Here is a 57,671-nt window from a genome sequence, read left to right as displayed (position 1 = left end):
GTTTAAGACTGCGGCTGCGAATCTCTTGTTGCAGCTTCTCGATCACTTCATTTACGTCCATGCTTCCCAGGTCTTTACCACGGCGGGTACGAACGGCAACTTTGCCTGATTCCACCTCTTTATCACCACAGACCAGCATATATGGGACGCGACGCAAAGTGTGCTCGCGGATTTTAAAGCCAATCTTCTCATTTCTCAAGTCTGCTTTAACACGAATGCCCGCATTTGATAGTTTTTGCGTCAATTCGTTAACGTATTCAGACTGAGAATCGGTAATATTCATGATAACAACCTGCACTGGCGCAAGCCAGGTCGGGAAGAAACCAGCGAACTCTTCGGTCAGGATACCAATGAAACGTTCCATTGACCCCAAAATTGCGCGGTGAATCATTACCGGAACCTTACGCTCGTTGTCTTCGCCTACATAAGAGGCGCTCAGACGAGACGGCAAGGAGAAGTCCAGCTGTACTGTACCGCACTGCCATGCACGATCGAGGCAGTCATACAGGGTAAATTCAATTTTCGGACCGTAGAAAGCGCCTTCACCCAGTTGATATTCAAACGGGATGTTGTTTTCTTCCAGCGCAACCGCCAGATCCGCCTCAGCACGATCCCACATTTCGTCGCTGCCAATACGTTTTTCAGGACGAGTGGAAAGTTTGACCACGATTTTTTCGAAGCCAAAAGTGCTGTACATATCATAGACTAAACGGATACATCCGTTAACTTCATCGCGAATTTGTTCTTCAGTACAGAAGATATGCGCGTCATCCTGGGTAAAACCACGTACACGCATCAGGCCATGCAGAGAACCTGACGGCTCGTTACGGTGGCAGCTACCGAACTCGGCCATACGCAGCGGCAGATCGCGATATGACTTCAGCCCTTGGTTGAAAATTTGTACGTGACCCGGGCAGTTCATCGGCTTAATGCAGTATTCACGGTTCTCTGAAGAGGTGGTGAACATTGCATCTTTGTAGTTGTCCCAGTGACCGGTTTTTTCCCACAGGACGCGGTCCATCATGAACGGACCTTTTACTTCCTGATACTGGTACTCTTTCAGTTTAGAACGAACGAATACTTCCAGTTCACGGAAGATTGTCCAGCCGTCGTTGTGCCAGAATACCATACCCGGCGCTTCTTCCTGCATATGATACAGGTCAAGCTGTTTGCCGATTTTACGGTGATCGCGTTTAGCGGCTTCTTCCAGGCGCTGCAGGTAAGCGTTGAGGGCTTTTTTGTCTGCCCACGCAGTACCGTAAATACGCTGCAACATTTTGTTGTTGCTGTCGCCGCGCCAGTAAGCGCCTGCCGTTTTCATCAGTTTGAAATGATGGCAGAAACGCATATTCGGTACGTGCGGACCACGGCACATATCGACATATTCTTCATGGAAATAGAGGCCAGGCTGGTCATCATGGGCAATATTTTCGTCCAGGATGGAGACTTTATAGCTCTCGCCGCGTTTAACAAACGTTTCACGCGCTTCGTGCCAGCTGACTTTCTTCTTAATGACGTCGTAGTTTTTCTCAGCAAGCTCATGCATCCGCTTCTCGAGTGCTTCGACATCTTCCTGGGTTAACGTGCGGTCAAGATCAACGTCGTAATAGAAACCGTTGTCAATAACCGGGCCGATTGCCATTTTGGTATGCGGCCAAAGTTGTTTAATCGCGTGCCCTAACAGGTGCGCGCAGGAGTGACGAATGATCTCCAGACCTTCTTCGTCTTTTGCGGTAATGATCGACAGTTGTGCGTCGTCTTCAATCAGATCGCAAGCATCAACCAGCTCGCCATTTACGCGCCCTGCGATACAGGCTTTCGCCAGACCTGGACCAATGTCCAGCGCAACATCCATGGGACTTACAGCGTGGTCGTAATGGCGTTGGCTGCCATCAGGAAGAGTAATAACAGGCATGTTATATCCTTATTTGCAGTGGTGACCCATACGCAAGATCACATACAAAGATTCATATGAAATTTACCAAAAAGGTTTGGGCTGATTCCCGCTTCACTCTGCGAAATATGTCATAACATGCTGATTAGCGATGCCAGACCTACACCCACTTTCTGATAATACCGTCTGGCAGTTTACACGGTATTTGTTATCGGGCAAAGCGGCAATCATCATGATCGAAATGATATAAATCAATACAGGCAACGCCTGCCCATTTTGTTACACTCGGATATTGACCACTCGAAATACGCAGGAAAACACATGCCGACAAAACGTTTTGACAAAAAACACTGGAAGATGGTGGTGGTGTTGCTGGCTATTTGTGGCGCAATGCTGTTACTGCGTTGGGCGGCAATGATTTGGGGTTGAATGGTAAAATGCGATTAGCTAACGAAAAAGCCAGACCGCTCGTCGCGGCCCGGCAGTAATTACATTTTATATCCCAGCGATAACGTTGTTCGGCGATCGGTATGTTCTGGAGCCGATTCAGGCGGTTCAGAGTTCCATGTAACGTTGTACGCCACCTTCAGACCGAAATGTTCATTAATAGCCACATTTAACGCGCTTTCCGAGTTCAGCGTCGTATCTTCCGCGCCAAAGACGGAAACGCCCTGGGTAATTTTCGCGTTGTCGGTCAACTGCCACGCGTAAGCCCCGGAAGCATAACCCAGCGGCTGGGTTTTACTGGCATTGTCGGTATATTTGTCGTAACGCACGCCAGGACCGAATTCAAAGCGGAAGCTGTGTACCGGACCATTCAAAAACTGGCGACCATAACCCGCAGTCAGCACATCGCGTTCGCGATAACCGTTATAGCGGTCTGTCAGCCAGCTTGCCTGACCAAATAAATAGTCATAGTCAGTTAAATTAAAACGGCTACGCCCGCCCGCCGCATATTTTTCCGAAGAACGCTCATCGTTAGAAGAAGTATTACTGGCATTCCCCCACAGCGACCAGGCAGTAGAATGCCCATACCAGGTCATAGTGGTGTCAGCCGTTAGTGAAGAACTTTTCGTGTTACCTGATTGTGCAAGGTAGCCTGCATTCAGATTACCTTCAAAAGGTTTTTTGGCGCTGGCAGGATCGTCCATGACAGTAAAAACGGAATCATCGGCAGCTGCATTCAGAGACGCAAACATACCCCCCGCCAGCATAACGATGGCAGGAACTGTCTTCAAAAGCTTCATTTATTAAAAGTCCGTACAACAAAAAAAGAGACCATCGCGGTCCCGGAAACTTTCTTAAGGATCAAAGAGTAGCGTCCCTGGAAAGGTGACAAATTATAAAAAGGAGTGAAAAACTTAGCAACGACTTCTTATTTCATTTTTTGAATAAGCACATTACGAAAACAAATATTTATTTATATATCTTCATCTTATTATTTTCATATAAATATCCAATAAATCATATTGTTAATTTCTTCACTTTCCACTGATTCAGTGCCAGACTGAAATCAGCCTATAGGAGGAAATGATGGTACGTATCTATACGTTGACACTTGCGCCCTCTCTCGATAGCGCAACAATTACCCCGCAAATTTATCCCGAAGGAAAACTGCGTTGTACCGCCCCGGTGTTTGAGCCTGGGGGCGGCGGTATTAACGTCGCCCGCGCCATTGCTCACCTTGGTGGGAGCGCCACGGCAATCTTCCCGGCTGGCGGAGCGACTGGCGAACATCTGGTTTCACTGCTGGCTGATGAAAATGTCCCGGTTGCGACCGTCGAAGCAAAAGACTGGACCCGCCAGAATCTGCACGTACATGTGGAGTCTACAGGTGAGCAGTACCGATTTGTCATGCCTGGCGCGACATTAAGTGACGATGAATTTCGTCAACTTGAAGAGCAAGTTCTGGAAATTGAATCTGGAGCCATCCTGGTCATAAGCGGAAGCCTGCCCCCAGGTGTGAAGCTGGAAAAATTAACTCAGCTTATTTCCGCTGCGCAAAGACAAGGGATTCGCTGCATCGTCGACAGTTCTGGCGAGGCTTTAAGTGCAGCCCTGGCCATTGGCAATATTGAACTGGTTAAGCCTAACCAGAAAGAGCTCAGTGCACTGGTTAACCGCGAACTCACCCAACCTGATGATGTGCGCAAAGCCGCGCAGGAAATCGTTAATAGCGGTAAGGCCAGGCGGGTTGTCGTTTCCCTTGGTCCGCAGGGCGCGCTGGGAGTGGACAGCGAAAACTGTATTCAGGTCGTGCCACCACCGGTGAAAAGCCAGAGTACCGTCGGTGCAGGCGACAGCATGGTCGGCGCGATGACGCTGAAACTGGCGGAAAATGCCTCTCTTGCAGAGATGGTCCGTTTTGGGGTCGCTGCGGGCAGCGCCGCCACGCTCAATCAGGGAACCCGCCTGTGCTCCCATGATGATACGCAAAAAATTTACGCTTACCTTTCCCACTCATAGAGATATTCCCCCAATATTGGGGGAATCACCATAAACCTGTCGACAACGCGTTTCTCCGACTATGCTAAAAAATCACGTGATAACAAAGAGGTGAATTATGGCTGGTGGCGATCTTGTCCGTTATGTCATTACTGTCATGTTGCATGAAGACACATTAACTGAAATTAATGAGTTAAATAACTTTCTGACACGCGACGGTTTTTTACTGACCATGACGGATGATGACGGAAATATCCATGAGCTGGGAACGAACACCTTTGGGCTTATCAGTACTCAAAGTGAAGATGAAATAAGAGAGCTGGTTGCCGCACTCACCCAAAGCGCCACAGGCAAAGACCCAGAGATCATAATCACCACCTGGGAGGACTGGCATAGCAACAGAAAATAAATGGTTTTTGGGCAATAATCAGTCTGTGGTGTGCGTTAGCTCGTGTTTTTGCACCGCATTCCTGCGCTAACCTTATGATCTGGCAGACAACATGGGAGAGACATCATGTGGCAGGCAATCAGTCGTCTTTTGAGCGAGCAGTTAGGTGAAGGCGAAATCGAACTGCGTAATGAACTGCCTGGCGGAGAAGTCCATGCCGCATGGCATTTACGCTATGCAGGACGTGACTTTTTCGTCAAATGTGATGAAAGGGAACTGCTTTCCGGTTTTACCGCCGAAGCCGACCAACTGGAATTACTGTCGCGCAGTAAAACCGTCACCGTGCCTAAAGTCTGGGCTGTTGGCGCTGACCGCGACTACAGTTTTTTGGTGATGGACTATCTCCCGCCTCGCCCGTTGGATGCACATAACGCATTTATTTTAGGACAGCAAATTGCGCACCTGCATCAATGGAGTGACCAGCCGCAATTTGGCCTCGATTTTGACAACGCACTTTCCACTACTCCACAACCCAACACCTGGCAACGTCGCTGGTCAACGTTCTTTGCTGAACAACGTATTGGCTGGCAACTGGAACTGGCGGCAGAAAAAGGGATCGCCTTCGGCAATATCGACGCCATCGTCGAGCATATTCAGCAGCGTCTGAGTTCACATCAGCCACAGCCTTCACTGTTACACGGTGATTTATGGTCCGGCAACTGCGCTCTGGGCCCGGAGGGGCCGTATATATTCGACCCTGCCTGTTACTGGGGCGACAGAGAGTGCGATCTGGCGATGTTACCGCTGCATACCGAACTGCCGCCACAAATCTATGACGGCTATCAGTCCGTTTCACCGCTACCGGCAGATTTCCTCGAACGTCAGCCGATTTACCAACTCTACACGTTACTTAACCGTGCAAGGTTGTTTGGCGGCCAGCATTTGGTTATTGCCCAGCAGTCACTGGATAGATTGTTAGCTGCGTGATGTGGATTGATGATAATGGCCGCTCCATGCGGCCTTTTACTTAAATAAATCCAAGCAAAGAAAAGAACACATACCCCGCAGCAATACAAATTACCGGCAGGATATAGAGTGAGAAAATCTGTAAGAAAATAGTATGGTGTGGCACCACAATGCGTGACTCAATCTGCTCACGCGTTAACCCCTCTTCCCCTTTAGCCTTCTCCAGAATGAGTTGATCCTCAACACCTTCGCGCAAAAAGCGCGCCTGGCGGCTCATACGGGCACCAGAGTCTTGCAACGCAAGACCCACAAATATCAGGATGAAAATCACCCAAAACATAACGTTCACACCACCATTAAAATTGGGCGTCGGTGAGTTGTACCAGAACAGATTCAGAAAAGGCGTATTCGCCTGCATCATATCGATCATGACATGCGCAAAATCGAGCATTACTGCATTGATGCCTTCCTGGGATTCTTGCCGGACATTCATAAACTTCAGCAAGGAAATTAACGTGGAAACAAGTGTCGGTATAAAAATCACCCAACCCAAAATCCTTTTCAAAACAGCAATGCGTCCAGCTTGTTGATACGTCATGAGTTCTCCTTGATTAAGACGCGTCGTTTCAATTAGTTTACCTGTAGATATCTGTTTTCGCCCATTCTTTAAAGGCGATATGATAGGCGCTTAATCATAAGCACTGCTTAATACCTTACACATAATGCTCTAAAGGAGAGGTTGTAATGTCAACCCCGCGTCAGATTCTTGCTGCAATTTTCGATATGGATGGATTACTTATCGACTCAGAACCTTTATGGGATCGAGCCGAACTGGATGTGATGGCAAGCCTGGGGGTAGATATCTCCCGTCGTAACGAGCTACCGGACACCTTAGGTTTACGCATCGATATGGTGGTTGATCTGTGGTATGCCCGGCAACCGTGGAATGGGCCGAGTCGTCAGGAGGTAGTTGAACGGGTTATTGCCCGTGCCATTTCACTGGTTGAAGAGACGCGACCATTACTGCCTGGTGTGCGTGAGGCCGTTGCGCTATGCAAAGAACAAGGATTATTGGTAGGTCTGGCCTCCGCGTCACCTTTGCATATGCTGGAAAAAGTGCTGACCATGTTTAACTTACGTGACAGTTTCGATGCCCTCGCCTCCGCCGAAAAGCTGCCTTACAGCAAGCCGCATCCACAAGTGTATCTCGACTGTGCAGCAAAACTGGGGGTTGATCCTCTCGCCTGCGTGGCGCTGGAAGACTCTGTAAATGGCATGATCGCCTCTAAAGCGGCACGTATGCGTTCTATCGTCGTCCCCGCGCCCGAAGCGCAAAATGATCCACGTTTTGTGTTGGCGAACGTAAAACTTTCATCTCTCACCGAATTGACCGCGACCGACCTCCTCGGCTAATAAAATCGGGCAGTGTCATAACTGCCCCTGGCTTTTTATCTGAATTTTTATTCAACTGGTGGATTTATCATCATTTTGTGATAAAGAGTTACACCGTCACCACTTCCGCGCACTGTATAAAAATCCTATACTGTACGTATCGACAGTTTAGTGAGTTTTATCATGACGGCGGAAGGTCACCTTCTCTTTTCTATTGCTTGTGCGGTATTTGCCAAAAATGCCGAGCTGACACCCGTGCTGGCACAGGGTGACTGGTGGCATATTGTCCCTTCCGCGATCTTAACGTGTCTGTTACCGGACATCGACCACCCAAAATCGTTTCTTGGGCAGCGATTAAAGTGGATATCAAAACCCATTGCCCGCGCATTTGGACACCGTGGATTTACCCACAGTTTGCTGGCTGTATTTGCCCTGCTGGCAACCTTTTACCTCAAAGTTCCGGAAAGCTGGTTTATTCCGGCTGATGCACTGCAAGGTATGGTGCTGGGTTATTTGAGTCATATTCTTGCCGATATGCTGACACCGGCTGGTGTTCCCCTGCTCTGGCCGTGTCGCTGGCGCTTTCGCCTGCCAATTCTGGTGCCACAAAAGGGCAATCAGCTGGAACGTTTTCTCTGCATGACATTATTTGTCTGGTCGGTGTGGATGCCCCATTCTCTGCCTGAAAACAGCGCGGTTCGTTGGTCATCGCAAATGATCAATACCTTGCAGATCCAGTTTCATCGCCTTATTAAGCACCAGGTTGAATACTAAAAAAGCAAAAATCACCTTTCTGGAATAAGCAATTCCATTTGAATATAAGAGCCAGCTCACAGTTCTGTTAATCTTGCGCCAACACTATGACTGTTACACAGTGATAGAAATAATAAGATCAGGAGAACGGGGATGAACTTTCCATTAATTGCGAACATCGTGGTGTTCGTTGTTCTATTGTTTGTGCTGGCTCAGGCTCGCCACAAACAGTGGAGTCTGGCAAAAAAAGTACTGGTGGGTCTGGTGATGGGCGTGGTCTTTGGCCTTGCTCTGCATACCATTTATGGTTCTGGCAGCCAGGTACTTAAAGATTCTGTACAGTGGTTTAACATTGTCGGTAACGGCTATGTTCAGCTACTGCAAATGATCGTTATGCCGTTAGTATTCGCCTCTATTCTGAGCGCGGTTGCTCGCCTGCATAACGCATCTCAGTTAGGCAAAATCAGTTTTCTGACCATCGGTACGCTGCTGTTTACCACGCTGATTGCGGCGCTGGTCGGTGTGCTGGTGACTAACCTGTTTGGTCTGACTGCTGAAGGTCTGGTTCAGGGTGGCGCTGAGACTGCCCGTCTGAACGCTATCGAAAGCAACTATGTCGGTAAAGTCGCGGATTTAAGTGTTCCGCAACTCATTCTGTCTTTTATCCCGAAAAAACCGTTTGCCGATCTGACCGGTGCGAATCCGACATCAATTATCAGCGTGGTAATTTTTGCCGCATTCCTCGGCGTCGCGGCGCTGAAACTGCTGAAAGATGATGCGCCGAAAGGTGAACGCGTTTTAACAGCTATCGACACACTGCAAAGCTGGGTGATGAAATTGGTTCGCCTGGTCATGCAACTAACCCCTTACGGCGTGCTTGCGCTGATGACCAAAGTGGTTGCCGGTTCCAACCTGCAAGACATCATTAAGCTGGGTAGCTTCGTTGTCGCGTCCTACCTGGGTCTTATCATTATGTTTGCGGTGCATGGCATTCTGCTGGGTATTAATGGCGTGAGTCCGCTGAAATACTTCCGTAAAGTGTGGCCGGTGCTGACGTTTGCTTTCACCAGTCGCTCCAGTGCAGCGTCTATTCCACTGAACGTTGAAGCACAAACGCGTCGTCTGGGTGTTCCAGAATCTATCGCCAGTTTCGCCGCCTCTTTTGGGGCGACCATTGGTCAGAACGGCTGTGCCGGTTTGTATCCGGCAATGCTGGCGGTGATGGTTGCGCCAACGGTGGGCATTAACCCGCTGGACCCGATGTGGATTGCAACACTCGTCGGTATCGTCACAGTGAGTTCAGCAGGTGTTGCAGGTGTTGGTGGCGGTGCAACATTCGCCGCGTTAATTGTTCTGCCGGCGATGGGCCTGCCGGTAACGCTAGTGGCTCTGTTAATCTCCGTTGAACCGCTTATCGATATGGGTCGAACTGCATTGAACGTGAGCGGCTCAATGACCGCAGGTACGCTGACCAGCCAGTGGCTGAAGCAAACCGATAAGTCCATTCTGGACAGCGAAGACGACGCCGAACTGGCACACCGTTAATCCTGGTTCATAACGCAAAACGCCTGTCATTCGACAGGCGTTTTTTTATTCTTCGATCTCATTTTCCTGGCGCACTTGGTTAGCCCAACGCTGGGCGGACTCCGGCACGCTAAATGCTGGTGAGCGCAGGAATGACTCCCCCGTCAGAACAAACGCAACATATTTGCCACGCAGCATCCAGACATCGCGAAACGAATCCATCTTAATCGCATGTTCTGGCGGCGCAGGTTCCGTGCGAGGAACATAGCTAATAATCGGGCGGTTTTGCTGACGTAGCGGTTTCTTCATTACTGGCTTCACTAAACGCATATTAAAAATCAGAAAAATTGTAGTTTAGCTGATTTACCCCCCGTCCGTCCTGCTTTGCGTATATTCCCGAATACCTTCTCTGGCACCACTTCCAGAGCGGGATCATCCTGATGGTCTATAGTTAGAGGGTTTTTTGACCAAAACAGCGGCCCTTTCAGTGATGAATTAAGGAGACGAGTTCAATGTCGCAACATAACGAAAAGAACCCACATCAGCACCAGTCACCACTACACGACTCCAGCGAAGCGAAACCGGGAATGGACTCACTGGCACCTGAAGACGGATCTTATCGTCCAGCGGCTGAACCAACACCGCCAGGCGCACAACCTACCGCCCCAGGGAGTCTGAAAGCCCCTGATACGCGTAACGAAAAACTAAACTCTCTGGAAGACGTACGCAAAGGCAGTGAAAATTATGCGCTGACCACTAATCAGGGCGTGCGCATCGCCGACGATCAAAACTCACTGCGTGCCGGTAGCCGTGGTCCAACGCTGCTGGAAGATTTTATTCTGCGCGAGAAAATCACCCACTTCGACCATGAACGTATCCCGGAACGTATCGTTCACGCGCGTGGGTCAGCCGCTCACGGTTATTTCCAGCCGTATAAAAACTTAAGCGATATCACCAAAGCCGACTTCCTGTCAGATCCGAACAAAATTACCCCGGTGTTCGTGCGTTTCTCTACCGTTCAGGGTGGCGCAGGTTCGGCAGATACGGTGCGTGATATCCGTGGTTTTGCCACCAAGTTCTATACCGAAGAGGGTATTTTTGACCTTGTTGGCAATAACACACCAATCTTCTTTATTCAGGATGCGCATAAATTCCCCGATTTTGTTCATGCGGTAAAACCGGAACCGCACTGGGCAATTCCGCAAGGGCAAAGCGCCCACGACACCTTCTGGGATTATGTATCCCTGCAACCAGAAACGCTCCACAACGTGATGTGGGCGATGTCAGATCGCGGAATACCACGCAGTTACCGCACCATGGAAGGCTTCGGCATTCACACCTTCCGCCTGATTAACGCCGAAGGTAAAGCGACCTTTGTACGTTTCCACTGGAAACCACTGGCAGGTAAAGCCTCACTGGTGTGGGATGAAGCGCAGAAACTCACCGGACGTGATCCAGACTTCCACCGCCGCGAACTGTGGGAAGCCATTGAATCAGGCGATTTCCCGGAATACGAACTGGGCTTCCAGTTGATCCCCGAAGAAGATGAATTCAAATTCGACTTCGACCTGCTTGACCCAACGAAACTCATCCCGGAAGAGTTAGTACCCGTTCAGCGCGTCGGCAAAATGGTGCTTAACCGTAACCCGGATAACTTCTTTGCCGAAAACGAACAGGCAGCTTTCCATCCTGGTCATATTGTCCCTGGTCTGGATTTCACCAACGATCCGCTGTTGCAGGGACGTTTGTTCTCTTATACCGATACACAAATCAGCCGTCTTGGCGGGCCGAATTTTCATGAAATTCCGATTAATCGCCCTACCTGCCCGTACCACAATTTCCAGCGTGACGGTATGCATCGGATGGGAATCGACACTAACCCGGCGAATTACGAACCGAACTCGATCAACGATAACTGGCCGCGCGAAACGCCGCCGGGGCCAAAACGCGGTGGGTTTGAATCATATCAGGAGCGCGTGGAAGGCAATAAAGTGCGGGAACGCAGCCCATCATTTGGCGAATACTACTCGCATCCGCGCCTGTTCTGGCTAAGTCAAACACCGTTCGAGCAGCGCCATATAGTCGATGGTTTCAGCTTTGAGTTAAGCAAAGTTGTACGACCTTATATTCGTGAGCGCGTCGTTGACCAGTTAGCGCATATCGATCTTAACCTGGCGCAGGCGGTAGCAAAAAATCTCGGTATCGAACTGACTGACGACCAACTGAATATCACCCCGCCACCGGACGTAAACGGGCTTAAAAAAGATCCGGCGTTAAGTCTGTATGCCATTCCTGACGGTGATGTGAAAGGCCGTGTGGTAGCTATTTTGCTTAATGATGAAGTGAAATCCGCAGACCTTCTGGCAATTCTGAAGGCGCTGAAAGCCAAAGGCGTTCATGCCAAACTGCTTTACTCACGGATGGGCGAAGTCACTACCGATGACGGTACGGTGTTGCCGATAGCAGCAACCTTTGCCGGGGCGCCATCGCTGACGGTCGATGCAGTCATTGTCCCTTCCGGTAATATCGCCGATATCGCAGACAACGGCGATGCAAACTATTACCTGATGGAAGCCTATAAGCACCTTAAACCGATTGCGCTGGCGGGCGATGCGCGCAAGTTTAAGGCGACAATCAAGGTTGATGACCAGGGTGAAGAAGGGATTGTGGAAGCCGACAGCGCAGACGGTAGTTTTATGGATGAACTGTTAACGCTAATGGCAGCGCACCGCGTATGGTCACGAATTCCTAAGATTGATAAAATTCCGGCGTAAATATGAATAAAGTCACTCCCCCAGGGGAGTGACTTTACAAACTACCTTACACATCAAGATAACTACCCAACCGATAACCTCGCTCGGCAATGGCATACTTCAGCGATGCTGATGTCAACACTTCCAGCTCCGTTAACCGTGGAAAGCAATAAGCACTCTGGCGAATTGTATTATCGACAAACGCCGGATGGCACATCACTTCCAACGAACGTTCACCGCGATGGCTGGAATCATCCAGCACTTGCAGAAACAGTGACTCGCTAATCTCTTCACCATAGAACGCGCTACTGAATCCCTGCGAGCTGCGCAAATTAGCCGGTAAATCACCATCATAAGATAGCGGCTGACGGTCGATGCGCAACGCAATCCCCTCTTCAGCCGCAAACTTCGCCACAATCGGGAAAATCTGCGGGAACATATGCACATGATGATGGCTATCAAGGTGCGTTGGTTTGCGCCCAAATAGCTCAATGAAACGCAGATACTGACTGGCAAGTTCCTGAGCAATTTCCTCCAGCGGTAAAGCATCTTCTTCCGCCAGTTGCCAGATCCACTTCCCTAACACACCTTCGCGGGTTAAACCCGGCATTGCAGTCAGCGGCTTGCCCAGGGTGAGAACAAAGTGCATTCCAACTGCCAGACTCGGTTCATCGCGACTCAACTGCACCGCATGGTCGATAGCTTCACCATTCACCAGCGCCGTCGTCGATGTGACAATACCGTTTCGGCAGGCCTCGATAATGCCGTAGTTCTGGCCTTTACTTAGGCCAAAGTCATCGGCATTAACAATCAGTAAGCGTTCCATAATCAGCCCCGGTTAATGTGCTTTTTTAAGTTCTGCTATGCAGTCGGCAAAGTTTGGCAGCCATTTCTCGTGCGCCAGAATCATCTCGCGTGCCAGCAGCTCAGCATCACGATCGGAGTGCACCAACGGGCTAAGGTTTAGCGCCAGTAACACATCGTTAAATTCCCCGCTAAGTGCTGCGTTGCTGGCCGCAATCTCGAAGCCTTTGATGGTGTGAATCAGCCCCATCACTTTGTCATCGAAATGCGTAATGCGCGGATGTGGCGTCGCGCCATCGCGCCCCAGCGTGCAGGTCATTTCTACCGCCCAGTCTGCCGGAATATTATCAATATGCCCATGATGCGGGATATTAACGTAATGTTCCGTTTGCTTGTCGTTGTAGATAGCGTTGATGACTTCGCACGCTGCATCAGAGTAATAAGCCCCACCGCGCTGCTCCAGCTCTTTCGGTTTCACTTTCAGATCCGGGTTTTTATACAGATCAAAGAGTTGCTTCTCGACTTTCTGTACCACCTGCGCACGCGCGCCGCCTTTGTAGTATTCACCCATTTCAATCGCCAGCATCTCTTTTTGCTTGAAGTAATAAAGCAAATAGGAACACGGCAACAGGTTCAGAGCCCGAATTAAACCTTCGCTAAACGGCAGATCGAAAATATTTTTAACACCAGATGCTTTTAACTGCCCGGATGCCACACCATCAAGCAATTCGGCGAAACGTGATTTGCCATTTACCAAAACATCCTTAATAAACACCATGTGGTTCAGGCCGAACAGATCGATAGATAAATCATCGTTCTCATTCAAGGCTAAAACATCGCCGATAAACATTTTCATGCCAATCGGAATATTACACACGCCGATAAAGCGTTTAAATCCGGTATGACGATAAACCGCTTCAGTGACCATTCCCGCCGGGTTAGTGAAGTTGATCACCCACGCATTCGGACAAAGTTCTTCGACATCTTTTACGATGTCAAAAATCACCGGAATGGTGCGCAGACCTTTAAACAGTCCACCCGCACCATTAGTTTCCTGGCCAAGATAACCATGACTTAACGGAATACGTTCATCCAGTTCGCGTGCTGGTAATTGACCTACGCGCAGTTGGGTAGTGACAAAATCTGCCCCTTTCAGCGCCTCACGACGATCAAGCGTTTTATAAAGTTTAATCGGTACACCAGCGTTATCGATCATTCGCTGGCAGAGATCAAAGATAATATCCAGTTTTGCTTTACCACCTTCGACATCCACCAGCCATAATTCAGTCACCGGCAATTCGTGATAACGCTTAATAAACCCTTCCAGCAGTTCCGGGGTATAACTACTCCCGCCACCAATAGTGACGACTTTTAATTTCTGGCTCATAATTTCTCCCTTCATCAGGAAATACTAATATTATTCATACCTGCCTCTACGTCAGGAATATCCCGGTCTCCCCAGGATAAATAAGGCACGCATGTAAATTTAATGATCAGTGACAATAGCTACTGATTAAATTCAGTCAATTTCTTACGATAACTATTTGGTGTAAAAGATGTTAGTTTCTTAAACGTTTTAATAAACAGGCTTGGGCTACTATAACCCGCTTCAAATGCAATATCAGTCACAGAATAGTTGGTCATTTCCAGTTGTTTTTTGGCAAAGTTAATGCGGATTTCATTAATAATCTGCATCGGCGTTTTGCCATAATATCGCTGAGTCGCACGCGTCAAATACTCCTGCGATTTAGCCGATAACATCACCATATTTTCCAGCGCATTCTCACTGAACTGCGCTTTATCATGCATCTTTTCAACCGTACTTTTTAACCACTGTGGCACATCATCAATCACCTGTTCTTCGCGGTAATGACGTAAACGGTTAATGACATAAAAAGTGACTATCTCAACAAATTCTTCCAGACCGGTTTCGCTGAAATTCAATGAAGAAATCACCGTTTCCACATAGGTAAGAAAAGTATTATTTGTTCGGTAAACCTGTGAAGCAACAAAGCAATAAGGCAACAACGGCAAATAATGCTGTTCAAAAAAACGTTTACTGATCCCAACGTTCAATATGCGCGTGGCACCAAACTCATAAAAACTTTGATGGTGTGATCCTAACGGAATAAAAACAAAATCGCCCCGTTCCAGCAACACGCGCTTACCGTTAATCTCCTGGAAATAACGACCAGTTAAAACCAGGGTAAACTCATAATAGTCATGCTGATGCAATCCAGTAATACTTTCAGTTTTATTGTAGATAAACACATGGAAATTTTTGCCATTAAACAACTGCTGTTCACGGGCAGTGGCAATTTCCGGCGCATTAATCACTGGCTGCATCATCGACTCCTTATGCCTTCAGTTTTTCATGAAGCTCAATTAATTCGGTAATCAGTTCACGTGCAAGCATGGAAGTCATTAAATGATCCTGGGCGTGAACCAGCACCAGACTCACTTTCATCTTGCCTTCACCCGCGTCGCCTTCAATCAGTTTCGTCTGTACCAGATGCGCTTCATTCAAGGCCATTCGCGACTGATCCATCATGGCTTTTGCCGCTGCAAAATCGCCCTGCTTCGCCTGCTTCAGCGCCGCATACGCCAGGCTGCGCGCTTGTCCGGAGTTGATGATAAGCCCCATCACCACTTCTTCCAGTTCCTCAGCTTCCGTTTGCGTATCAGGAATATTATCGAGATCCATCATACATCGTTCCTCTCTATTCTTACTGGCACGAGTTGCCCGTGCCAGCGTCGATTAAAATTTCAGGGCGTTAGCAATATCTTCTTCGCTCTCTTCTTTATCAATCACGTTCTGCGCTTTGTTCGCCACCACGACAAATGGCAGATATATCAGCGTTGCGATGCCAAGGTTGAAGAGTGCGACCAGCAATGCGGCGACGCTACCGTTAGTATTAAAGAAGGCTCCCAGACCGGTTGGCATGGTCCACGGTGCAATGTTAGTCACCGGTGGGATGATGCCCATGTAGTACGCCGCCAGAGTAATTGCCGCCAGAATAGGTTGCACCAGAACAAACGGGATAAACATCACCGGGTTCATGATAATCGGCAGACCAAACAGAATCGGTTCATTAATCTGGAAGATGCCCGACGGCAGCGCCAGTTTTGCCACCTGACGATAGTCAGCACGGCGAGAAGCGATAAAGATAGCCAGAATCAGCCCCAGGGTCGCACCGCTGCCCCCGAGGAAAATAAAGGAATCCAGCATCGGCTTGGCCCAGATATGGAAGGTCTTACCGGCTGCCAGCGCCGCTTCGACGGAGCCATATTGTTGATAGGTGGCGATGTTTTCCAGCGCCCACGGCGTCATAATGCCGTTGTCCAGCGCGGTCAGCGCCAGAGCGCCGTGAATACCGAAGAACCACAGCAGCGGAACAAAGATCACATACGCCCAGCCGACCACGCTACCCAACGATGCCAGCGGCGTCGAGATGGTATCCATAATAATCTGATGGAAGTTAGTGCCCCAGGTATTCAGCGCCCAGGCAATAATTCCCATCACAGAAAGAATAATAAAGCCGGGAATTAATGCTGAGAAAGAACGTGAGACCGATGTCGGTACACTGTCGGGTAATTTAATCACCCAGTTGCGGTGGACAATAAAGGTAAACATTTCTGCCACCACCAGGCCGATAATAATCCCGGAAATGATATTCGCGCCACCTAACCAGTTTGCGCCGACCGCATAAGCTTCACCGACACTATAAGGCGTGACGGTCATAAATGCCGCAACGGATAACAACCCTGCCGCGAGCGCATCGACTTTACGCTCTTCTGCCAGCGCCATACCGATAAAAAACGGCGCCATTAAAGACATAATCCCTAATGTTCCGTTGTATACGTTTCCACCAATACCTTTCAGGCCATTGAGTGTTTCAATGGTTGAGGCATCGAGGCGAATACCTAAGGAGTAAAAAAACGACCCCTCCCCAAAGCTCAGAAAAACGTTATTGATTAATACAAACATGGCCCCCGCAAGGGTTAACGGCATTAAACGAATAAAGCCGTTTTTGATTGCATTAACGTGTGGCTGTTTTCCTATTTTGACTGCAAAAGGGAGGAGTACCTTTTCAAGCGATGCAATAACATTACTCATAGAAAAATACCCTTAAAAACCGCAATTAAAGTATTGCGGTATAGATTTATGAAATAACTCTTTGACGGAAAAATTTAAAAATTAATTTGCTGCGGCTTTTTTAATTGCTGCAACTGCAGCCTTAAGCACGCCTAAACCATCGACTTTGCCATATAACAGTGAATCAATGACTTCAACGGGTTTGTTGGGTAACAAACGCTGGATTTCGGGCAACATATAAGCAATCTGCGGCCCTAATAACACGACATCGGCATTCTGACCTTTTTCACCCGCCAGTGTTTCCGGAAATGCTTCAATAATGACCGGAACTTCATATTTTTCTGCCTGTGCGCGCATTTTTGATACCAGTAAAGAGGTAGACATGCCCGCAGAACAAAACAGATAAATGTGTTTCTTTTCCATAAAACTGCCCTCATCAACGATTATCTGTCAGCCAGACACTCCGCAAGCCTTCACCTGCTTCCATGCTCTGGGTAACTTGCGAAACCAACATGACTTTTTTTGGTGGCTGAAAAGAGTATACGGTATTGACCTGAACGATAGTATTTCTTTGACCATACAAATTGTCTCTCCTTGACCTGTTGTTATGACCTTCTTCACATTTCGGTTAAATAATTCGCGACAATAAATAAGAACACGAGGTAAAAAAAAACCGGCGCAATGGCCGGTTTCCGTTGTAACTCAAGCTTTCAGGCGAAGAAATTACTTCGCCGCTTGTGGATCGGTGTCGTATTCGGCACAGGTCTGATAGCCGGAGTTGATGACATGTCCGGTATCATCTAACGCGACAAAATAGGTTTCTGCTTTACCATCACGTTGACCCAGGATATAGGTCTGGCAAGTACCACGAGCATGGATCATGCTCACTTCAGACGAAGGTTTACCCGCAATTTGTGCAACCTGCGCCCGGCTCATGCCTTTTTTGACGTCTTTCACCACAGGCTGTACAAACTGGTCTTTGGTACGATCATACGCCGTACAACCTGCCAGCATGGTTAATACCGCCGCTGCACTCAGAATTCCTGCCATATTCTTGTTCATATTCCGTCCTCTTGTTTATCAGCGTGTTAGATAAGCCTGGAACACATCGGGGGCTTTTTCAAGCCTGTGAACGAAACGGCTCCGCTTTCAGAGGATTCCTGTATGACGTTTTAACCGCCATTCAACCTGCTGTCGCTTGTCGTTTCAGTAGCAACGGGTTAGCTTTAAGGAAGTTTTATTTTTCTGTCTGGAGGGGTTCAATGACATTGCAACAACAAATAATAAAGGCGCTGGGCGCAAAACCGCAGATTAATGCCGAAGAGGAAATTCGCCGCAGCATCGATTTTCTGAAAAGCTATCTGCAAACCTATCCGTTCATTAAATCACTCGTACTTGGTATTAGTGGTGGTCAGGACTCCACTCTTGCCGGGAAACTGTGTCAAATGGCAATTAACGAGCTTCGTCAGGAAACGGGCAACGAGGCACTGCAATTCATTGCCGTGCGCCTGCCCTACGGTGTTCAGGCTGATGAACAGGATTGTCAGGACGCCATTGCTTTTATTCAACCGGATCGCGTATTAACCGTGAATATCAAGGGCGCGGTATTGGCCAGCGAACAGGCGCTGCGCGAGGCGGGTATTGAATTAAGTGATTTCGTTCGCGGCAATGAAAAAGCGCGTGAGCGGATGAAAGCGCAATACAGCATTGCAGGCATGACCAACGGTGTCGTGGTTGGCACCGATCATGCGGCAGAAGCCATTACCGGATTCTTCACTAAATACGGTGACGGTGGTACTGATATTAATCCGCTATACCGTCTGAACAAGCGTCAGGGCAAACAGTTACTGGCGGCATTAGGTTGCCCGGAACATCTCTACAAGAAGGCGCCAACAGCCGACCTGGAAGATGACCGCCCTTCCCTGCCAGATGAAGTGGCACTCGGCGTGAGCTATGACAATATCGATGACTATCTGGAAGGGAAAGCCGTACCCGAACAGGTCGCCAGAACAATAGAAAACTGGTATCTGAAAACCGAACATAAACGCCGTCCGCCAATTACGGTTTTCGATGATTTCTGGAAAAAGTAATCATTTGCACATAATGGCTTGTGCAAAAAAGAGTGCTTTGTTCATGCCAGATGCGGCGTGAACGCCTTATTCGGCCTACAAAACTTTGCAAATTCAGTACATTGCAGGAGTCGAGTAGGCCTGATAAGCGTAGCGCATCAGGCGGTGTTACTTTTGTCATCGACCCGCCTCTTTTTTAATCGTTTCCCGCCTGTTACACTGGATAGATAACCAGCATTTGGAGTCAACAGTGGTACGGCGTTTAACTTCCCTGCGGCCAGAATTTGAAGCGGCGGCAATCTACGAATATCCCGAACATTTACGTTCATTCCTTAATGACTTACCCACCCGACCAGGGGTCTATCTGTTTCATGGCGAAAGTGACACCATGCCGCTCTATATTGGCAAAAGCGTTAATATCCGCAGCCGGGTGCTTTCTCATTTACGCACTCAGGATGAAGCCGCCATGCTGCGGCAATCAAGGCGAATTAGTTGGATCTGCACCGCAGGTGAAATCGGCGCTCTACTCCTTGAAGCGCGATTAATTAAAGAACAACAGCCACTGTTTAATAAACGCTTGCGCCGTAATCGCCAGCTCTGTGCCCTGCAACTGAATGAAAAGCGTGTCGATGTGGTGTATGCCAAAGACGTGGATTTTTCTACCGCAGCAAACTTATTCGGCCTGTTTGCCAACCGTCGTGCGGCTTTACAAGCGTTACAGACCATCGCCGATGAACAAAAACTTTGTTATGGCCTGCTCGGGCTGGAACCGTTAAGTCGCGGGCGCGCTTGTTTTCGTTCGGCGCTAAAACGTTGCGCCGGGGCGTGCTGCGGTAAAGAGAGCCATGACGCTCATGCGCTACGTTTGCGCCAGTCTCTGGAGCGTTTGCGGGTTGTTTGTTGGCCGTGGCGAGGTGCGGTGGCGCTGAAAGAACAGCATCCGGAAATGACCCAATATCATATTATTCATAACTGGCTGTGGCTGGGCGCGGTTAATTCGTTAGAAGAGGCTGCAACGTTAATCCGTACACCCGCCGGGTTTGATCACGACGGTTATAAAATCCTCTGTAAACCGCTGCTTTCCGGCAACTATGAAATCACTGAACTTGATCCGGTGAATAGCCTGCCAGCCAGTTAATTTCACTGAACAGCAGTTTGCCTTGCGGTTGCAAAAGCCGCAGGGTGTGCCTACCATCGTACCAGCACGCGCCCTGGTCGGTAGTCAACAGCTTGTCGCCCAGTTGCCACGCTCCGCTAATCACAAACACCACCCCACCGCGTGAGCCAAAAGTGGTGAACGTGCGTTCGGCAATTCTGACTTTCGCTTTACAGGCATCAAGGCGCGTCATAATGTTGAAATCCATTGACATCTGACCTTCAGTCAGTTTCGCTTTTACCACCTGATCCGCCGCGAAAGCAAAAGGCTGTAGCGGTTTTAAGGTATGGCTAAAACGGTTAGTGCTTTCAAGGAGCATCTCACCGCCTTCCAGCAGCGTCACGCTCCTTTCCATTCCCGGAAACAACGAAAACTCACCATTTGCCGCAATGGAAGCAATGCTGGCACGCCAGTAAAAATCACGTTTTGCCGGAGGAAAGCTACAGATTTCCCGAGTTTCACCGGCAGCGTTTCGCCACAGGTTCACCGACATTTTACGCATATCAAAGTATTCCATACTCGCTCCCGGCATACTCTTTTCATTGTTATCGTTCAGGCAACCGTGGATTGTTATCGGCAACTCGGGTGATTTACCTTAGTAGTGATTAGGCTTTTTTTGCAAAAGTTGTAGAACAGAAAAGAAAACCGCCGATCCTGTCCACCGCATTGCTGCAAGGTAGTGGACAAGACCGGCGGTCTTAAGTTGTCAGGCTGAAAGATTATTCAGCAGTTGCAGGCATTTTACCTTTTGCCGCAGGGCGTTCTGTCAGACGCTTCTCAAAATTAGCATTAAATTGCTTTTTCTGCTCCGGCGTCAGGATGTTGTAAATCTTGTTCTGGGTTTCCAGGTGCGCCAGCATGTTAGCTTTGCGCTGTTCTTCCATTTTTGCGATCTGCGCTTCAGCTTTCGCTTTGTCGAAGGTATCGCTGGCAATAATGTCATGCATTGCGCGGCGTTCTTCCAGCGGCGGGCGTTTCATCTGGTCACGCTGGCCTTTCATGATTTCGCGAATCTGCTGTTTCTGCGCGTCGGTCAGGTTCAGGTCTTTAAACATCATGTCGTGATGCGGACCGAATTTACCTTTATGGTGCATCATCGGCTTCGCGTCAGCCGGTGCTGCGGTAGTGGTATCGGCGGCATGGGCCAGGTTAGCCGCGCCAAAAGCCAGGGTAGAGGCAACAAACAGTGCAGTTAATTTACGCATATTCTATATCCTTCCTTTCAGTTATTTATTACGGCTTTCTTAAGTAACGTGCCGTGTTGACGAGATTAACTTTACTGACTTTAGCGTCAATTAATCAGAGCAACGGTAAAACAATGAAAGTGTAAAAAACACTTTTGCGCCAATTATGGAGAAAAAAAGAAAATTTGATGGAGAGTGATGATGAAATATTACAACACACTGATTTTGCAGAAATTATGAAGAACTATACCTGATGACTGGTGATAAATAAAGCAAATAACCAGGATTAATCCGCATTATTTCATTAAAAAGCCAGTAAATACCCGCAGAATGATTTCTGCGGGCAAGTATTAGGTTATTTTTTCCAGCATTAATCCCGCACGTAATCCCGTCGCCACCAATGGATTAGGGAATAACACATACTCAACATCATGAGTCACAGTAAAATGTTCCTCACCATCCTGCGCCAACAACGTTCCTTTCTTAAACGGCGTGAAGTTCAGCGTCTCGCTTGCCATATGCAGTTCGAAGGACGATGAGTGGCGGGTAATTTGCGAAATGACCCGATAGCGTAGCGGCGACTTTCTCTCAGTACCGACACTCACGCCAGATAACAGCGCAGCAATCGCGCTGGCAGTGGGTGAAAACTGGCGAAGATCGTTTTTGCCAAATGGCAATGCTTTACCAAGTTCCAGCGTACACGCCAGTGCACCGAAATGTTCGGCACTAAAATGGGTAAACGTGCCCCCCGGCGCCTGGTGAAACACCAATGCCTCCAGCCCTGCCGCACCCAGCCATGTCAGAAAGTTTTCGTCCCAGGGAATAGTACGTTGCGGTAAAACACCAAACCGTGGGTGATACGAACCACGAATCGCGGTATGCAGATCAAGATGCCAGCGAACAGACTCTTTACCCTGTTCATAAAAATCTTCCAGACACTGTTCCAGTTCGCGCGCACGGCACGTTTCGCCGCTTTCGGCAAATCGCTGCCAGCGCCCGCCAAACATTCGGTTCATATCGCTATGGCAATAACGTGTCCCTTGCTTCAGCGCCGGGGGATTTCCAAGGATCGCCAGCAGCCGCCAGCGTAGAGGGATCTCGCCGTGGAGAATCGCGCCAAGCAAAGCATCGAGCATTTCTACCGGCGCGGTTTCATTACCGTGTATTCCCGCAGAAATCACCAGCGCACCCTGCGGTGGCGTTAACGGCGTCAGTTCCAGCAGCCCGTCGCCCAGCCAGCGCCAGCGGACACCGTTGTTTTCCCGCTCTGTTATGGCTGGCTTTTTGCCCGTTAAAGTCAGGGCAAGAAAATTATCCATTACCCCCACCCTCCCGCTGAAACGGGTAAACCGAACCGAGATTCAGTAAACGGGTCAGCGAATCCAGGGCTTCCCTTCCTTCTCGCAGCAATTGCGGGTCAGCAAGATCGGCGGCAGTAAGACGATCGCGATAGTAGCGATCCACCCAGTCATTGAGCGTATTAAACAAGGTATCGTTCATCATCACAGCCGGATTTACCGCCTGATATTCTTCTGCCGTCAGCACCACGCGTAACCGCAGGCACGCAGGGCCGCCGCCGTTTGCCATGCTTTCGCGCAAATCAAAAACTTTCAGTTCGCTTATCGGGTTATCGGCAGCAAGCAATTCATTGAGATAACGCCATACCCCAGCGTGTTCCCGACACTCCTGCGGCAGCACCAACACCATCGAACCATCATCACGGCTCAGTAACTGGCTGTTAAACAGATAAGTCGAGACAGCATCCGCTACGGAAACCTGTGCCGCCGGAACTTCTATCGCCATAAAATCGTTCACCCGCGCGCGCAGATTTGCCAGTAATTGAGCCTGGCGGGCGAACGCCTGCTGATGGCAAAACAGCACCTGGCGGTTGCTCACCGCAATGACATCATTATGAAAAACCCCCTGGTCGATGACGTCCGGATTTTGCTGGGCGAAAATCACCTGCTGCGGATTCACCTGATTCAACCTGGCGACCGCCTCACTGGCTTCGCGGGTTTGCCGCGCCGGATAACGGGAAGGTCGCGTGCCATTGCCCTCTTCTCGGCCATAGACAAAAACCTGTATACCCGGATCACCATAGTTACCACCGAGCCGATTGTGGTTTGCCGCCCCCTCATCCCCCAGCATCGCCACCTGCGGCAGAGCAGAATGAACGGTGAACTTCTCTTCATCGTTAAAAATCGCTTTTAACAGCGATTCGGTGACGGGCGCTTCCAGCGAACGGTGAAATTTATTGTTCAGGTTGGCGACGGTCAGATGCACTTTGCCATCCAGCGTATCAGCGGATGGCGCTACCGTGGCTGCATTCGCTACCCACATTGGCGAAGCGGAACTGACGCTGGAAAGCCAGTGCGGAGCCTGACGGGCAACCTTTTCCAGCACTTGTTCATCGCTGCCGTTGAATCCCAGTTGACGCAAAACAGGAATAAACGGTCGCTCGTGCGGCGGCATCACCGCCTGGGGGAATCCCGCATCAGCAAGGGCTTTCATTTTCAGTAAACCCTGTTTTGCCGCCAGTCGCGGATTAGAGACCTGAAAACGGTGACGGGTAGAGGCTTCATTACCAAACGACAGGCCCGCGTAATGATGTGTCAGCCCCACCAACCCGTCGAAATTCACTTCCCGGGCGTTCATGGCACCACCTCATCGGAGAAATCCAGACCGGGGTTAAGCGTCGCAGGCAACGTTAACGTGTCTGACTCCAGGCTAGCCATCGGCCAGGCACAATAATCTGCGGCATACCAGGCGCTGGGGCGATGGTTGCCGGAAGCGCCAACGCCGCCGAATGGTGCAGTACTGGCAGCGCCGGTAAGCGGTTTGTTCCAGTTGACGATCCCCGCACGCGCTTCCAGTAACAGTCGATCGAACTTTTCCCGCTCCGGTGACACCAGCCCGCAAGAGAGGCCAAAGCGAGTGTTATTCGCCATCTTAATCGCCTCATCAAAGGTGTCATAACGCCAGATGCGCAATAGCGGCCCAAACACTTCTTCATCCGGCACGCCGACAACGCCTGACATTTCAATGATCCCCGGCGTCAGCAATGATGTTCCTGCGCGCAGCAAACGTGGCGCAAGCAGGGTTCGCCCGCCCATCGCTTCCAGTTCCTGCCAGGCGGTAACAACCTGCTGCGCGGCCTGTTCAGAAATCAGCCCGCCAATAAACGGCTGTGGTTCGTCATCCCAGTTCCCCGGCGTTAACCGCTGGCTAACGGCAACCAGGCGAGCAAGGAACGCATCGCCCTGCGCCCCACTTTTAAGCATTAAACGACGGGTGCAAGTGCAGCGTTGCCCGGCAGTAACAAATGCTGACTGAATAGTCAGGTGGACAGCGGCGTCGATATCCGCCACGTCATCGATAATCAGCGGGTTATTGCCGCCCATTTCGAGGGCGAGGATTTTTTCCGGCTGACCGGAGAGCTGACGATGCAACTGATAGCCCGTGTTGGCGCTGCCGGTAAACAGTAAACCGTCGAGATCTTCCAGCGCACTCAGCGCCTGACCCGTTTCGCGCCCCCCCTGCACCAGATTCAGCACACCCGGCGGCAAGCCAGCCTGCTGCCATAAGCGCATTACCACCTCGCCGCTCCACGGTGTCAGTTCGCTGGGTTTAAAGATAATTGTGTTGCCTGCCAGCAGCGCCGGAACGATATGCCCGTTCGGCAAATGCCCTGGGAAATTGTACGGTCCAAACACCGCCAGTACGCCGTGTGGGCGATGGCGCAAACTCGCCGCCCCATCTGGTATTTCGCTGCGCTGCTCGCCCGTGCGCACGTGATACGCCTTGATTGATATCGCGATTTTATTGATCATCGCCGTCACTTCGGTTGCCGCTTCCCAGCGCGGCTTACCCGTTTCTCTGGCAATAATCGCCGTTAATTCGGCTTTATTGCTTTCCAGCAGTCCGGCAAAGCGTTCAACTCTTACCTGACGATCGCCAAAGGAGAGCCGCGCCCAACGCGGAAACGCGGCGCGAGCAGCGCGACAAGCCAGCGCCACCTGAGCGGCATCGGCATCATTGCCTTGCCATAATACGTCGCCCGATACCGGATTATTCTTCACGCGAAGTTCGCCCTGCCCCGTCACCCAGTCGCCGTTGATCCATAAAGTCATGTTGTTTTCTCCTCTGCGCACAGGCGCACCAGACGAACGCGCTCCCCGGCGTGGCACTTGAGAGCGTCCAGTTGTGCGGCGGTTAAAATCAAACGCTGGGTTGCCGGATCGGCACGCACCAGTACCACGCGGAAATGATGATAATTTTCATTGGCTACCAGACAGGCCGGGAAATCCCCCTGCGCTGGCTGCCCTTCCGCGACTTCCACCAGCCGACTTTTGCGGATGGCGCGAACGCGGTCGATGTCGCACTCCAGCGTCGGCCCACCGTCGAAGATGTCGATATAGTTACGGTAGCGAAAACCTTCTTTTTCCAGCACCGCACGCGCGGGGGCTGTTTGCGGATGCACCTGGCCGATAACGTCCTGCGCTTCCTGGGATAAAAAGTCCGTATAGATCGGATGTTTTGGCATCAGTTCAGCGATAAACGCCTTTTGACCAGTACCGCAGAGAAAATCAGCGCGGCTAAAATCCATCGAAAAGAAGCGTTTACCGAGGCTTTGCCAGAACGGCGAATAGCCGTGCTCATCAATCACCCCGCGCATTTCGGCGACCACTTTGTCGTTAAACTTGTCACGAAAAGCCGCCATAAACATAAAGCGCGATTTCGACAGCAAATAGCCATTGCCCTCTTTGCGCCACTCCGGGTCGAGGAACAGCGTGCATAACTCACTGCTTCCGGTGTGATCATTACTGAGAAACAGCGTCGGTAGCGCGTTATAGACATTCAACTCTTTCGAAGCGTGAACCAGCGTACCGACGCGATAGTTGTACCAGGGATCGTTTAGCCCGACAGCCACCTCAATAGCGCAAATACCCGCCACGGTGCCTGTCTCGCTCTCTTCCAGCACGAACACATAACCCTGCTCGCTTTCGGGTAATTCGCCCTGCCAGGTTTTAATGGATCTGTCGATACGCGCCGAAAGCGTGGCTTCATTGGCAGGGAGCGACGTCAGGCCGCCGCCCGTTTTACCTGCAAGCTGCATTAAGGCTGCGACATCGGTGCGCTCAACGGGACGGATGACCATCATGATGAACCCCGGCTAACAAAGCGTTCGCAAGTAGCGGCAAAGCGATCCAGTCCGGTCGTCACCTCTTCTTCGCTGACGTTGAGCGCCGGCGCAAAACGCACCACGTTGCCACCCGCAATCAGCACCATCACGCCTGCTTTCGCCGTCTCCTGAGAGATCTGTTTCGCTTGTCCGGCGTAATCCGCATTCAGCACGCAGCCAATCAACAGACCTAATCCGCGAATTTCACTGAACAAACTGCAGCGATGATTAATGGTATTAAGACGCTCAACAAACCAGTCGTGACGCTGTTTGACACCATTAAGCATCTCTGGCGTGTTGATGAGATCAAGCACTTTACCCGCCACCGCCGAGGCCAGCGGATTACCACCATAGGTGGTGCCGTGAGTGCCAACGGTCATCACCCGACCGCACTCTTCGGTTGCCAGCAGCGCACCAACCGGGAAACCTCCGCCCAGAGCTTTAGCGGTGGTCAGCAGATCGGGCGTCACCCCGTAGTGCATATAGGCATAAAGTTCACCGGTACGCCCGACGCCGGTTTGTACCTCATCGAAAATCAGCAATGCATTGTGGCGATCGCATAACTCACGCAATCCCTGCAAAAATGCCTTACTGGCTGGCACCACGCCGCCTTCGCCCTGTACTGGCTCGACAATCACCGCGCAGGTGGAGTCGTCAATCAGCGCACTGGCAGAATTAATATCGTTATACGCGGCATGGCGGATATCCGGCGGCAGTGGCGCGAAATCCTGTGAATAGGCTGGCTGCCCACCCGCACTAACGGTAAACAGCGTGCGCCCGTGGAAAGCATTTTTAAACGCCACAATGCCGCTTTTATGGCTACCGTAGCGGTCGTGAGCGTATTTGCGCGCCAGTTTCAACGCCGCTTCGTTGGCTTCCGCGCCGGAGTTACAGAAGAACACGCGATCGGCAAACGTCGCGTCAATGAGCTTTTTCGCCAGCCGTAATACCGGCTCGTTGGTGTAACCATTACCGGTATGCCAGAACTTACTCGCCTGCTCGTTCAGCGTCTCCCGCAGTTCCGGATGCGCATGACCCAGTGCGTTCACTGCAATGCCACCCGCGAAGTCGATATACTCTTTCCCCTGCTGATCCCACAAGCGCGAACCTTCGCCACGTACCGGAATAAACGGTGCCGGAGCGTAAACAGGTATCATCCATTCATCAAAGTTTTCACGCGTAATTGGCTGAGACATAGCGACCCCCACAGTAAATAAATAGTTATTTATATGTTAATAATAAGTGACGTTTGCGCTGTAAATGTAGATTGCAGGGTTCGTGCCAGCCAGTGGTAAAAGTGCATAAACGGCGGCAGTTAACTGGAAATCAAGGCGTTACAACCCAGCGATATGCACCTGAAGTGCATATAAAGTGAATACGTTTGCGATACTGATGAATAAAAAGAATAAAAAACGAAATGTTATGCAGAAGTAAAATATAATTCTGGAATTGTGATCGTTGACGAAATTTACTGGAAATTACTGCGCCATGCTGACGCAACTGCACCAAAAACGGGCATTTTTTGCGCCATCGTTGGCATCATTAACAACCATCGATCAAATCACTTAACAACAGGCAGTAAGCACGGCGAATTTCTGCTAACATCCACGCACTCTTTATCTGAATAAATGGCAGCGACTATGAAATTTGTCTCTTTTAATATCAACGGTCTGCGCGCCAGACCACACCAGCTTGAAGCCATCGTCGAAAAGCACCAACCGGATGTGATTGGTTTGCAGGAGACAAAAGTTCATGATGATATGTTTCCGCTCGAACAAGTAGCAAAGCTTGGCTACAACGTCTTTTATCACGGGCAGAAAGGCCATTATGGCGTGGCGCTGCTGACCAAAGAGACGCCGATTGCTGTGCGTCGCGGCTTCCCCGGCGACGGCGAAGAGGCTCAACGACGAATTATTATGGCGGAAATTCCCTCGCCGCTGGGCAATGTCACCGTGATCAACGGCTACTTTCCGCAAGGTGAAAGCCGCGACCATCCGATTAAATTCCCGGCGAAAGCGCAGTTTTACCAGAACCTGCAAAACTACCTGGAAACCGAACTCAAGCGTGAGAATCCGGTGCTGATTATGGGCGATATGAATATCAGCCCTACAGACCTCGATATCGGCATTGGCGAAGAGAACCGCAAACGCTGGCTGCGTACCGGTAAATGTTCTTTCCTGCCAGAAGAACGCGAATGGATGGAGAGACTGATTAGCTGGGGTCTGGTGGATACTTTCCGCCATGCGAACCCGGAAACGGCAGATCGTTTCTCGTGGTTTGATTACCGCTCAAAAGGTTTTGACGATAACCGTGGTCTGCGCATCGACCTGCTTCTCGCCAGCCAACCGCTGGCAGAATGTTGCGTAGAAACCGGCATCGACTATGAAATTCGCAGCATGGAAAAACCGTCCGATCACGCCCCAGTGTGGGCGACCTTCCGCCGCTAATTTCTCTGTTCTCCTGGCTCACTCTGGGTCAGGAGAATTAACCTTGAGAAAAATCAACAAACTGTCAGTAATGATTTGTTGCCCGCCGTCCTTTGTTATACCGTCACTGCGTTTTTAGTTGTCTGACCACTTCTCTATTATCAAGTTTGATATAGGAAACTCCACGATGAACGCTGAGCGTAAATTTCTTTTTGCCTGTCTTATTTTTGCGCTGGTCATTTACGCTATCCACACTTTCGGTTTATTCGATCTGCTCACCGATTTACCTCACTTACAGGCGCTTATTCGCCAGAGCGGATTTTTCGGTTATAGCCTCTATATTCTGTTATTCATCATCGCCACTCTCTTTCTGTTACCGGGTAGCATACTGGTGATCGCCGGAGGAATAGTCTTTGGCCCGCTCTTAGGGACGTTTCTTTCATTAATTGCCGCCACGCTGGCCTCGTCATGCTCCTTCCTTTTGGCACGCTGGCTGGGACGTGATTTACTGCTGAAATACGTTGGTCATAGCCACACTTTTCAGGCCATAGAAAAAGGTATTACGCGTAACGGTATCGATTTTCTTATTTTGACCCGCTTAATCCCGCTATTTCCTTACAATATTCAAAATTATGCTTATGGATTAACCGCCATCGCCTTCTGGCCTTATACCCTTATTTCGGCATTAACTACTCTGCCCGGAATAGTTATTTATACCGTAATGGCAAGCGATCTCGCCAGTGAGGGCATTACGCTGCGCTTTATTTTAAAACTCTGTCTGGCAGGACTGGCGCTGTTTATTCTCGTTCAGTTCGCCAGACTCTACGCCCGACACAAACACGTGGATCTGTCTGCTTCACGCCGCAGCCCACTAACTCACCCCAAAAATGAAGGATAGAACGATGTTGCAACATTATTCAGCGTCATGGAAAAAAGGACTGGCTGCACTGTGTTTACTGGCAACCGCAGGGCTTAGTGGCTGCGATCAAAAAGAAAATACGGTGGCAAAAGTGGAATACGACGGGCTTTCCGCCAGCCAGCCACTGCGTGTCGATGCCAATAACCATACGGTCACCATGTTAGTGCAAATTAATGGTCGTTTTCTGACAGACGATACCCGCCACGGCATTGTGTTTAAAGATGGCTCCAACGGACATAAATCGCTGTTTATGGGTTATGCGACCCCGAAAGCATTTTATGAAGCCCTGAAACAGGCCGGTGGCACGCCGGGCGAAAACATGACGATGGATAATAAAGAAACGACACATGTGGCGGGCAGCAAACTGGATATTTCGGTCAACTGGCAAGGGGCGGCAAAAGCGTATTCCTTCGATGAGGTGATTGTCGATAGCAATGGCAAGAAACTGGACATGCGCTTTGGCGGTAATTTAGCGGCGGCAGAAGAGAAGAAAACTGGCTGCCTGGTGTGTCTCGATAGCTGCCCGGTCGGTATCGTCAGCAATGCGACATACACTTATGGGGCCGTGGAAAAACGCGGTGAAGTGCAATTCAAAGGTAATGCGTCGGTTCTCCCGGCGGATAACACGCTGGCAACGGTTACCTTTAAAATTGCCGAATAAAACCAGGATAAAGGATGATGAAAATGCAATCGCGTAAAATCTGGTACTACCGTGCCACCATCATCATCCTGTTGTTCGCTGTGCTGCTGGCATGGGCGCTGCTTCCCGGCGTCCATGAGTTTATCAATCGCAGCGTTGCGGCGTTTGCCGCCGTGGATCAACAGGGTATAGAACACTTTATTCAGTCTTACGGCACACAGGCGGCTGTGGTCTCGTTCTTCTTGATGATCTTACAGGCCATTGCCGCGCCGCTGCCTGCGTTTTTGATAACCTTTGCCAATGCGTCACTGTTTGGCGCATTCTGGGGCGGCTTGCTGTCGTGGACCAGTTCGATGGCGGGTGCGGCGCTGTGCTTTTTTATCGCCAGAGTGATGGGCCGCGAAGTGGTGGAAAAGTTAACCGGTAAAACCGTGCTTAACAGCATGGACGGCTTTTTTACCCGCTACGGCAAACACACCATCCTGGTATGTCGGTTATTGCCTTTTGTCCCTTTCGATCCTATCAGCTATGCTGCCGGATTGACTTCAATACGTTTTCGCTCGTTTTTTATCGCCACCGGGCTTGGTCAGCTACCCGCAACCATCGTCTATTCCTGGGCGGGCAGCATGTTAACGGGCGGCACATTCTGGTTTGTCACCGGACTGTTTATCCTGTTTGCCCTGACCGTGGTGATTTTTATGGCGAAAAAAATATGGCTTGAACGCCAGAAGAGGAATGCCTTATGGGTTTACCGCCGCTTAGCAAAATTCCTTTGATTTTACGTCCGCAGGCGTGGCTGCATCGTCGCCATTATGGCGAGGTGCTAAGCCCGATTCGCTGGTGGGGGCGAATTCCGTTTATCTTTTATCTGGTGTCGATGTTTGTCGGCTGGCTGGAGCGCAAACGCTCACCGCTCGATCCGGTAGTACGATCGCTTGTCAGCGCGCGCATTGCGCAAATGTGCCTGTGTGAATTTTGCGTGGATATCACCAGTATGAAAGTCGCCGAGCGTACCGGGAGCACCGATAAACTGCTGGCAGTGGCTGACTGGCGGCAAAGCCCGCTCTTTAGCGATGAAGAACGGCTGGCGCTGGAGTACGCCGAAGCCGCAAGCGTAACGCCGCCAACGGTCGATGATGCCCTGCGCACCCGACTGGCTACGCATTTTGACGCTCAGGAGCTTACCGAACTGACGGCATTGATTGGCCTGCAAAATCTGTCAGCCCGTTTTAATTCTGCCATGGACATTCCCGCTCAGGGGCTGTGCCGTATTCCTGAAAAACGTTCTTAAGGAGAGATGATGCGCCATTGTGTGTGGTTGCTGGGATTGTTATCGCTGTTTTCTTTGGCAACACATGCCAGTGACTGGCAGGAAATCAAAAACGATGCCAAAGGGCAAACCGTCTGGTTTAACGCCTGGGGCGGCGATACGGCAATTAACCGCTATCTCGACTGGGTTAGCGGCGAGATGAAAACCCATTACGATATAAACCTGAAGATTGTCCGCCTGGCGGATGCCGCAGACGCAGTAAAACGCATTCAGACGGAGGCCGCTGCCGGGCGCAAAACAGGCGGTTCGGTGGATCTTCTGTGGGTAAATGGTGAAAACTTCCGCACCTTAAAAGAGGCCAATTTATTACAAACCGGCTGGGCGGAGACTCTACCCAACTGGCATTACGTCGATACGCAACTGCCAGTACGGGAAGATTTTTCTGTACCTGTCGAAGGTGCAGAATCTCCGTGGGGTGGCGCACAACTGACGTTTATCGCCCGCCGCGATGTTACGCCACAGCCACCACAAACGCCGCAAGCGTTACTGGAGTTTGCTAAAGCCAATCCCGGCACGGTGACTTATCCGCGCCCACCGGACTTCACAGGCACGGCGTTTCTGGAACAGTTGCTGATTATGCTGACGCCAGACCCCGCCGCATTAAAAGCAGCGCCGGACGATGCGACTTTCGCCCGTATCACTGCGCCCTTGTGGCAATATCTTGATGCACTGCATCCGTATTTGTGGCGCGAAGGAAAAGATTTTCCGCCTTCGCCTGCACGAATGGATGCTCTGCTGAAAGCCGGTACATTGCGCCTGTCGCTAACCTTTAACCCTGCTCATGCACAACAAAAAATAGCCAGCGGTGATTTGCCAGCAAGCAGTTACAGCTTCGGCTTTAGCGAGGGGATGATTGGCAACGTGCATTTCGTCACCATTCCAGCCAATGCGAATGCCAGTGCTGCGGCGAAGGTTGTCGCCAACTTCCTGCTCTCACCCGATGCGCAACTGCGTAAAGCGGATCCCGCTGTCTGGGGCGATCCTTCGGTTCTCGATCCACAGAAACTGCCTGACACGCAGCGTGAAACATTGCAATCAAGAATGCCGCAGGAGCTGCCGCCGGTACTGGCTGAACCACACGCAGGTTGGGTAAATGCGCTGGAACAAGAATGGCTACACCGTTACGGTACGCATTAATCTTTCTGCTGTGGGCTGCGATGGCGGTGATTTACGCACCGCTGATCCCGGCAGCTTTCACGCTGATAGCGCCTGCCTTGTCGCTGACGCACTGGCAGGCTTTATTTGCCGATCCGCAGTTACCACAGGCATTACTGGCGACGCTGGTTTCGACGACTATCGCGGCGGTCGGAGCGTTGTTGATTGCCCTGCTGGTGATTGTCGCGCTGTGGCCTGGCGTAAAATGGCTGCATCTGTGCGCCCGTCTGCCGTGGCTGCTCGCCATTCCCCACGTGGCTTTTGCCACCAGCGCCCTTCTACTCTTTGCTGACGGCGGCCTGCTTTACGACTATTTCCCGTATTTCACTCCGCCAATGGACAAATTGGGGATTGGGCTGGGTTTCACTCTGGCGGTGAAAGAAAGCGCATTTCTGCTGTGGATCTTGTCAGCCGTGCTAAGTGAAAAACGGCTGCTACAGCAGGTTATAGTGATGGATTCACTGGGCTACAGCCGCTGGCAATGCCTGAACTGGCTGCTGTTGCCCTCCGTCGCTCCAGCTCTGGCAATGGCGATGCTGGCGATTGTCGCATGGACGCTGTCGGTCGTGGATGTAGCAATTATCCTTGGGCCAGGTAATCCACCGACTCTGGCAGTAATTAGCTGGCAGTGGTTAACTCAGGGCGATACAGATCAACAGATTAAAGGCGCGCTCGCCAGCCTGCTGCTGATGGCGTTACTCGCCGCCTGTGTTTTGCTGGGCTATCTGTTATGGCGCGCCTGGAGGAACACCATTCCCCGCGAAGATGGCGTTCGCAAACCAGCCACGGCTTTACTGCCCGGCTATACGCTGGCGAGGTTATTACCATTAACGGGTGTGCTCTGTGTGGTTCTGCTGGCGATCCTCGCGGATCAGTCGACGATCAATCACGAGGCGTTCATCAATAGCCTGACTATGGCTCTGGTCGCGACATTCATCGCGTTGATCCTGTTACTGCTGTGGCTGGAATGGGGGCCAAAGCGTCGCCAGCTATGGTTATGGATGCCCATTTTATTACCGGCACTGCCATTAGTGGCAGGTCAATACACGCTGGCGTTATGGCTCAACCTGGATGGTAGCTGGACGGCGGTGATCTGGGGACATCTATTGTGGGTGATGCCGTGGATGCTGTTTATCCTGCAACCCGCCTGGCGGCGCATCGACTCGCGATTAATTTTGATTGCACAAACGCTGGGCTGGTCACAAGCCAAAATATTCTGTTATGTGAAATTCCCGCTTATGCTACGCCCCGCGCTAATTGCGTTCGCTGTCGGATTTTCAGTGAGTATTGCGCAATATATGCCGACGCTGTGGCTCGGTGCGGGACGTTTCCCGACGCTGACGACAGAAGCGGTGGCGTTAAGTAGCGGCGGCAGCAACGGTATCCTCGCCGTCCAGGCTTTATGGCAACTGCTATTACCGCTTATTATTTTTGCCCTGACCGCCCTGCTTGCAAAATGGGTAGGTTATGTCAGACAAGGACTCCGCTAATGCTCTGCGTGAAAGATGTTTCGCTACGTTTGCCAGGAACCTGCTTACTAAAGAACGTCAACTTTACGGTCACCAAAGGTGACATTGTCACGTTAATGGGGCCATCAGGCTGTGGTAAATCCACGCTGTTTTCCTGGATGATTGGCGCGCTGTCCGGGCAGTTTTCTTGTACAGGTGAGCTATGGCTCAATGAGCAGCGGATCGACATGCTGCCGACTGCACAGCGCCAGATTGGCATTCTTTTCCAGGATGCGCTGTTATTTGACCAGTTCAGCGTCGGGCAAAATTTACTGCTGGCACTACCGGCGACACTCAAAGGTGTTGCAAGGCACAATGCCGTGAATGATGCGCTTGAGCGCGCGGGACTTGGTGATACTTTCCATCAGGATCCGGCAACTCTGTCTGGCGGTCAGCGGGCACGGGTAGCTCTGCTACGCGCCCTTCTCGCCCAACCCAAAGCATTATTACTCGATGAACCGTTCAGCCGTCTTGACGTGGCTCTGCGCGATAATTTTCGCCAGTGGGTGTTCAGCGAAGTTCGCGAACTGGCGATCCCCGTCGTTCAGGTAACGCACGATCTCCAGGATATTCCCGCTGGTGGCCTGGTTCTGGATATGATGCAGTGGTCAGAAAATTACAACAAACTGCGATAACGCAAAGTTTTTCCTCATGCGCCAGTTCAGAATGGCGCACTCAAAACTACAATGTCGGGATTTTCGATGAAACGTGTTTCTCAAATGACCGCGCTGGCAATGGCTTTAGGGCTGGCTTGCGCTTCTTCGTGGGCCGCTGAACTGGCGAAGCCTCTTACTTTTGACCAGCTTCAACAACAAAATGGCAAAGCGATAGATACTCGCCCCAGCGCGTTTTATAACGGCTGGCCACAAACTTTAAATGGCCCTTCCGGTCATGAACCTGCCGCCTTAAACCTTTCTGCAAGCTGGCTCGACAAAATGAGCGCCGAACAGCTCAACGAGTGGATCAAGCAACATAACCTGAAAGCCGATGTGCCGGTGGCGTTATACGGTAATGACAAAGACGTCGAAGCCGTCAAAACGCGTCTGCAAAAAGCAGGCTTTACGCATATCTCCATCCTGAGTGACGCGCTAAGCGAACCTTCCCGCCTGCAAAAACTGCCGCACTTTGAGCAACTGGTTTACCCGCAATGGCTGCATGACCTGCAACAAGGTAAAGAGGTTACGGCAAAACCTGCCGGTGACTGGAAAGTCATTGAAGCAGCCTGGGGCGCACCAAAGTTTTACCTTATCAGCCATATTCCCGGCGCTGACTACATCGATACCAACGAAGTTGAAAGCGAACCGCTGTGGAACAAAGTTTCTGATGAGCAACTGAAAGCGATGCTGGCAAAGCACGGCATTCGCCATGACACCACGGTCATTCTGTACGGGCGAGACGTTTACGCCGCAGCGCGCGTGGCACAGATTATGCTGTACGCAGGCGTGAAAGATGTGCGCCTGCTGGATGGCGGCTGGCAAACGTGGTCTGATGCGGGGCTGCCCGTTGAGCGCGGTACGCCACCGAAAGTGAAAGCAGAGCCTGACTTCGGCGTGAAGATCCCGGCGCAACCGCAACTGATGCTCGATATGGAGCAGGCACGTGGACTACTGCATCGTCAGGATGCTTCACTGGTAAGCATTCGTTCGTGGCCAGAATTTATCGGTACGACCAGCGGTTACAGCTACATCAAGCCAAAAGGTGAAATAGCCGGAGCACGTTGGGGACACGCTGGTAGCGACTCGACGCATATGGAAGATTTCCATAACCCAGATGGCACCATGCGTAGCGCCGATGATATTACCGCTATGTGGAAAGCATGGAATATCAAACCAGATCAACAAGTCTCGTTCTATTGCGGCACCGGCTGGCGCGCCTCAGAAACCTTTATGTATGCGCGCGCAATGGGCTGGAAGAATGTCTCCGTTTACGACGGCGGCTGGTATGAATGGAGCAGCGATCCGAAAAATCCGGTAGCAACCGGTGAACGCGCCCCGGACAGTAGCAAATAACACGGCAATTACTGACGCTGAAGCGACTTCAGCGTCAGATACCCACTCCACACTCGCGTAAATGTCGTCATCCAACACAGCGCGCCAAAAATCCACGCAAACCACGAGAAATACGCCGGAAAGAGGCAACTCAGGACAAACAGCAAAATCGTCTCGCTGCCTTCGGTTAATCCCCCCAGATAGTAAAAAGATTTATGTGCATAGCCGGGGTTATCAATCTGGTGCTTCGCCGCCAGCGCAGCAAACGCGAGAAAACTGCTGCCCGTGCCGATAAACGCAAACAACAGCCAGCCTCCGGCCAGCGCGTTTTGTTCTGGTGCGGCGAGAATAAAACCAAACGGCACCAGCGCGTAAAAGAGGAAATCGAGAGATATATCAAGAAAACCGCCTGCGTCAGTTAACCCTCTGCGCCTCGCCAGTGCGCCGTCCAGACCATCAAGCAACCTGTTCAGCAAAATAGCAATCAGCGCCGCCAGATACCATCCCAGTGCCAGAAACGGCAATGCCAGCACACCGATGGCAAACCCCACTAACGTTAAACCATCTGGCGTTATACCGGGTCTATCAAGAACCCGCACGCACTGATGCAACAACGGTTTAATTCGCGGATGAAGATGGCGGTCTAACACGGGCACTCCTTAAATATAAAGCCCTTCTGATCGGGCAACAGTGCGGATATTATGGCATTTTTCGCTTATCTGCCCGTGGGTAATTTATGAAAATGATTGAAGTGGTTGCCGCCATTATCGAACGGGATGGCAAAATTTTACTCGCACAACGCCCCGCCCATAGCGATCAGGCGGGGTTATGGGAGTTTGCCGGTGGCAAAGTCGAACCGGATGAAAGTCAGCCACAGGCGCTGGTACGGGAATTGCGCGAAGAACTGGGCATTGACGCAACGGTTGGTGAATATGTTGCCAGCCATCAGCGGGAAGTGTCTGGCCGGATTATCCATCTTCATGCCTGGCACGTACCGGACTTCCACGGTACGTTACAGGCACACGAACATCAGGCGCTGGTCTGGTGTCTGCCAGAGGAAGCATTGCAATATCCGCTGGCTCCTGCTGATGTTCCACTACTTCATGCGTTTATGGCTTTACGCGCCGCCAGACCAGCGGATTGGTGCTAATGGTTTTGTCATCCCGCTGGCATTGCAGCAGTATCCCCTCCGCTTTAATCACTGCGCCCTCCGAATAATTTTGATCCTGATAAACGCAGCACTGGTTACAGGGCTGCGCCGATTTCCCGCCAGAACTAAACACCTCCGGCGGCACATTCACTTCCACATCCGGACGATATTGCGGGTTAGCCAGCGCAAATAATGGAAATACCAACGCTACGGCGAGTAATGCTCGACTCACAGGAAACTCCTTATTTTTCGTTGCCTCTGGTACTGATAACGGTAACCAGGCGGGAAAACTTTAGCGTCTGGTTGCCGGAGGCGGCGTGAACGCCTTATCCGCCTACGGATCACTCTTGAAAATGCGCCCGGTTTTCCAGGTCTGATAAAACGCACCTGACATTAGGTGACTTTTATAACTTCCATACATTATTAATTTGCTTTCCGGTGTCATTTTTTTCTTGCTTACCGTCACATTCTTGATGGTATAGTCGAAAACTGCAAAAGCACATGACATAAACAACATAAGCACAATCGTATTAATATATAAGGGTTTTATATCTATGGATCAGACATATTCTCTGGAGTCATTCCTCAACCATGTCCAAAAGCGCGACCCGAATCAAACCGAGTTCGCGCAAGCCGTTCGTGAAGTAATGACCACTCTCTGGCCTTTTCTTGAACAAAATCCAAAATATCGCCAGATGTCGTTACTGGAGCGCCTGGTTGAACCGGAGCGCGTGATCCAGTTTCGCGTAGTGTGGGTTGATGATCGCAATCAGGTACAAGTTAACCGCGCCTGGCGTGTCCAGTTCAGCTCCGCCATCGGTCCGTATAAAGGTGGTATGCGTTTCCATCCGTCCGTAAACCTCTCCATTCTTAAATTCCTCGGCTTCGAGCAAACCTTTAAAAATGCCCTGACTACCCTGCCGATGGGTGGTGGTAAAGGCGGCAGCGATTTCGATCCAAAAGGGAAAAGCGAAGGCGAAGTGATGCGTTTCTGCCAGGCGCTGATGACCGAACTGTACCGTCACCTGGGTGCAGATACCGACGTTCCGGCGGGCGATATCGGCGTTGGTGGGCGTGAAGTCGGCTTTATGGCGGGGATGATGAAAAAGCTCTCCAACAATACCGCCTGCGTCTTCACCGGCAAGGGGCTATCTTTTGGCGGCAGTCTGATTCGCCCGGAAGCTACCGGTTACGGTCTGGTTTATTTCACGGAAGCGATGCTGAAACGCCACGGTATGGGTTTTGAAGGAATGCGTGTTTCCGTTTCTGGCTCCGGCAACGTCGCCCAGTACGCTATCGAAAAAGCGATGGAATTTGGTGCTCGCGTGGTTACAGCATCAGACTCCAGCGGCACCGTGGTTGATGAAAGCGGATTCACGAAAGAGAAACTGGCGCGTCTTATCGAAATCAAATCCAGCCGCGATGGTCGCGTGGCAGATTACGCCAAAGAATTTGGTCTGGTCTATCTCGAAGGCCAACAGCCGTGGTCTGTGCCGGTGGATATCGCCCTGCCATGCGCGACCCAGAACGAACTGGATGTAGACGCCGCGCACCAACTTATCGCTAATGGTGTTAAAGCGGTGGCGGAAGGGGCAAATATGCCAACGACCATCGAAGCGACTGAACTGTTCCAGCAGGCAGGTGTACTGTTTGCACCGGGTAAAGCGGCCAACGCTGGCGGCGTTGCGACATCGGGGCTGGAAATGGCGCAAAACGCTGCGCGTCTGGGCTGGAAAGCCGAGAAAGTTGATGCGCGTTTACACCATATTATGCTGGATATCCACCACGCTTGTGTTGAACACGGTGGTGAAGGTGAGCAAACCAACTACGTGCAGGGCGCGAATATTGCAGGCTTTGTGAAGGTTGCCGATGCGATGCTGGCGCAGGGTGTGATTTAAGTTATCCGGCCTACGAAAACCTACAGATCTGTAGGCCTGATAAGACGCGCAAGCGTCGCATCAGGCGTTTGTGCCGGATGCGGCGTAAACGCCTTATCCGGCCTACGAAAAGTGCTGTATCAGTGAGTTGGAATTCTGGCATCCGGCCTATGTTATCACTCCACTGCCCGCTTCATCTGCTGGCGGGCTTTTTTTCGCCGCTCGCTTGCGTGGAGCAGCCTTTTTCTTATCACCACTACCGCCACTGCCCGGAGCGACTATGCCGCGAAACTGTCGCACCGGCGTACGTTTTGCCTGATCAATCAATTGGTAAAGCGTCCCCACCAGCGGCTGCATAAAGTCCTGGTAGCGACACTGCTTTTCGCTGATTTGCGTCAGCACCGATTCCCAGTGCGCGGTCATGTCCGGTCGCGTCGCCATTTCTGGCAGCGAATGGAATAACGCTTTTCCGGCGTCGGTGGAGTGGATGTAGCGCCCTTTTTTGGTCAGGAAACCACGCTTGAACAGCAGTTCAATAATCCCGGCTCGCGTTGCTTCTGTCCCCAGGCCATCGGTCGCACGAAGGATCTTTTTCAGATCTTTGTCCTGCACAAAGCGCGCGATCCCGGTCATCGCTGAAAGCAGCGTTGCATCGGTGAAATGACGTGGTGGCTGAGTTTGCCGCTCTACCACTTCACCTTTTTCACACAATAACTCATCGCCTTTCGCTACCACCGGCAGCGGTGTACCATCGTTTTCTTCATCACGCTCTTTGCTGCCTAACAGCGTGCGCCAGCCCGCTTCAGCAAGAAAACGGGCTTTAGCGACAAATTTTCCTTTGGCAATGTCCAGTTCGATAACACATTTGCGGAACACCGCATCCGGACAGAACTGCATCAAATACTGACGGGCAATCAGGTTATAGACCTTCGCTTCGTTCTCCGTCAGGTTGATGGCAGAACTCCGCGCGGTTGGGATGATGGCGTGGTGTGCATCGACCTTTTTGTCATCCCAGCAGCGGTTGCGTAAATTCGGATCAACCACCGGCTGCGGTAACAAGCCCGGCGCATGAACGCTGATAGCATTCATCACCGCCTGACGTCCGGCAAAATGTTCTTCCGGCAAATAACGACAATCGGAACGCGGATAAGTGATCAGTTTGTGCGTTTCGTACAGCTTCTGGCAGATATCAAGTACGTTCTGCGCACTCAGACCAAAGCGTTTTGCCGCTTCAATCTGCAACGCCGAAAGCGAAAACGGCAACGGCGCGGATTCTGATTCCCGTTTATCGTTATAGCTGGTGACAATCGCCGGTTGGCCGCTGATGCGGTTGACCACATGCTCCGCCAGCGGACGATGCAACAAGCGCCCTTCTTCATCCTGGTACGGCTCACACGCTTCGCTCGGTTGCCAGATAGCGGTAAATCGCTCATCGGCAGGCGTCACAATATGCGCTTTGACCTCAAAGAAATCTTTCGCCACGAAGTTTTCAATTTCTTCGTCGCGGCGCACCACCAGCCCGAGCACGGGCGTCTGCACGCGTCCAACGGAAAGTACGCCCTGATAACCCGCATTGCGACCGAGAATGGTGTACGCGCGGGTCATATTGATGCCGTATAACCAGTCGGCACGCGCTCGCGCCAGCGCAGAAACGCATAGCGGCACAAACTCGCTATTGGAACGAAGACGATCGATCGCCCGTTCAACCGCCTGCGGGTTCAGATCGTTAATCAAGCAACGCTGCACCTGCTGGCGCTTTTCCGGTGCCAGTTGCAGGTAATCCAGCACTTCATCCACCAGCAATTGCCCTTCGCGATCCGGGTCTCCGGCATGAACAATTTCGCTGGCTTCATGCAGAAAGCGTTTGATGACGTTAAGTTGTTTGGTCACGGAGGGGCGTGGCTGTAATTGCCACTTTTCCGGGACAATCGGCAAATCCGCAAGATTCCAGCGCGCATAGCGACTGTCGTAGGCGTCTGGCTGCGCCTGCTCAAGCAGGTGACCAATACACCAGGTCACCACCTGACCGTTACCGCACTCGATAAAGCCATCGCCTTTACGGTGCGGTTTGGGCAGGACATCAGCAATAGCGCGCGCCAGACTCGGTTTTTCGGCAATAAATAACCGCATTGAATTAACGGATCTCAACCATGGCACGACCGCCGCGCGCAGGCACCAGTTCGCCAATCGCCGTCAGTTCGATACCAAATTCAGCAGCGGTAGCTTTTACTTCGTTTTCAGCCTCTGGCATCACCGCCAGCAGCAGACCGCCGGAAGTTTGCGGATCGCACAGCAGATCGCGCACTTCACGTGGCATTTCGCCCATCAGATGACCGTAGCTGGCAAAGTTGCGTTCGGTGCCGCCAGGTACTGCGCCCAGCTTAATGTACTCTTCCACGCCCGGCAGTTTCGGGATCGCGTCATAGTCGACACGTGCCTGTACGCCTGCGCCCTGACACATTTCGCTCAAATGCCCCAGCAGACCAAAACCAGTAACGTCAGTCATCGCTTTTACGCCTTCGATGTTGGCAAAGGACGCGCCTGCGATGTTCATCCGGCACATCACTTCCGTCGCCAGTCCCTGATGTTCCGGTTTCAGGAGTGATTTTTTCTCCGCAGTGGTAAGAACGCCAATCCCCAGCGGTTTCGTCAGGAACAGTTTACATCCGGCTTGTGCGGTACTGTTTTTCTTCACCCGCTCAGTCGGAACGATCCCCGTTACCGCCAGACCGAAAATCGGTTCCGGCGCGTCGATGGAGTGACCGCCAGCCAGCGCAATACCCGCCTGACGACATGCGTAGCGACCACCTTCGGTGACTTCGCGGGCAATTTCCGGGGACAGTTTGTTAATCGGCCAGCCGAGGATCGCAATTGCCATAATCGGTTTGCCGCCCATCGCGAAGATATCGCTGATGGCGTTAGTCGCCGCAATGCGACCAAAATCGAAAGGATTATCAACAATCGGCATAAAGAAGTCGGTGGTGCTGATAACGCTGGTGCCATTGCCCAGATCGTACACCGCCGCATCGTCGCGGGTTTCGTTACCCACAAGCAAATTCGGATCAACAAACTTCGCCTGCTCGCTGTGCAGGATAGTTTCCAGCACTTTTGGGGAAATTTTACAGCCGCAACCGGCTCCGTGGCTGTATTGGGTCAAACGAATCGAGTTCTCGCTCATGGACATCTCCTGTCAATGCAATCCGGGTATGGTAACCCTCATTCCGTGAAGTGATAAGTGAGAGTGTCTGAATTACTGCGCCTTTGCTCACAATCCACACAGTTTTGCCGTTTTTATCAAAAATAAGTCACAAACGGTGTCGGGTCCGGAATGTTTATCGACGTTGACGCTTTCAGTTGTGGCGTACCAAGATAGAGAAATCCAACAATTTTATCCTGCTCGCGACAGCCGAATGCGTCACGCACCACCGGGCTTTCAGTTAATGCGCCACTGCGCCAGATGCCGCCAAAGCCCTGGGCAATCGCCGCCATTTGCATTGCCATAACCGCGCAACCCGCCGACATTTCCTGTTCCCAGCGCGGGACTTTATGATTTTCTTCGCATTTCGCCACCACTGTTATGATGAGCGGCGCCCGGAACGGCGCATTACGCGCTTTGTCGATTGCTTTTTCATCGCTACCGGCAGCAATCGCCCCCTGTTCCAGAACGGCGCTGAAACGCTCACGCCCTTCCCCTTCAATCACAAAGAAATGCCACGGTTGCATGGATTTATGGTCTGGCGCACGCATACCCGCGCGCAGGATATTTTGCAGTTGCTCACCCGTTGGCGCTGGCTCAGCCAGACGGGAGGCGCTACGGCGGTTGATCAATAGTTCGAGTGCATCCATTTGATTAACTCCTGTCATGATGTTTATTCACAAAATTAACACGAGAGTGGATTTTGTTACAGCACAGTCCATGATTCCTGCTGACAAGTGCCGGTTGGGTCATTACGATAACCACATCACTTGCACCTGCAACAGGTGTAACTTTTAGTCTGGGAGAATACATGCGAACCCTTTGGCGATTTATTGCCGGATTTTTTAAATGGACGTGGCGTCTGCTGAATTTTGTCCGTGAAATGGTACTTAACCTGTTCTTTATTTTTCTCGTGCTGGTTGGCGTTGGGATCTGGATGCAGGTCAGCGGTGGTGATTCGAAAGAAACCGCCAGTCGTGGCGCACTGCTGCTTGATATTTCTGGCGTGATCGTCGATAAGCCCGACAGTTCGCAGCGGTTTAGTAAGTTAAGCCGTCAGCTGCTTGGTGCCAGTTCCGATCGTCTGCAGGAAAACTCGCTGTTTGATATCGTCAACACTATTCGTCAGGCGAAGGACGACCGCAATATCACCGGTATCGTGATGGATCTGAAAAACTTCGCGGGCGGCGATCAGCCTTCCATGCAGTACATCGGCAAAGCTCTGAAAGAGTTTCGTGACAGCGGTAAACCGGTTTATGCCATTGGCGAGAACTACAGTCAGGGGCAGTATTATCTTGCCAGTTTCGCCAATAAAATCTGGCTTTCCCCGCAAGGTGTGGTCGACCTACATGGCCTTGCCACCAACGGTCTGTACTACAAATCGTTGTTGGATAAGTTAAAAGTTTCCACTCATGTGTTCCGCGTTGGTACGTATAAATCTGCCGTTGAACCGTTTATTCGTGATGATATGTCACCGGCAGCCCGCGAAGCTGACAGCCGCTGGATTGGTGAGCTGTGGCAAAACTATCTTAATACCGTTGCAGCTAACCGCCAGATCCCTGCCCAGCAGGTATTCCCTGGGGCGCAAGGTTTGCTTGATGGTTTAACCAAAACTGGCGGCGATACCGCGAAGTATGCGCTGGATAACAAACTGGTGGATGCGCTGGCGTCAAGTGCCGAAATCGAAAAAGCCCTGACCAAAGAGTTCGGCTGGAGTAAGGCGGATAAAAATTATCGCGCCATTAGCTATTACGATTACGCACTGAAAACTCCGGCAGATAGCGGTGATGGCATCGGTGTAGTGTTTGCCAATGGTGCAATTATGGATGGCGAGGAAACTCAGGGGAATGTAGGCGGTGATACCACTGCGGCACAAATCCGCGATGCTCGTCTTGATCCAAAAGTGAAAGCGATTGTTCTGCGCGTTAATAGCCCTGGCGGCAGCGTTACGGCCTCTGAGGTGATCCGCTCTGAACTGGCAGCAGCCAGAGCAGCGGGCAAACCTGTGGTTGTGTCAATGGGCGGCATGGCGGCATCCGGCGGCTATTGGATCTCCACTCCGGCTAATTACATTGTGGCTAACCCCAGCACCCTGACCGGCTCTATTGGTATTTTCGGCGTGATCACTACCGTCGAAAACAGTCTGGATTCGATTGGTGTTCATACCGATGGCGTCTCAACTTCACCGCTGGCGGATGTTTCCATCACTAAAGCACTGCCGCCGGAAGCGCAGCAGATGATGCAGCTAAGCATTGAGAATGGCTACAAACGCTTTATCACGCTGGTTGCCGATGCGCGCAAATCGACGCCGGAACAGATTGATAAAATCGCTCAGGGGCACGTCTGGACTGGTCAGGATGCGAAAGCTAACGGCCTGGTCGATAGCCTCGGTGATTTCGATGATGCGGTCGCAAAAGCGGCAGAACTGGCAAAACTGAAGCAGTGGCATCTGGAATATTACGTCGATGAACCGACCTTCTTCGACAAAGTGATGGACAACATGTCAGGTTCTGTCCGGGCGATGTTGCCAGATGCGCTCCAGGCCATGTTACCTGCCCCACTGGCTTCGGTAGCCTCTACCGTGAAAAGCGAAAGCGACAAGCTGGCAGCGTTTAACGACCCGCAAAACCGTTATGCGTTTTGCCTGACCTGCGCCAACGTGCGTTAATTTCTGTAAATATGTGGCCGATATGTTGTCGGCCACATTCCTGAACCGGACTGTCTTTCACTCCCACCCTCCATTACATTGCCTTGCTCATTTAGCATCTGATAAGGAGTCATCAGTGAATAAGGCACCCTCTTTAATTGCCGCTATTGTCCTCGGACTGGGGATCAGCGCCTGTGGTTATTTCGTCGGCGATGGTGTTAAACATTTAAAGACCAACAACCGCTATGTAAACGTGCGGGGGCTTTCGGAAAAAGAAGTTCGCGCAGATACGGCAGAATTAACAATTGCGATTAACTTTAAAGGTAATGTTCCCGGCGAGCTTTTCCCAAAACTGGAAGACGCACAGAAAAAAATTGTTGCCGAACTCAACGCTCAGGGGATTAACGACAAAGAGATAAACCTCGGTCAGTGGACCAGTAAACGAACGGATTCCTTTTATCTCAAAGATGATCCCACAATGCCACGCTATAACGCCGACGGCTCCGTTACGATAAAAACTCATAACGTTGCTGCTGTCGAAAAAGTTGTCGCTAAATTAAATGAACTGCAAGTTGCTACGGATGGCGCTATCGCCGAGAGCAAAGTCGCCTATCGCTTTAATGGTATTGGCGCACTGCGCGCCGAGATGATTGCTGCCGCCACCAAAGATGCACGCAACGCAGCATTACAATTTGCAACGGACTCAGGTAGCCAGGTAGGTTCCATTAGCGATGCATCACAAGGCGTATTCCAGATCTTCGCCAGTGGCAGTGACGAAGATGATCCTACGGCGATTAATAAAACAGTGCGCGTAGTCACGACCGTAACCTATGCGTTGCAGGATTAACCACTTTTATCCGGCGGGACGCCAGTTCCTCTGTTCCGCCGTACTTTTCTCATATCCACAGAGTATCCAGGTGCGCTCCCCCTGCCTCACGTATATACTTTTGCTCTTTCTACATCATTCATATCAATATCATGCAAAAGAAATCTATCTATGTCGCCTACACGGGCGGGACCATCGGGATGCAGCGTTCCGAGCAGGGTTATATTCCGGTGTCAGGTCATTTGCAACGCCAACTGGCGCTGATGCCGGAGTTCCATCGCCCGGAGATGCCAGATTTCACTATTCATGAATATACACCGCTGATGGATTCTTCTGATATGACGCCGGAAGACTGGCAGCATATTGCTGAAGATATTAAAGCGCACTATGACGACTATGATGGTTTTGTCATTCTGCACGGCACCGATACGATGGCCTATACCGCTTCTGCGCTGTCGTTCATGCTGGAGAACCTCGGCAAACCGGTAATTGTGACAGGGTCACAAATTCCCTTAGCCGAATTACGCTCTGACGGACAAATCAATTTGCTGAATGCGCTGTATGTTGCGGCGAATTACCCGATCAACGAAGTAACACTCTTTTTTAATAACCGTCTGTATCGCGGTAACCGCACCACCAAAGCCCATGCCGATGGTTTTGATGCCTTTGCGTCACCAAATCTTCCCCCATTGCTGGAAGCCGGTATTCACATCCGTCGTTTAAATACGCCCCCAGCACCGCACGGCGAAGGTGAACTGATCGTTCATCCGATCACCCCACAACCGATCGGTGTGGTAACAATTTATCCGGGGATTTCTGCTGACGTTGTGCGCAATTTCCTCCGCCAACCGGTGAAGGCGTTGATTTTGCGCTCATATGGCGTGGGCAATGCGCCACAAAACAAAGCCTTCCTGCAAGAATTACAAGAGGCCAGCGATCGCGGTATTGTGGTGGTCAACCTGACACAATGTATGTCCGGTAAAGTGAACATGGGGGGTTACGCTACCGGTAACGCCCTCGCCCATGCCGGGGTTATTGGCGGCGCGGATATGACTGTAGAAGCCACATTAACCAAACTGCACTACCTGCTTAGCCAGGGACTGGATACCGAAACCATTCGTAAGGCCATGAGCCAAAACCTGCGCGGCGAACTGACGCCGGATGATTAAGGAGACTGCAATGCCCCATCGCGCCCTGTTACTGGTCGATTTACAAAATGATTTCTGTGCTGGTGGCGCGCTCGCCGTACCGGAAGGTGACAGCACAGTGGATGTTGCTAACCGCCTTATTGACTGGTGCCAGTCGCGCGGAGAAGCGGTTATTGCCAGTCAGGACTGGCACCCGGCTAACCATGGCAGTTTTGCCAGCCAGCACGGTGTAGAGCCTTATACGCAGGGGCAACTCGACGGCCTGCCGCAAACTTTCTGGCCTGAACACTGTGTGCAGAACAGTGAAGGCGCACAATTACATCCGTTACTGAATCAAAAAGCGATCGCCGCTGTGTTCCATAAAGGCGAAAACCCTTTAGTTGACAGTTATAGTGCTTTTTTTGATAACGGACGTCGGCAGAAAACCGCGCTTGATGACTGGTTGCGCGAACATGAAATCAATGAATTGATCGTTATGGGGCTGGCTACCGACTATTGCGTGAAGTTTACCGTGCTGGACGCATTGCAGGCAGGTTATAGCGTGAACGTGATTACCGATGGCTGTCGCGGCGTGAATATCCAGCCACAGGACAGTGCGCACGCGTTTATGGAGATGTCAGCGGCTGGGGCAACGCTATACACGCTGGCGGACTGGGAAGAGACGCAGGGATAATTTTACGCTGGCCTACAATACTGTACTGATGTTGTAGGCCAGATAAAGTGCGGCAGCGGTGCCTCTGGCATGTTGGTTGTTAAATCAAACAACCAACACGTGACAGTAAAGATTATCCCCTCCCTTCGTAAACGCTCTACAAAGGGGACAATTCATTCACTTAAACATGGCAATTGGTTTTGCCGTGATACCAAAATCTTCTTTCAACTGTTGTTTGCTCTTCATGACCATCTGACCGTTCGTATCGATAGTCATATGTTGCGCATCGGTATTGTTTCGCGCTTGCCACAGCATCACCAGTTGCAAACAGTTCTCTTTTTGTTCTTCGGTCAATGCAACACCATCTGGCCATTTACCCAGTTCAACGGCTGTCGATAAACGCTGGTAAACCTCAGGCGTCATACTGTTGATTATTTCATCAAGATTCATAATTTTCCCGCTCCTGTGGAATAAGTTGCTGAATCGTTTTTTCAACCGTTGATTTCTTCGCCATTTTCGTCATCAGTAAAGCGCAACGATGCCGAGTTAACACAATAACGTTCGCCTGTGGGTTGTGGGCCGTCGGGAAAAACATGGCCCAGATGAGCATCACAGTTTCCACAACGAATTTCTATCCGCTGCATTCCATGTGACAAGTCTTTGATATAACGGATTGAATCTTCACTCACCGGCTCATAAAAACTGGGCCAGCCACAGCCTGAATCATACTTGGTTTGAGAATGAAACAGAGGGGCGTCGCAGATCAAACAGTGGTAAATGCCGTCGCGCTTATTATGCAATAAACGTCCAGTAAATGGCGGCTCCGTCCCGTGATTCTGTGTCACGTAAAACTGCATCTCGGACAAATTTTTTTTCAGTTCTTCTGCCGAAGGTTTGTTAGCCATTTGCTCACATCTCACTTTAATCACGCTCACATTACGTGACTTATTCTAACAAAACATTAACACCAACTCGCAAAATTTTGTTCTAAACTTGATCTCAACGAAATGGCAGCACTTAAAACGTGATAAAAATCACATTTTTATCGTAATTGCCCTTTAAAATTCTGGGCGCCGACCCCATGTGGTCTCAAGCCCAAAGGAAGAGTGAGGCGAGTCAGTCGCGTAATGCTTAGGCACAGGATTGATTTGTCGCAATGATTGACACGATTCCGCTTGACGCTGCGTAAGGTTTTTGTAATTTTACAGGCAACCTTTTATTCACTAACAAATAGCTGGTGGAATATATGACTATCAAAGTAGGTATCAACGGTTTTGGCCGTATCGGTCGCATTGTTTTCCGTGCTGCTCAGAAACGTTCTGACATCGAGATCGTTGCAATCAACGACCTGTTAGACGCTGATTACATGGCATACATGCTGAAATATGACTCCACTCACGGTCGTTTCGACGGCACCGTTGAAGTGAAAGACGGTCATCTGATCGTTAACGGTAAAAAAATCCGTGTTACCGCTGAACGTGATCCGGCTAACCTGAAATGGGACGAAGTTGGTGTTGACGTTGTCGCTGAAGCAACCGGTCTGTTCCTGACTGACGAAACTGCTCGTAAACACATCACCGCTGGTGCGAAAAAAGTGGTTATGACTGGTCCGTCTAAAGACAACACTCCGATGTTCGTTAAAGGCGCTAACTTCGACAAATATGCTGGCCAGGACATCGTTTCCAACGCTTCCTGCACCACCAACTGCCTGGCTCCGCTGGCTAAAGTTATCAACGATAACTTCGGCATCATCGAAGGTCTGATGACCACCGTTCACGCTACTACCGCTACTCAGAAAACCGTTGATGGCCCGTCTCACAAAGACTGGCGCGGCGGCCGTGGCGCTTCCCAGAACATCATCCCGTCCTCTACCGGTGCTGCTAAAGCTGTAGGTAAAGTACTGCCAGAACTGAATGGCAAACTGACTGGTATGGCGTTCCGCGTTCCGACCCCGAACGTATCCGTAGTTGACCTGACCGTTCGTCTGGAAAAAGCTGCAACTTACGAGCAGATCAAAGCTGCCGTTAAAGCTGCTGCTGAAGGCGAAATGAAAGGCGTTCTGGGCTACACCGAAGATGACGTAGTATCTACCGATTTCAACGGCGAAGTTTGCACTTCCGTGTTCGATGCTAAAGCTGGTATCGCTCTGAACGACAACTTCGTGAAACTGGTATCCTGGTACGACAACGAAACCGGTTACTCCAACAAAGTTCTGGATCTGATCGCTCACATCTCCAAATAAGTTGAGATGACTTTGTGATCTAAAAAGAGCGACTTCGGTCGCTCTTTTTTTTACCTGATGAAATGAAGTTAAAGGACTGCGTCATGATTAAGAAAATTTTCGCCCTTCCGGTCATCGAACAAATTTCCCCTGTCCTCTCCCGTCGTAAACTGGATGAACTGGACCTCATTGTGGTCGATCATCCCCAGGTAAAAGCCTCTTTTGCATTACAGGGCGCACACCTTCTCTCATGGAAGCCTGCGGGTGAAGAAGACGTTCTGTGGTTGAGCAATAACACTCCGTTCAAAAATGGCGTCGCCATTCGCGGTGGCGTGCCAGTTTGCTGGCCGTGGTTTGGTCCGGCAGCACAACAAGGTCTGCCTGCGCACGGTTTTGCCCGTAATCTGCCGTGGACGCTGAAATCGCATAGTGAAGATGCCGATAGCGTGACACTGACTTTCGAACTGACGCAAAGCGACGAGACGAAAAAATACTGGTCGCACGACTTTACGCTGTTAGCGCATTTCCGCGTGGGTAAAACCTGTGAAATCGATCTTGAAGCGAATGGCGAATTTGAAACCACCTCTGCTCTGCATACCTACTTTAACGTGGGTGATATTGCTAAGGTAAGCGTCAGTGGTCTGGGCGATCGCTTCATTGATAAAGTGAATGACGCGAAAGAAGATGTACTGACCGACGGTGTTCAGACCTTCCCTGATCGTACCGATCGCGTGTACCTGAATCCGCAAGATTGCAGTGTGATTAATGACGAAGCGTTGAATCGTATTATTACCGTTGGTCACCAGCATCATCTGAACGTCGTCGGCTGGAACCCAGGCCCGGCTCTTTCAGTCAGCATGGGCGATATGCCAGATGATGGTTATAAAACCTTTGTCTGCGTAGAAACCGCTTACGCCTCTGAGACACAAAAAACGACCAAAGAGCAACCTTCACATCTGGCACAATCCATTCGCGTTGCGAAACGCTAATTTGTGCTAGTTTTATATGCCGGGTGCGATGCATCCGGCATTTCCCAACATCACACCATATCCAGCGCAGTTTTACCTTTTGGTGCCGGATACGCTTCATCCAGCATGGCTAATTCCTCTGACGAAAGCACAACCTCAAGCACTGCTGCATTTTGTTGAACATGCGCGATAGTTGCCGCTTTTGGAATCGCCATCACGCCCTGATGGCTGATTACCCACGCCAGCAATACTTGTGCCGCGCTGATATTGTGAGCTTGCGCAATTTCATTGACCACCGCGTTTTTTAGCAGCCCATTGCGCAACCGCCCGGCCTGGGCTAACGGACTGTAAGCCATCACTGGCATCTGCTGTTGCTGGCACCAGGGGAGTAGATCATACTCAATCCCTCGTGAGCCGAGATGATAAAGCACCTGATTAGTGGCACACTGATTTCCTCCCGGCACCTGCCAGAGCTCCTGCATGTCAGAATAATCAAGATTAGAAACACCCCAGCGACGGATTTTGCCCTGAGCGATCAGTTTTTCCATCGCTGCGACAGTCTCTTCAAAAGCGAAACTGCCAGACCAGTGTAATAAGTAAAGATCGAGATAATCCGTATTGAGTCGGCGTAAACTGGCTTCACATGCGTTAATCGCTTTTTGTCCGCCGGCATTCCACGGATAGACTTTAGAGACGAGAAAGACTTTATCACGCAGACCGGTTAATGCTTCACCGACCACCTTCTCGGCACCGCCATCGGCATACATTTCGGCGGTATCAATGAGGGTTAAACCGAGGTCAATGCCCGCGCGTAGTGCAGCCACTTCGGTTTTGCGCTGGCTGGCGTCTTCGCCCATATACCATGTTCCCTGCCCTACGGCTGGCAGTGAGACATCGCCACTAAACGGAATCATTTTTCGTTGCATTGTTTCCTCCAGGTTTTTGCCCCACCGTAATGCAAAACAGGGCGTCACGCCCTGTTTTTATGCACAAAATGCCCTGGAAAGATGCATTATCAGAATTTGTAGGTGATCCCGGTAGAAATCAGACCAGTCCAGGATTTATCCACCATCGGGCTGTCGGTAACTTCATCAGACAGACGGGTGTAGCGTGCGGTGCCGTAAACACTCCAGTCGCCGAGGAAGTTATAGCTGGCACTCAGCTCCAGGTAAGGACTCCAGCTGTCATTCGGGTTATAGCCACGCAGACCGCTGCGAGCGGATTCTTTGCGCGATACGCCATAATAGTATTCGTTATGGTTTTCGCTGTTCCACTGCACACCGATACCCGGAGTCACGGTCAGGCCGCCGTTGGTGTAACGGTACAACCAGGCCATATCCCACACGATACCGTTGCTGTTATCCAGTGTGTCGCCTGCCAAAGTGGTACGCAGATAACCGTACTGGGTAAAGTGTGCGTAGGACAGACCGGCCATCATGGTGCTCTTACGGTCATCCAGGTGGCGCATTTGGTGATCGCCACTGTCTTTGGCTTTGAAGTAAAGCGGCGACCAGTAAGCGGTAATTGAAAGTTTATCCGTTGCGTCATTCCACAGGTAGTAACCACCACCTAAGCCACGGAACCAGAAGTTATCGCCTTCATAGTTGATTACCGGTACTGGGTAAACATCGGTATCGTAATCTTTATAGGGGTGTTCAACGACACCTACGCCTGCGCCCAGGGAAAAACCTTCAGCGTGCGCTACGCCTGCAGACGTTGCGATAAGCACTCCAAGTGCCAGAAGTTTGAGTTTGGTCACAATTAATCATTCCTTAAACAAATGTTTAGCGGGCGACAAAGTTTACCCGTCAATACATCGAAACCCAACCTTTTTACATTTTCATTTCTAAAGGTAACTGTTTAATTTTCCTGACGCTGATGACATCGGGCTTACACCTGAATGAATTTTGCGTTACTGGCGGCAATATTCTTTACATTAATTATGCAATTTTTATGGATGAGTTGTTGATATGCCATTGAAATCCAGAAAGCCATGCAGGCAAGTTTTCCATTTGCCATCTACGCTTAATTTTGAAGGTGTATCACCGGGCACGTTGTTCTCGCAGTCGGTAAGATGGCATGAGAGTTGCTGTGTTTTAGCAAGAGACGTCGTTCAGTTTACCTCTTCCGGGAGCCTCTACTATTCATATGAACGGCTCTTAACCTGTGCTAAAAAACGAAAGGACGGCATACCATGAATATATTCGATCACTATCGCCAGCGATATGAAGCTGCCAAGGACGAAGAGTTCACACTGCAGGAGTTTCTTACCACTTGTCGGCAAGATCGCAGTGCTTATGCCAACGCGGCTGAGCGGCTATTGATGGCTATTGGTGAGCCAGTCATGGTCGATACGGCCCAGGAGCCCAGACTTTCTCGACTCTTTTCCAACCGGGTCATTGCACGTTATCCGGCGTTTGAAGAGTTTTACGGCATGGAAGACGCGATTGAACAGATTGTCTCTTATCTGAAACACGCGGCTCAGGGGCTGGAAGAGAAGAAACAAATCCTGTATCTGCTGGGGCCTGTAGGTGGGGGTAAATCATCGCTTGCTGAGCGACTGAAATCATTAATGCAGCTCGTGCCTATTTATGTATTGAGCGCCAACGGTGAACGCAGCCCGGTCAACGATCATCCGTTCTGTCTGTTCAATCCACAGGAAGATGCGCAGATCCTGGAAAAAGAGTATGGCATTCCTCGCCGTTACCTCGGCACCATCATGTCGCCGTGGGCTGCGAAACGTCTGCATGAGTTTGGTGGCGACATTACTAAATTCCGGGTTGTGAAGGTCTGGCCGTCTATTCTGCAACAAATTGCCATCGCCAAAACGGAACCCGGCGATGAGAATAACCAGGACATCTCCGCGCTGGTAGGGAAAGTCGATATTCGTAAACTCGAACACTACGCGCAGAACGATCCGGACGCCTATGGTTATTCTGGTGCGCTGTGTCGTGCAAACCAGGGGATCATGGAATTTGTCGAGATGTTTAAAGCACCGATAAAAGTGCTGCATCCCCTGTTGACCGCCACCCAGGAAGGTAACTACAACGGGACGGAAGGTATCTCTGCCCTGCCGTTTAACGGGATTATTCTCGCTCACTCGAACGAATCCGAATGGGTCACTTTCCGTAATAACAAAAACAACGAAGCCTTCCTCGACCGTGTTTACATCGTGAAGGTGCCGTATTGCTTGCGCATTTCCGAAGAGATCAAAATCTACGAGAAACTGCTTAATCACAGTGAATTGACTCACGCCCCATGCGCGCCTGGTACGCTTGAAACGCTGTCACGTTTTTCCATTCTTTCGCGTCTGAAAGAGCCAGAAAACTCCAGCATTTATTCAAAGATGCGCGTTTACGATGGCGAAAGCCTGAAAGATACCGACCCGAAAGCCAAGTCGTATCAGGAATATCGTGATTACGCAGGCGTCGATGAAGGGATGAACGGTCTGTCCACGCGTTTCGCGTTTAAGATCCTCTCTCGCGTGTTCAACTTCGATCACGTGGAAGTGGCGGCTAACCCGGTTCACTTGTTCTACGTTCTTGAACAGCAGATTGAGCGCGAGCAGTTCCCGCAAGAGCAGGCAGAACGCTATCTGGAGTTCCTGAAAGGTTATCTGATCCCGAAATATGCCGAGTTTATCGGTAAAGAGATCCAGACAGCTTATCTCGAATCCTATTCCGAATATGGGCAGAACATTTTCGACCGTTATGTCACCTATGCGGATTTCTGGATCCAGGATCAGGAATATCGCGACCCGGATACCGGGCAGCTGTTTGACCGCGAATCTCTTAACGCCGAGCTGGAGAAAATTGAAAAACCGGCGGGGATCAGCAATCCGAAAGATTTCCGCAACGAGATTGTCAACTTCGTGCTGCGCGCCAGGGCGAATAACAGCGGACGCAATCCGAACTGGACCAGCTACGAAAAACTGCGCACGGTTATCGAGAAGAAAATGTTCTCCAATACCGAAGAGTTGTTGCCGGTCATTTCGTTTAACGCCAAAACCTCAACCGACGAGCAGAAGAAACACGACGATTTTGTCGACCGTATGATGGAAAAAGGCTACACCCGTAAACAGGTGCGTTTACTGTGCGAATGGTATTTGCGCGTACGTAAATCGTCTTAACAACAACGGCCCGGTGTACATGTTACCGGGCCGACAACGACAGCGAACCGCAGGCCGGATAAGCGAAGCGTATCCGGCAATACAGGTGCAGCATACAGTTGGCAAATGCAGTACGGGGGGCATATGACCTGGTTTATTGACCGGCGTCTGAACGGCAAAAACAAAAGCATGGTGAATCGCCAGCGTTTTTTACGCCGTTATAAAGCGCAAATCAAACAGTCGATCTCCGAGGCCATCAATAAGCGTTCGGTGACCGACGTCGACAGCGGCGAGTCCGTTTCTATCCCAACGGAAGATATTAGCGAACCGATGTTTCATCAGGGGCGTGGCGGCCTGCGCCATCGCGTTCATCCGGGCAATGACCATTTTGTACAGAATGATCGAATTGAACGTCCCCAAGGCGGCGGCGGTGGCTCCGGCAGTGGTCAGGGTCAGGCCAGTCAGGACGGTGAAGGTCAGGATGAATTTGTCTTCCAGATTTCGAAAGACGAATATCTCGACCTGCTGTTTGAAGATTTAGCCTTACCCAATCTGAAACAAAACCAGCAACGCCAGTTGACCGAATATAAAACGCATCGGGCAGGCTACACCGCTAACGGCGTTCCTGCCAATATCAGCGTGGTGCGTTCATTGCAGAACTCACTGGCGCGACGTACCGCGATGACCGCAGGCAAGCGGCGGGAACTTCATGCTCTGGAAGAAAATCTGGCCATCATCAGCAACAGTGAACCTGCGCAATTGCTGGAAGAGGAACGGCTGCGCAAAGAGATTGCCGAATTACGCGCCAAAATTGAACGTGTTCCGTTCATCGACACCTTCGATTTACGTTACAAGAATTATGAGAAACGCCCCGATCCCTCCAGTCAGGCGGTGATGTTTTGCCTGATGGACGTTTCCGGGTCGATGGATCAATCCACAAAAGATATGGCCAAACGTTTTTATATATTGCTGTATCTGTTTCTCAGCAGAACATACAAGAACGTCGAAGTCGTTTATATCCGCCACCATACCCAGGCGAAAGAAGTTGATGAACATGAGTTTTTCTACTCACAGGAAACTGGCGGCACCATTGTTTCCAGCGCCCTGAAACTGATGGATGAGGTAGTGAAAGAGCGTTATAACCCGGCACAGTGGAATATCTACGCTGCACAAGCGTCGGACGGCGATAACTGGGCTGATGACTCTCCACTTTGCCATGAAATTCTGGCGAAAAAATTGTTGCCCGTTGTTCGTTATTACAGCTATATCGAAATTACCCGCCGCGCTCATCAAACATTGTGGCGGGAATATGAGCATCTGCAATCTACTTTCGAAAACTTTGCGATGCAGCATATCCGCGATCAGGATGATATTTATCCGGTGTTCCGCGAGCTATTCCATAAACAAAATGCAACTACTAAAGACTAAAACCATCAGCCGGGTCATTATTGCCTGGCTGATTTTTAGCTCACTGTAAATTAATTCATTTATTACATACGTTAGTTTACAATTTCTTTAAATATGTCGGCATCAGCTTTACAGAATTTAGTTCCATAAAAAAATCATTCGAAAAAAATAATTCTGTTAACACGTTTTTTTTCAGGGGTATTCTTTAATTATTTTTTTATCGATAAGGAAATTTGATCCTGGTCAAAACTATATATCTCTGCCATCAATAAAATCCAGCACTCACATTGCTCTCCTTTTTATGGTTTCTATGGGTACACAAAAATTAAAAGCTCAAAGCTTTTTTATTTTCAGCTTATTACTGACATTAATTTTATTTTGCATCACCACTTTATATAACGAAAACACCAATATAAAACTCATCCCGCAGATGAATTACCTGATGGTTGTTGTGGCTTTATTTTTCCTCAACTCCATCATCTTTCTTTTCATGCTAATGAAATATTTCATTAAGCGTGATATTTTCCCAACACTCATTTTAAGTCTTGCTTTTTTAAGTGGTCTTTTCTATTTAACTGAAACCATTTTCATTATTCATAAGCCTATCAATGACAGCACACTTATTCAGACGAAGTCGAATGATATTTCCATATTATATCTATTTCGCCAGCTAAGTTTCATTTGCTTAACCGCACTGGCTCTCTACTGTTATGGACGAAATAGCATCCTGACGAACAACAAGAAAAAAACCTGTATCTTGTTGCTGGCGCTGATACCTTTTATATTTTTCCCTTTTCTGGCACACAACCTGAGCAGCTATAATCCTGACTACTCTTTGTATGTCGTAGATTATTGTCCGGATAGTCATACGGCGAGCTGGGTAGACTGGCCCCCTGAAC

General features: G+C 50.5%; 57 protein-coding genes (1 of these 57 running past the window's edge). 30 read left to right on the top strand and 27 right to left on the bottom strand.

Annotation, left to right across the window (positions count from 1 at the left end; genetic code table 11):
* Positions 1-1,915 carry the 5' portion of a threonine--tRNA ligase gene (gene thrS, locus A7589_RS06765; protein ID WP_001144184.1) on the bottom strand. 14 nt of this gene lie to the left of the window's left edge, so only the first 1,915 of its 1,929 coding nucleotides appear in the window; its start codon is at positions 1,913-1,915; its stop codon lies beyond the left edge, outside the window.
* A gap of 300 nt (positions 1,916-2,215) precedes the next feature.
* Here thrS and yniD point away from each other — a divergent pair, with 300 nt between their 5' ends.
* The gene (yniD, locus tag A7589_RS06760; RefSeq protein WP_001142445.1) at positions 2,216-2,323 is read left to right on the top strand and encodes a small membrane protein YniD; all 108 of its coding nucleotides are present in this window, start codon (positions 2,216-2,218) and stop codon (positions 2,321-2,323) included.
* Between the two features lie 59 nt (positions 2,324-2,382).
* Here the strand turns inward: yniD and A7589_RS06755 are convergent, their stop codons facing one another.
* Complete coding sequence (locus A7589_RS06755; protein WP_000771389.1) at positions 2,383-3,141, bottom strand: DUF481 domain-containing protein; 759 nt, start codon at positions 3,139-3,141, stop codon at positions 2,383-2,385.
* A gap of 286 nt (positions 3,142-3,427) precedes the next feature.
* Between A7589_RS06755 and pfkB the strand changes: the two genes are divergently transcribed.
* The 3 genes from pfkB (at position 3,428) to A7589_RS06740 (ending at position 5,714) form a co-directional block, all read left to right on the top strand.
* The gene (pfkB, locus tag A7589_RS06750; protein ID WP_000251743.1) at positions 3,428-4,360 is read left to right on the top strand and encodes a 6-phosphofructokinase II; all 933 of its coding nucleotides are present in this window, start codon (positions 3,428-3,430) and stop codon (positions 4,358-4,360) included.
* A 97-nt stretch (positions 4,361-4,457) separates the two neighbouring features.
* Entirely contained in the window at positions 4,458-4,748 is a 291-nt protein-coding gene (ghoS, locus tag A7589_RS06745) for a type V toxin-antitoxin system endoribonuclease antitoxin GhoS (RefSeq protein ID WP_000896962.1), read from the top strand.
* Positions 4,749-4,853: 105 nt separating this feature from the next.
* On the top strand, positions 4,854-5,714 hold the full coding sequence (locus A7589_RS06740; RefSeq protein ID WP_108188782.1) for a fructosamine kinase family protein: 861 nt from the start codon (positions 4,854-4,856) through the stop codon (positions 5,712-5,714).
* A 40-nt stretch (positions 5,715-5,754) separates the two neighbouring features.
* Here A7589_RS06740 and A7589_RS06735 read toward each other — a convergent pair whose 3' ends face one another.
* Positions 5,755-6,291 (bottom strand): YniB family protein, encoded by a 537-nt coding sequence (locus A7589_RS06735; RefSeq protein ID WP_000222184.1) that lies wholly within the window; start codon positions 6,289-6,291, stop codon positions 5,755-5,757.
* 146 nt (positions 6,292-6,437) lie between these two features.
* Here A7589_RS06735 and hxpB point away from each other — a divergent pair, with 146 nt between their 5' ends.
* The 3 genes from hxpB to tcyP all read left to right on the top strand — a co-directional run bounded on the left by hxpB (position 6,438) and on the right by tcyP (position 9,383).
* Positions 6,438-7,106: a hexitol phosphatase HxpB gene (gene hxpB, locus A7589_RS06730; protein ID WP_000106839.1), complete on the top strand. Its 669-nt coding sequence runs from the start codon at positions 6,438-6,440 to the stop codon at positions 7,104-7,106.
* A gap of 162 nt (positions 7,107-7,268) precedes the next feature.
* Positions 7,269-7,859 carry a metal-dependent hydrolase gene (locus A7589_RS06725; protein WP_010356122.1) on the top strand — a complete coding sequence of 197 codons (591 nt, stop codon included), beginning with the start codon at positions 7,269-7,271 and terminating at the stop codon, positions 7,857-7,859.
* 132 nt (positions 7,860-7,991) lie between these two features.
* Positions 7,992-9,383, top strand: coding sequence for a cystine/sulfocysteine:cation symporter (gene tcyP, locus A7589_RS06720; protein WP_108188781.1), 1,392 nt, complete (start codon positions 7,992-7,994; stop codon positions 9,381-9,383).
* Between the two features lie 45 nt (positions 9,384-9,428).
* Here the strand turns inward: tcyP and cedA are convergent, their stop codons facing one another.
* A complete protein-coding gene (gene cedA / locus A7589_RS06715) occupies positions 9,429-9,692 on the bottom strand; it encodes a cell division activator CedA (RefSeq protein ID WP_001241546.1) in 264 nt (87 codons plus the stop codon).
* Positions 9,693-9,874: 182 nt separating this feature from the next.
* Here cedA and katE point away from each other — a divergent pair, with 182 nt between their 5' ends.
* Positions 9,875-12,136, top strand: coding sequence for a catalase HPII (katE, locus tag A7589_RS06710; RefSeq protein ID WP_000077897.1), 2,262 nt, complete (start codon positions 9,875-9,877; stop codon positions 12,134-12,136).
* 46 nt (positions 12,137-12,182) lie between these two features.
* Here the strand turns inward: katE and chbG are convergent, their stop codons facing one another.
* From chbG to osmE, 7 genes are all read right to left on the bottom strand, one after another.
* Complete coding sequence (gene chbG, locus A7589_RS06705) at positions 12,183-12,941, bottom strand: chitin disaccharide deacetylase (RefSeq protein WP_000440423.1); 759 nt, start codon at positions 12,939-12,941, stop codon at positions 12,183-12,185.
* Between the two features lie 12 nt (positions 12,942-12,953).
* Positions 12,954-14,306: a 6-phospho-beta-glucosidase gene (gene celF, locus A7589_RS06700; RefSeq protein ID WP_000078791.1), complete on the bottom strand. Its 1,353-nt coding sequence runs from the start codon at positions 14,304-14,306 to the stop codon at positions 12,954-12,956.
* A gap of 119 nt (positions 14,307-14,425) precedes the next feature.
* Positions 14,426-15,268, bottom strand: a complete 843-nt coding sequence (gene chbR, locus A7589_RS06695) for a transcriptional regulator ChbR (protein ID WP_000983663.1) — start codon at positions 15,266-15,268, stop codon at positions 14,426-14,428.
* A gap of 7 nt (positions 15,269-15,275) precedes the next feature.
* The gene (gene chbA, locus A7589_RS06690) at positions 15,276-15,626 is read right to left on the bottom strand and encodes a PTS N,N'-diacetylchitobiose transporter subunit IIA (RefSeq protein ID WP_000968919.1); all 351 of its coding nucleotides are present in this window, start codon (positions 15,624-15,626) and stop codon (positions 15,276-15,278) included.
* 51 nt (positions 15,627-15,677) lie between these two features.
* Positions 15,678-17,036 carry a PTS N,N'-diacetylchitobiose transporter subunit IIC gene (chbC, locus tag A7589_RS06685; RefSeq protein ID WP_000073031.1) on the bottom strand — a complete coding sequence of 453 codons (1,359 nt, stop codon included), beginning with the start codon at positions 17,034-17,036 and terminating at the stop codon, positions 15,678-15,680.
* An 81-nt stretch (positions 17,037-17,117) separates the two neighbouring features.
* Positions 17,118-17,438, bottom strand: a complete 321-nt coding sequence (gene chbB, locus A7589_RS06680) for a PTS N,N'-diacetylchitobiose transporter subunit IIB (protein ID WP_000412169.1) — start codon at positions 17,436-17,438, stop codon at positions 17,118-17,120.
* A gap of 300 nt (positions 17,439-17,738) precedes the next feature.
* On the bottom strand, positions 17,739-18,077 hold the full coding sequence (gene osmE / locus A7589_RS06665; protein WP_001039044.1) for an osmotically-inducible lipoprotein OsmE: 339 nt from the start codon (positions 18,075-18,077) through the stop codon (positions 17,739-17,741).
* Positions 18,078-18,277: 200 nt separating this feature from the next.
* Here osmE and nadE point away from each other — a divergent pair, with 200 nt between their 5' ends.
* Positions 18,278-19,105, top strand: a complete 828-nt coding sequence (gene nadE / locus A7589_RS06660) for an NAD(+) synthase (RefSeq protein WP_000175014.1) — start codon at positions 18,278-18,280, stop codon at positions 19,103-19,105.
* A 229-nt stretch (positions 19,106-19,334) separates the two neighbouring features.
* Positions 19,335-20,222 carry an excinuclease Cho gene (gene cho / locus A7589_RS06655; RefSeq protein ID WP_000252348.1) on the top strand — a complete coding sequence of 296 codons (888 nt, stop codon included), beginning with the start codon at positions 19,335-19,337 and terminating at the stop codon, positions 20,220-20,222.
* On the opposite strand, the gene ves is transcribed toward cho, so the two are convergent.
* The 7 genes from ves to astC all read right to left on the bottom strand — a co-directional run bounded on the left by ves (position 20,182) and on the right by astC (position 27,802).
* On the bottom strand, positions 20,182-20,757 hold the full coding sequence (ves, locus tag A7589_RS06650) for an environmental stress-induced protein Ves (RefSeq protein ID WP_010348797.1): 576 nt from the start codon (positions 20,755-20,757) through the stop codon (positions 20,182-20,184). The two genes, cho and ves, sit on opposite strands and share 41 nt — an antisense overlap.
* A gap of 202 nt (positions 20,758-20,959) precedes the next feature.
* Positions 20,960-21,445 carry an ATP-independent periplasmic protein-refolding chaperone Spy gene (spy, locus tag A7589_RS06645; RefSeq protein ID WP_001228965.1) on the bottom strand — a complete coding sequence of 162 codons (486 nt, stop codon included), beginning with the start codon at positions 21,443-21,445 and terminating at the stop codon, positions 20,960-20,962.
* A 329-nt stretch (positions 21,446-21,774) separates the two neighbouring features.
* A complete protein-coding gene (gene astE, locus A7589_RS06640) occupies positions 21,775-22,743 on the bottom strand; it encodes a succinylglutamate desuccinylase (RefSeq protein WP_000368469.1) in 969 nt (322 codons plus the stop codon).
* Positions 22,736-24,079: an N-succinylarginine dihydrolase gene (gene astB, locus A7589_RS06635; RefSeq protein WP_000993904.1), complete on the bottom strand. Its 1,344-nt coding sequence runs from the start codon at positions 24,077-24,079 to the stop codon at positions 22,736-22,738. The genes astE and astB overlap by 8 nt, the downstream gene beginning before the upstream one ends.
* A complete protein-coding gene (gene astD / locus A7589_RS06630) occupies positions 24,076-25,554 on the bottom strand; it encodes a succinylglutamate-semialdehyde dehydrogenase (protein WP_000177338.1) in 1,479 nt (492 codons plus the stop codon). Before astD ends, astB begins: the two co-directional genes overlap by 4 nt.
* Positions 25,551-26,585, bottom strand: a complete 1,035-nt coding sequence (astA, locus tag A7589_RS06625) for an arginine N-succinyltransferase (protein WP_000989448.1) — start codon at positions 26,583-26,585, stop codon at positions 25,551-25,553. Before astA ends, astD begins: the two co-directional genes overlap by 4 nt.
* Positions 26,582-27,802 (bottom strand): succinylornithine/acetylornithine transaminase, encoded by a 1,221-nt coding sequence (astC, locus tag A7589_RS06620; RefSeq protein ID WP_108188780.1) that lies wholly within the window; start codon positions 27,800-27,802, stop codon positions 26,582-26,584. The genes astA and astC overlap by 4 nt, the downstream gene beginning before the upstream one ends.
* A gap of 444 nt (positions 27,803-28,246) precedes the next feature.
* Here astC and xthA point away from each other — a divergent pair, with 444 nt between their 5' ends.
* The 9 genes from xthA to ynjE all read left to right on the top strand — a co-directional run bounded on the left by xthA (position 28,247) and on the right by ynjE (position 36,593).
* A complete protein-coding gene (gene xthA / locus A7589_RS06615) occupies positions 28,247-29,053 on the top strand; it encodes an exodeoxyribonuclease III (RefSeq protein WP_000673948.1) in 807 nt (268 codons plus the stop codon).
* A gap of 166 nt (positions 29,054-29,219) precedes the next feature.
* Positions 29,220-29,930, top strand: a complete 711-nt coding sequence (locus tag A7589_RS06610) for a TVP38/TMEM64 family protein (protein WP_010356792.1) — start codon at positions 29,220-29,222, stop codon at positions 29,928-29,930.
* 4 nt (positions 29,931-29,934) lie between these two features.
* Positions 29,935-30,612, top strand: coding sequence for a lipoprotein YdjY (ydjY, locus tag A7589_RS06605; RefSeq protein WP_000939194.1), 678 nt, complete (start codon positions 29,935-29,937; stop codon positions 30,610-30,612).
* A 14-nt stretch (positions 30,613-30,626) separates the two neighbouring features.
* Positions 30,627-31,367 carry a TVP38/TMEM64 family protein gene (locus A7589_RS06600; protein ID WP_108188779.1) on the top strand — a complete coding sequence of 247 codons (741 nt, stop codon included), beginning with the start codon at positions 30,627-30,629 and terminating at the stop codon, positions 31,365-31,367.
* On the top strand, positions 31,334-31,882 hold the full coding sequence (locus A7589_RS06595) for a carboxymuconolactone decarboxylase family protein (protein ID WP_000524102.1): 549 nt from the start codon (positions 31,334-31,336) through the stop codon (positions 31,880-31,882). The genes A7589_RS06600 and A7589_RS06595 overlap by 34 nt, the downstream gene beginning before the upstream one ends.
* Before the next feature lie 9 nt (positions 31,883-31,891).
* Positions 31,892-33,058 carry an ABC transporter substrate-binding protein gene (locus A7589_RS06590; protein ID WP_001215387.1) on the top strand — a complete coding sequence of 389 codons (1,167 nt, stop codon included), beginning with the start codon at positions 31,892-31,894 and terminating at the stop codon, positions 33,056-33,058.
* Entirely contained in the window at positions 33,031-34,566 is a 1,536-nt protein-coding gene (locus A7589_RS06585; RefSeq protein WP_000224931.1) for an ABC transporter permease family protein, read from the top strand. Before A7589_RS06590 ends, A7589_RS06585 begins: the two co-directional genes overlap by 28 nt.
* The gene (locus A7589_RS06580; RefSeq protein ID WP_000882818.1) at positions 34,566-35,219 is read left to right on the top strand and encodes an ATP-binding cassette domain-containing protein; all 654 of its coding nucleotides are present in this window, start codon (positions 34,566-34,568) and stop codon (positions 35,217-35,219) included. The genes A7589_RS06585 and A7589_RS06580 overlap by 1 nt, the downstream gene beginning before the upstream one ends.
* Before the next feature lie 66 nt (positions 35,220-35,285).
* A complete protein-coding gene (gene ynjE, locus A7589_RS06575; protein WP_010356787.1) occupies positions 35,286-36,593 on the top strand; it encodes a thiosulfate sulfurtransferase YnjE in 1,308 nt (435 codons plus the stop codon).
* 8 nt (positions 36,594-36,601) lie between these two features.
* On the opposite strand, the gene A7589_RS06570 is transcribed toward ynjE, so the two are convergent.
* Positions 36,602-37,222, bottom strand: coding sequence for a CDP-alcohol phosphatidyltransferase family protein (locus A7589_RS06570; protein WP_010348804.1), 621 nt, complete (start codon positions 37,220-37,222; stop codon positions 36,602-36,604).
* An 86-nt stretch (positions 37,223-37,308) separates the two neighbouring features.
* On the opposite strand from A7589_RS06570, the gene nudG reads away from it, so the two are divergent.
* The gene (gene nudG / locus A7589_RS06565) at positions 37,309-37,722 is read left to right on the top strand and encodes a CTP pyrophosphohydrolase (RefSeq protein ID WP_000781862.1); all 414 of its coding nucleotides are present in this window, start codon (positions 37,309-37,311) and stop codon (positions 37,720-37,722) included.
* Here nudG and A7589_RS06560 read toward each other — a convergent pair.
* Entirely contained in the window at positions 37,682-37,954 is a 273-nt protein-coding gene (locus A7589_RS06560) for a YnjH family protein (protein ID WP_000085251.1), read from the bottom strand. The genes nudG and A7589_RS06560 overlap by 41 nt on opposite strands.
* A gap of 322 nt (positions 37,955-38,276) precedes the next feature.
* Between A7589_RS06560 and gdhA the strand changes: the two genes are divergently transcribed.
* The gene (gene gdhA / locus A7589_RS06550; RefSeq protein WP_000373052.1) at positions 38,277-39,620 is read left to right on the top strand and encodes an NADP-specific glutamate dehydrogenase; all 1,344 of its coding nucleotides are present in this window, start codon (positions 38,277-38,279) and stop codon (positions 39,618-39,620) included.
* Positions 39,621-39,767: 147 nt separating this feature from the next.
* Here the strand turns inward: gdhA and topB are convergent, their stop codons facing one another.
* The 3 genes from topB to A7589_RS06530 all read right to left on the bottom strand — a co-directional run bounded on the left by topB (position 39,768) and on the right by A7589_RS06530 (position 43,445).
* Positions 39,768-41,729, bottom strand: coding sequence for a DNA topoisomerase III (gene topB, locus A7589_RS06545; protein ID WP_001235828.1), 1,962 nt, complete (start codon positions 41,727-41,729; stop codon positions 39,768-39,770).
* 4 nt (positions 41,730-41,733) lie between these two features.
* A complete protein-coding gene (selD, locus tag A7589_RS06540; protein WP_001298241.1) occupies positions 41,734-42,777 on the bottom strand; it encodes a selenide, water dikinase SelD in 1,044 nt (347 codons plus the stop codon).
* A gap of 116 nt (positions 42,778-42,893) precedes the next feature.
* Complete coding sequence (locus A7589_RS06530; RefSeq protein WP_000339289.1) at positions 42,894-43,445, bottom strand: NAD(P)H nitroreductase; 552 nt, start codon at positions 43,443-43,445, stop codon at positions 42,894-42,896.
* A gap of 161 nt (positions 43,446-43,606) precedes the next feature.
* On the opposite strand from A7589_RS06530, the gene sppA reads away from it, so the two are divergent.
* From sppA to pncA, 4 genes are all read left to right on the top strand, one after another.
* Positions 43,607-45,463: a signal peptide peptidase SppA gene (sppA, locus tag A7589_RS06520; protein ID WP_001259800.1), complete on the top strand. Its 1,857-nt coding sequence runs from the start codon at positions 43,607-43,609 to the stop codon at positions 45,461-45,463.
* A 115-nt stretch (positions 45,464-45,578) separates the two neighbouring features.
* Positions 45,579-46,289: an SIMPL domain-containing protein gene (locus A7589_RS06515; protein WP_001030439.1), complete on the top strand. Its 711-nt coding sequence runs from the start codon at positions 45,579-45,581 to the stop codon at positions 46,287-46,289.
* Between the two features lie 131 nt (positions 46,290-46,420).
* On the top strand, positions 46,421-47,437 hold the full coding sequence (ansA, locus tag A7589_RS06510; protein ID WP_001170164.1) for an asparaginase: 1,017 nt from the start codon (positions 46,421-46,423) through the stop codon (positions 47,435-47,437).
* 10 nt (positions 47,438-47,447) lie between these two features.
* Positions 47,448-48,089, top strand: coding sequence for a bifunctional nicotinamidase/pyrazinamidase (gene pncA, locus A7589_RS06505; RefSeq protein WP_001120529.1), 642 nt, complete (start codon positions 47,448-47,450; stop codon positions 48,087-48,089).
* Between the two features lie 156 nt (positions 48,090-48,245).
* On the opposite strand, the gene A7589_RS06500 is transcribed toward pncA, so the two are convergent.
* Together A7589_RS06500 and msrB are read right to left on the bottom strand one after the other, a co-directional pair.
* Positions 48,246-48,518, bottom strand: a complete 273-nt coding sequence (locus tag A7589_RS06500; RefSeq protein WP_010345857.1) for a YeaC family protein — start codon at positions 48,516-48,518, stop codon at positions 48,246-48,248.
* A 41-nt stretch (positions 48,519-48,559) separates the two neighbouring features.
* Positions 48,560-48,973 carry a peptide-methionine (R)-S-oxide reductase MsrB gene (gene msrB / locus A7589_RS06495; RefSeq protein ID WP_001284609.1) on the bottom strand — a complete coding sequence of 138 codons (414 nt, stop codon included), beginning with the start codon at positions 48,971-48,973 and terminating at the stop codon, positions 48,560-48,562.
* Between the two features lie 341 nt (positions 48,974-49,314).
* Here msrB and gapA point away from each other — a divergent pair, with 341 nt between their 5' ends.
* Both gapA and A7589_RS06485 read left to right on the top strand, forming a co-directional pair.
* Positions 49,315-50,310: a glyceraldehyde-3-phosphate dehydrogenase gene (gapA, locus tag A7589_RS06490; RefSeq protein ID WP_000153502.1), complete on the top strand. Its 996-nt coding sequence runs from the start codon at positions 49,315-49,317 to the stop codon at positions 50,308-50,310.
* An 83-nt stretch (positions 50,311-50,393) separates the two neighbouring features.
* Positions 50,394-51,278, top strand: a complete 885-nt coding sequence (locus A7589_RS06485) for a D-hexose-6-phosphate mutarotase (protein WP_010354164.1) — start codon at positions 50,394-50,396, stop codon at positions 51,276-51,278.
* Between the two features lie 50 nt (positions 51,279-51,328).
* On the opposite strand, the gene yeaE is transcribed toward A7589_RS06485, so the two are convergent.
* The gene (gene yeaE / locus A7589_RS06480) at positions 51,329-52,183 is read right to left on the bottom strand and encodes a methylglyoxal reductase YeaE (protein ID WP_001189129.1); all 855 of its coding nucleotides are present in this window, start codon (positions 52,181-52,183) and stop codon (positions 51,329-51,331) included.
* 89 nt (positions 52,184-52,272) lie between these two features.
* A complete protein-coding gene (gene mipA / locus A7589_RS06475) occupies positions 52,273-53,016 on the bottom strand; it encodes a scaffolding protein MipA (RefSeq protein ID WP_000163764.1) in 744 nt (247 codons plus the stop codon).
* A gap of 435 nt (positions 53,017-53,451) precedes the next feature.
* Between mipA and yeaG the strand changes: the two genes are divergently transcribed.
* From yeaG to A7589_RS06460, 3 genes are all read left to right on the top strand, one after another.
* The gene (yeaG, locus tag A7589_RS06470; RefSeq protein WP_001019882.1) at positions 53,452-55,386 is read left to right on the top strand and encodes a protein kinase YeaG; all 1,935 of its coding nucleotides are present in this window, start codon (positions 53,452-53,454) and stop codon (positions 55,384-55,386) included.
* A 123-nt stretch (positions 55,387-55,509) separates the two neighbouring features.
* Complete coding sequence (locus A7589_RS06465) at positions 55,510-56,793, top strand: YeaH/YhbH family protein (protein ID WP_000219690.1); 1,284 nt, start codon at positions 55,510-55,512, stop codon at positions 56,791-56,793.
* A gap of 280 nt (positions 56,794-57,073) precedes the next feature.
* A partial coding sequence (locus A7589_RS06460; protein ID WP_201261855.1) for an MASE4 domain-containing protein occupies positions 57,074-57,671 on the top strand: 598 nt, incomplete at its 3' end.

It is taken from the genome of Escherichia sp. MOD1-EC6475 (assembly GCF_003046645.1).
GTDB classification, from domain to species: Bacteria; Pseudomonadota; Gammaproteobacteria; order Enterobacterales; family Enterobacteriaceae; genus Escherichia; species Escherichia ruysiae.
Note: the sequence above shows the minus strand (reverse complement) of the source record. Positions and strands in the feature narration are given on the sequence as shown.

Coding starts and splice junctions, on each gene's coding strand:
- yniD (WP_001142445.1), top strand. CDS start 2,216: ATGCCGACAAAACGTTTTGACAAAAAACACTGGAAGATGGTGGTGGTG.
- A7589_RS06755 (WP_000771389.1), bottom strand. CDS start 3,141: ATGAAGCTTTTGAAGACAGTTCCTGCCATCGTTATGCTGGCGGGGGGT.
- pfkB (WP_000251743.1), top strand. CDS start 3,428: ATGGTACGTATCTATACGTTGACACTTGCGCCCTCTCTCGATAGCGCA.
- ghoS (WP_000896962.1), top strand. CDS start 4,458: ATGGCTGGTGGCGATCTTGTCCGTTATGTCATTACTGTCATGTTGCAT.
- A7589_RS06740 (WP_108188782.1), top strand. CDS start 4,854: ATGTGGCAGGCAATCAGTCGTCTTTTGAGCGAGCAGTTAGGTGAAGGC.
- A7589_RS06735 (WP_000222184.1), bottom strand. CDS start 6,291: ATGACGTATCAACAAGCTGGACGCATTGCTGTTTTGAAAAGGATTTTG.
- hxpB (WP_000106839.1), top strand. CDS start 6,438: ATGTCAACCCCGCGTCAGATTCTTGCTGCAATTTTCGATATGGATGGA.
- A7589_RS06725 (WP_010356122.1), top strand. CDS start 7,269: ATGACGGCGGAAGGTCACCTTCTCTTTTCTATTGCTTGTGCGGTATTT.
- tcyP (WP_108188781.1), top strand. CDS start 7,992: ATGAACTTTCCATTAATTGCGAACATCGTGGTGTTCGTTGTTCTATTG.
- cedA (WP_001241546.1), bottom strand. CDS start 9,692: ATGCGTTTAGTGAAGCCAGTAATGAAGAAACCGCTACGTCAGCAAAAC.
- katE (WP_000077897.1), top strand. CDS start 9,875: ATGTCGCAACATAACGAAAAGAACCCACATCAGCACCAGTCACCACTA.
- chbG (WP_000440423.1), bottom strand. CDS start 12,941: ATGGAACGCTTACTGATTGTTAATGCCGATGACTTTGGCCTAAGTAAA.
- celF (WP_000078791.1), bottom strand. CDS start 14,306: ATGAGCCAGAAATTAAAAGTCGTCACTATTGGTGGCGGGAGTAGTTAT.
- chbR (WP_000983663.1), bottom strand. CDS start 15,268: ATGATGCAGCCAGTGATTAATGCGCCGGAAATTGCCACTGCCCGTGAA.
- chbA (WP_000968919.1), bottom strand. CDS start 15,626: ATGATGGATCTCGATAATATTCCTGATACGCAAACGGAAGCTGAGGAA.
- chbC (WP_000073031.1), bottom strand. CDS start 17,036: ATGAGTAATGTTATTGCATCGCTTGAAAAGGTACTCCTCCCTTTTGCA.
- chbB (WP_000412169.1), bottom strand. CDS start 17,438: ATGGAAAAGAAACACATTTATCTGTTTTGTTCTGCGGGCATGTCTACC.
- osmE (WP_001039044.1), bottom strand. CDS start 18,077: ATGAACAAGAATATGGCAGGAATTCTGAGTGCAGCGGCGGTATTAACC.
- nadE (WP_000175014.1), top strand. CDS start 18,278: ATGACATTGCAACAACAAATAATAAAGGCGCTGGGCGCAAAACCGCAG.
- ves (WP_010348797.1), bottom strand. CDS start 20,757: ATGGAATACTTTGATATGCGTAAAATGTCGGTGAACCTGTGGCGAAAC.
- spy (WP_001228965.1), bottom strand. CDS start 21,445: ATGCGTAAATTAACTGCACTGTTTGTTGCCTCTACCCTGGCTTTTGGC.
- astE (WP_000368469.1), bottom strand. CDS start 22,743: ATGGATAATTTTCTTGCCCTGACTTTAACGGGCAAAAAGCCAGCCATA.
- astB (WP_000993904.1), bottom strand. CDS start 24,079: ATGAACGCCCGGGAAGTGAATTTCGACGGGTTGGTGGGGCTGACACAT.
- astD (WP_000177338.1), bottom strand. CDS start 25,554: ATGACTTTATGGATCAACGGCGACTGGGTGACGGGGCAGGGCGAACTT.
- astA (WP_000989448.1), bottom strand. CDS start 26,585: ATGATGGTCATCCGTCCCGTTGAGCGCACCGATGTCGCAGCCTTAATG.
- astC (WP_108188780.1), bottom strand. CDS start 27,802: ATGTCTCAGCCAATTACGCGTGAAAACTTTGATGAATGGATGATACCT.
- xthA (WP_000673948.1), top strand. CDS start 28,247: ATGAAATTTGTCTCTTTTAATATCAACGGTCTGCGCGCCAGACCACAC.
- A7589_RS06610 (WP_010356792.1), top strand. CDS start 29,220: ATGAACGCTGAGCGTAAATTTCTTTTTGCCTGTCTTATTTTTGCGCTG.
- ydjY (WP_000939194.1), top strand. CDS start 29,935: ATGTTGCAACATTATTCAGCGTCATGGAAAAAAGGACTGGCTGCACTG.
- A7589_RS06600 (WP_108188779.1), top strand. CDS start 30,627: ATGATGAAAATGCAATCGCGTAAAATCTGGTACTACCGTGCCACCATC.
- A7589_RS06595 (WP_000524102.1), top strand. CDS start 31,334: ATGGGTTTACCGCCGCTTAGCAAAATTCCTTTGATTTTACGTCCGCAG.
- A7589_RS06590 (WP_001215387.1), top strand. CDS start 31,892: ATGCGCCATTGTGTGTGGTTGCTGGGATTGTTATCGCTGTTTTCTTTG.
- A7589_RS06585 (WP_000224931.1), top strand. CDS start 33,031: ATGGCTACACCGTTACGGTACGCATTAATCTTTCTGCTGTGGGCTGCG.
- A7589_RS06580 (WP_000882818.1), top strand. CDS start 34,566: ATGCTCTGCGTGAAAGATGTTTCGCTACGTTTGCCAGGAACCTGCTTA.
- ynjE (WP_010356787.1), top strand. CDS start 35,286: ATGAAACGTGTTTCTCAAATGACCGCGCTGGCAATGGCTTTAGGGCTG.
- nudG (WP_000781862.1), top strand. CDS start 37,309: ATGAAAATGATTGAAGTGGTTGCCGCCATTATCGAACGGGATGGCAAA.
- gdhA (WP_000373052.1), top strand. CDS start 38,277: ATGGATCAGACATATTCTCTGGAGTCATTCCTCAACCATGTCCAAAAG.
- topB (WP_001235828.1), bottom strand. CDS start 41,729: ATGCGGTTATTTATTGCCGAAAAACCGAGTCTGGCGCGCGCTATTGCT.
- selD (WP_001298241.1), bottom strand. CDS start 42,777: ATGAGCGAGAACTCGATTCGTTTGACCCAATACAGCCACGGAGCCGGT.
- A7589_RS06530 (WP_000339289.1), bottom strand. CDS start 43,445: ATGGATGCACTCGAACTATTGATCAACCGCCGTAGCGCCTCCCGTCTG.
- sppA (WP_001259800.1), top strand. CDS start 43,607: ATGCGAACCCTTTGGCGATTTATTGCCGGATTTTTTAAATGGACGTGG.
- ansA (WP_001170164.1), top strand. CDS start 46,421: ATGCAAAAGAAATCTATCTATGTCGCCTACACGGGCGGGACCATCGGG.
- pncA (WP_001120529.1), top strand. CDS start 47,448: ATGCCCCATCGCGCCCTGTTACTGGTCGATTTACAAAATGATTTCTGT.
- A7589_RS06500 (WP_010345857.1), bottom strand. CDS start 48,518: ATGAATCTTGATGAAATAATCAACAGTATGACGCCTGAGGTTTACCAG.
- msrB (WP_001284609.1), bottom strand. CDS start 48,973: ATGGCTAACAAACCTTCGGCAGAAGAACTGAAAAAAAATTTGTCCGAG.
- gapA (WP_000153502.1), top strand. CDS start 49,315: ATGACTATCAAAGTAGGTATCAACGGTTTTGGCCGTATCGGTCGCATT.
- A7589_RS06485 (WP_010354164.1), top strand. CDS start 50,394: ATGATTAAGAAAATTTTCGCCCTTCCGGTCATCGAACAAATTTCCCCT.
- yeaE (WP_001189129.1), bottom strand. CDS start 52,183: ATGCAACGAAAAATGATTCCGTTTAGTGGCGATGTCTCACTGCCAGCC.
- yeaG (WP_001019882.1), top strand. CDS start 53,452: ATGAATATATTCGATCACTATCGCCAGCGATATGAAGCTGCCAAGGAC.
- A7589_RS06465 (WP_000219690.1), top strand. CDS start 55,510: ATGACCTGGTTTATTGACCGGCGTCTGAACGGCAAAAACAAAAGCATG.